This is a genomic window from Duganella sp. CF517 (assembly GCF_900110275.1).
GTDB lineage: Bacteria > Pseudomonadota > Gammaproteobacteria > Burkholderiales > Burkholderiaceae_D > Rugamonas.
The window spans coordinates 626,950-684,620 of record NZ_FODC01000004.1; the positions used below are offsets into that span (position 1 = coordinate 626,950).

The 57,671-nt window shown below is 67.3% G+C and carries 45 protein-coding genes (2 of these 45 only partly in view); 27 read left to right on the top strand and 18 right to left on the bottom strand.

What is annotated here, in order from left to right:
* From BMX85_RS18790 to BMX85_RS18805, 4 genes are all read right to left on the bottom strand, one after another.
* Positions 1-981, bottom strand: the beginning of a protein-coding gene (locus tag BMX85_RS18790; protein WP_090321632.1) for an FtsW/RodA/SpoVE family cell cycle protein. The gene continues 1,500 nt to the left of window position 1, outside the view; 981 of the gene's 2,481 nt are visible here — the first part of the coding sequence; its start codon is at positions 979-981; the stop codon falls past the left edge of the window.
* Positions 981-2,018, bottom strand: a complete 1,038-nt coding sequence (locus BMX85_RS18795; RefSeq protein WP_090321635.1) for a serine/threonine-protein kinase — start codon at positions 2,016-2,018, stop codon at positions 981-983. The genes BMX85_RS18790 and BMX85_RS18795 overlap by 1 nt, the downstream gene beginning before the upstream one ends.
* Before the next feature lie 111 nt (positions 2,019-2,129).
* Positions 2,130-2,561 carry a glycine zipper domain-containing protein gene (locus BMX85_RS18800; RefSeq protein WP_229210559.1) on the bottom strand — a complete coding sequence of 144 codons (432 nt, stop codon included), beginning with the start codon at positions 2,559-2,561 and terminating at the stop codon, positions 2,130-2,132.
* A gap of 167 nt (positions 2,562-2,728) precedes the next feature.
* On the bottom strand, positions 2,729-3,259 hold the full coding sequence (locus BMX85_RS18805) for a GNAT family N-acetyltransferase (protein ID WP_090321641.1): 531 nt from the start codon (positions 3,257-3,259) through the stop codon (positions 2,729-2,731).
* 133 nt (positions 3,260-3,392) lie between these two features.
* On the opposite strand from BMX85_RS18805, the gene BMX85_RS18810 reads away from it, so the two are divergent.
* Entirely contained in the window at positions 3,393-4,826 is a 1,434-nt protein-coding gene (locus tag BMX85_RS18810) for a M20/M25/M40 family metallo-hydrolase (protein ID WP_090321646.1), read from the top strand.
* A 21-nt stretch (positions 4,827-4,847) separates the two neighbouring features.
* Here BMX85_RS18810 and BMX85_RS18815 read toward each other — a convergent pair whose 3' ends face one another.
* The gene (locus BMX85_RS18815; protein ID WP_090321649.1) at positions 4,848-5,699 is read right to left on the bottom strand and encodes an MBL fold metallo-hydrolase; all 852 of its coding nucleotides are present in this window, start codon (positions 5,697-5,699) and stop codon (positions 4,848-4,850) included.
* A 125-nt stretch (positions 5,700-5,824) separates the two neighbouring features.
* Here BMX85_RS18815 and BMX85_RS18820 point away from each other — a divergent pair, with 125 nt between their 5' ends.
* The 8 genes from BMX85_RS18820 to BMX85_RS18855 all read left to right on the top strand — a co-directional run bounded on the left by BMX85_RS18820 (position 5,825) and on the right by BMX85_RS18855 (position 13,649).
* Positions 5,825-6,064: a hypothetical protein gene (locus tag BMX85_RS18820; RefSeq protein WP_090321653.1), complete on the top strand. Its 240-nt coding sequence runs from the start codon at positions 5,825-5,827 to the stop codon at positions 6,062-6,064.
* 63 nt (positions 6,065-6,127) lie between these two features.
* On the top strand, positions 6,128-6,529 hold the full coding sequence (locus BMX85_RS18825) for a hypothetical protein (RefSeq protein ID WP_090321656.1): 402 nt from the start codon (positions 6,128-6,130) through the stop codon (positions 6,527-6,529).
* A gap of 68 nt (positions 6,530-6,597) precedes the next feature.
* Positions 6,598-7,989: a TolC family protein gene (locus tag BMX85_RS18830; protein ID WP_090322226.1), complete on the top strand. Its 1,392-nt coding sequence runs from the start codon at positions 6,598-6,600 to the stop codon at positions 7,987-7,989.
* Positions 7,986-9,353, top strand: a complete 1,368-nt coding sequence (locus BMX85_RS18835; RefSeq protein ID WP_090321659.1) for a multicopper oxidase family protein — start codon at positions 7,986-7,988, stop codon at positions 9,351-9,353. The genes BMX85_RS18830 and BMX85_RS18835 overlap by 4 nt, the downstream gene beginning before the upstream one ends.
* A 191-nt stretch (positions 9,354-9,544) precedes the next feature.
* On the top strand, positions 9,545-10,813 hold the full coding sequence (locus tag BMX85_RS18840) for a voltage-gated chloride channel family protein (RefSeq protein WP_090321664.1): 1,269 nt from the start codon (positions 9,545-9,547) through the stop codon (positions 10,811-10,813).
* A 184-nt stretch (positions 10,814-10,997) separates the two neighbouring features.
* A complete protein-coding gene (locus tag BMX85_RS18845; RefSeq protein WP_177196811.1) occupies positions 10,998-11,723 on the top strand; it encodes a MotA/TolQ/ExbB proton channel family protein in 726 nt (241 codons plus the stop codon).
* A complete protein-coding gene (locus BMX85_RS18850; RefSeq protein ID WP_090321673.1) occupies positions 11,713-12,138 on the top strand; it encodes an ExbD/TolR family protein in 426 nt (141 codons plus the stop codon). Before BMX85_RS18845 ends, BMX85_RS18850 begins: the two co-directional genes overlap by 11 nt.
* Positions 12,135-13,649: a hypothetical protein gene (locus BMX85_RS18855; RefSeq protein ID WP_090321678.1), complete on the top strand. Its 1,515-nt coding sequence runs from the start codon at positions 12,135-12,137 to the stop codon at positions 13,647-13,649. Before BMX85_RS18850 ends, BMX85_RS18855 begins: the two co-directional genes overlap by 4 nt.
* 13 nt (positions 13,650-13,662) lie before the next feature.
* Here BMX85_RS18855 and BMX85_RS18860 read toward each other — a convergent pair whose 3' ends face one another.
* Positions 13,663-14,361 carry a hypothetical protein gene (locus BMX85_RS18860; protein WP_090321684.1) on the bottom strand — a complete coding sequence of 233 codons (699 nt, stop codon included), beginning with the start codon at positions 14,359-14,361 and terminating at the stop codon, positions 13,663-13,665.
* Between the two features lie 68 nt (positions 14,362-14,429).
* Here BMX85_RS18860 and BMX85_RS18865 point away from each other — a divergent pair, with 68 nt between their 5' ends.
* Positions 14,430-15,113, top strand: a complete 684-nt coding sequence (locus tag BMX85_RS18865) for an SOS response-associated peptidase (protein WP_090321691.1) — start codon at positions 14,430-14,432, stop codon at positions 15,111-15,113.
* Between the two features lie 83 nt (positions 15,114-15,196).
* Here the strand turns inward: BMX85_RS18865 and BMX85_RS18870 are convergent, their stop codons facing one another.
* From BMX85_RS18870 to BMX85_RS18910, 9 genes are all read right to left on the bottom strand, one after another.
* Positions 15,197-16,906, bottom strand: a complete 1,710-nt coding sequence (locus BMX85_RS18870) for a hypothetical protein (RefSeq protein ID WP_090321695.1) — start codon at positions 16,904-16,906, stop codon at positions 15,197-15,199.
* Between the two features lie 308 nt (positions 16,907-17,214).
* Positions 17,215-17,808, bottom strand: a complete 594-nt coding sequence (locus BMX85_RS18875; RefSeq protein WP_143068030.1) for a cohesin domain-containing protein — start codon at positions 17,806-17,808, stop codon at positions 17,215-17,217.
* 14 nt (positions 17,809-17,822) lie between these two features.
* Entirely contained in the window at positions 17,823-20,726 is a 2,904-nt protein-coding gene (locus BMX85_RS18880; protein ID WP_143068031.1) for a dockerin type I domain-containing protein, read from the bottom strand.
* 399 nt (positions 20,727-21,125) lie between these two features.
* Positions 21,126-22,508 carry an extracellular solute-binding protein gene (locus BMX85_RS18885; RefSeq protein ID WP_090321705.1) on the bottom strand — a complete coding sequence of 461 codons (1,383 nt, stop codon included), beginning with the start codon at positions 22,506-22,508 and terminating at the stop codon, positions 21,126-21,128.
* A 2-nt stretch (positions 22,509-22,510) separates the two neighbouring features.
* A complete protein-coding gene (locus BMX85_RS18890; RefSeq protein WP_090321709.1) occupies positions 22,511-23,347 on the bottom strand; it encodes a carbohydrate ABC transporter permease in 837 nt (278 codons plus the stop codon).
* Positions 23,344-24,264 carry a carbohydrate ABC transporter permease gene (locus tag BMX85_RS18895; protein WP_229210560.1) on the bottom strand — a complete coding sequence of 307 codons (921 nt, stop codon included), beginning with the start codon at positions 24,262-24,264 and terminating at the stop codon, positions 23,344-23,346. The genes BMX85_RS18890 and BMX85_RS18895 overlap by 4 nt, the downstream gene beginning before the upstream one ends.
* The gene (locus tag BMX85_RS18900; protein WP_304529057.1) at positions 24,261-25,361 is read right to left on the bottom strand and encodes an ABC transporter ATP-binding protein; all 1,101 of its coding nucleotides are present in this window, start codon (positions 25,359-25,361) and stop codon (positions 24,261-24,263) included. Before BMX85_RS18900 ends, BMX85_RS18895 begins: the two co-directional genes overlap by 4 nt.
* Positions 25,358-26,455, bottom strand: coding sequence for a glycoside hydrolase 5 family protein (locus BMX85_RS18905; protein WP_090321714.1), 1,098 nt, complete (start codon positions 26,453-26,455; stop codon positions 25,358-25,360). Before BMX85_RS18905 ends, BMX85_RS18900 begins: the two co-directional genes overlap by 4 nt.
* 35 nt (positions 26,456-26,490) lie before the next feature.
* The gene (locus BMX85_RS18910; protein ID WP_143068032.1) at positions 26,491-27,744 is read right to left on the bottom strand and encodes a sialidase family protein; all 1,254 of its coding nucleotides are present in this window, start codon (positions 27,742-27,744) and stop codon (positions 26,491-26,493) included.
* Positions 27,745-27,992: 248 nt separating this feature from the next.
* Between BMX85_RS18910 and BMX85_RS18915 the strand changes: the two genes are divergently transcribed.
* The 7 genes from BMX85_RS18915 to BMX85_RS18945 all read left to right on the top strand — a co-directional run bounded on the left by BMX85_RS18915 (position 27,993) and on the right by BMX85_RS18945 (position 38,473).
* Positions 27,993-28,961 carry an ArsR/SmtB family transcription factor gene (locus BMX85_RS18915; RefSeq protein ID WP_090321723.1) on the top strand — a complete coding sequence of 323 codons (969 nt, stop codon included), beginning with the start codon at positions 27,993-27,995 and terminating at the stop codon, positions 28,959-28,961.
* A gap of 312 nt (positions 28,962-29,273) precedes the next feature.
* Positions 29,274-32,009 (top strand): TonB-dependent receptor, encoded by a 2,736-nt coding sequence (locus BMX85_RS18920; protein ID WP_177196812.1) that lies wholly within the window; start codon positions 29,274-29,276, stop codon positions 32,007-32,009.
* Positions 32,010-32,134: 125 nt separating this feature from the next.
* A complete protein-coding gene (locus tag BMX85_RS18925; protein ID WP_090321732.1) occupies positions 32,135-33,658 on the top strand; it encodes an RICIN domain-containing protein in 1,524 nt (507 codons plus the stop codon).
* A gap of 155 nt (positions 33,659-33,813) precedes the next feature.
* Complete coding sequence (locus tag BMX85_RS18930; protein WP_090321736.1) at positions 33,814-34,470, top strand: TetR/AcrR family transcriptional regulator; 657 nt, start codon at positions 33,814-33,816, stop codon at positions 34,468-34,470.
* Positions 34,471-34,647: 177 nt separating this feature from the next.
* Positions 34,648-35,172 (top strand): (2Fe-2S)-binding protein, encoded by a 525-nt coding sequence (locus BMX85_RS18935; protein ID WP_307173809.1) that lies wholly within the window; start codon positions 34,648-34,650, stop codon positions 35,170-35,172.
* Positions 35,169-36,179: an FAD binding domain-containing protein gene (locus BMX85_RS18940; protein WP_090321742.1), complete on the top strand. Its 1,011-nt coding sequence runs from the start codon at positions 35,169-35,171 to the stop codon at positions 36,177-36,179. Before BMX85_RS18935 ends, BMX85_RS18940 begins: the two co-directional genes overlap by 4 nt.
* A 2-nt stretch (positions 36,180-36,181) precedes the next feature.
* Entirely contained in the window at positions 36,182-38,473 is a 2,292-nt protein-coding gene (locus tag BMX85_RS18945; protein WP_090321745.1) for a xanthine dehydrogenase family protein molybdopterin-binding subunit, read from the top strand.
* Between the two features lie 25 nt (positions 38,474-38,498).
* On the opposite strand, the gene BMX85_RS18950 is transcribed toward BMX85_RS18945, so the two are convergent.
* A complete protein-coding gene (locus BMX85_RS18950; RefSeq protein ID WP_090321749.1) occupies positions 38,499-39,425 on the bottom strand; it encodes a LysR substrate-binding domain-containing protein in 927 nt (308 codons plus the stop codon).
* A gap of 101 nt (positions 39,426-39,526) precedes the next feature.
* Between BMX85_RS18950 and BMX85_RS18955 the strand changes: the two genes are divergently transcribed.
* Genes BMX85_RS18955 through BMX85_RS18980 form a run of 6 tightly spaced genes read left to right on the top strand, consistent with a single transcriptional unit; the run spans position 39,527 to position 47,009 of the window.
* The gene (locus BMX85_RS18955; RefSeq protein ID WP_090321753.1) at positions 39,527-41,146 is read left to right on the top strand and encodes an FAD-dependent monooxygenase; all 1,620 of its coding nucleotides are present in this window, start codon (positions 39,527-39,529) and stop codon (positions 41,144-41,146) included.
* A gap of 33 nt (positions 41,147-41,179) precedes the next feature.
* The gene (locus BMX85_RS18960; protein ID WP_090321758.1) at positions 41,180-42,016 is read left to right on the top strand and encodes a fumarylacetoacetate hydrolase family protein; all 837 of its coding nucleotides are present in this window, start codon (positions 41,180-41,182) and stop codon (positions 42,014-42,016) included.
* Between the two features lie 51 nt (positions 42,017-42,067).
* Positions 42,068-43,018, top strand: coding sequence for a VOC family protein (locus BMX85_RS18965; protein WP_090321761.1), 951 nt, complete (start codon positions 42,068-42,070; stop codon positions 43,016-43,018).
* A gap of 37 nt (positions 43,019-43,055) precedes the next feature.
* Entirely contained in the window at positions 43,056-44,150 is a 1,095-nt protein-coding gene (locus tag BMX85_RS18970; protein WP_090321765.1) for a porin, read from the top strand.
* 19 nt (positions 44,151-44,169) lie between these two features.
* Positions 44,170-45,501: an MFS transporter gene (locus BMX85_RS18975; protein ID WP_090321768.1), complete on the top strand. Its 1,332-nt coding sequence runs from the start codon at positions 44,170-44,172 to the stop codon at positions 45,499-45,501.
* Positions 45,498-47,009 (top strand): amidohydrolase family protein, encoded by a 1,512-nt coding sequence (locus BMX85_RS18980; protein WP_090321776.1) that lies wholly within the window; start codon positions 45,498-45,500, stop codon positions 47,007-47,009. Before BMX85_RS18975 ends, BMX85_RS18980 begins: the two co-directional genes overlap by 4 nt.
* Positions 47,010-47,016: 7 nt before the next feature.
* Here the strand turns inward: BMX85_RS18980 and BMX85_RS18985 are convergent, their stop codons facing one another.
* Positions 47,017-49,077: a tetratricopeptide repeat-containing diguanylate cyclase gene (locus BMX85_RS18985; protein WP_090321780.1), complete on the bottom strand. Its 2,061-nt coding sequence runs from the start codon at positions 49,075-49,077 to the stop codon at positions 47,017-47,019.
* A 139-nt stretch (positions 49,078-49,216) separates the two neighbouring features.
* Positions 49,217-50,152 carry a ketopantoate reductase family protein gene (locus BMX85_RS18990; protein ID WP_090321785.1) on the bottom strand — a complete coding sequence of 312 codons (936 nt, stop codon included), beginning with the start codon at positions 50,150-50,152 and terminating at the stop codon, positions 49,217-49,219.
* Between the two features lie 93 nt (positions 50,153-50,245).
* Here BMX85_RS18990 and BMX85_RS18995 point away from each other — a divergent pair, with 93 nt between their 5' ends.
* From BMX85_RS18995 to BMX85_RS19010, 4 genes are all read left to right on the top strand, one after another.
* Positions 50,246-51,187, top strand: coding sequence for an AraC family transcriptional regulator (locus tag BMX85_RS18995; protein ID WP_090321790.1), 942 nt, complete (start codon positions 50,246-50,248; stop codon positions 51,185-51,187).
* A 128-nt stretch (positions 51,188-51,315) separates the two neighbouring features.
* Positions 51,316-52,659 (top strand): ATP-binding protein, encoded by a 1,344-nt coding sequence (locus tag BMX85_RS19000; RefSeq protein WP_177196813.1) that lies wholly within the window; start codon positions 51,316-51,318, stop codon positions 52,657-52,659.
* Between the two features lie 345 nt (positions 52,660-53,004).
* The gene (locus BMX85_RS19005) at positions 53,005-55,893 is read left to right on the top strand and encodes a TonB-dependent receptor (protein WP_229210561.1); all 2,889 of its coding nucleotides are present in this window, start codon (positions 53,005-53,007) and stop codon (positions 55,891-55,893) included.
* Positions 55,894-56,026: 133 nt separating this feature from the next.
* On the top strand, positions 56,027-57,671 hold the 5' portion of the coding sequence (locus BMX85_RS19010; RefSeq protein WP_229210562.1) for a glycoside hydrolase family 97 protein. The gene runs 404 nt beyond the window's last position; 1,645 of the gene's 2,049 nt are visible here — the first part of the coding sequence; its start codon is at positions 56,027-56,029; its stop codon lies beyond the right edge, outside the window.

A 57,671-nucleotide genomic window follows, 5' to 3' on the forward strand; every position in this document is an offset into this window, starting at 1 on the left:
CGCTGCCGGCAGTTTCAGGTCCGGCACGTTAAACAAGCTGACATGACGGCTCGGCGTCAGGGTCAGCTGGTCGCGCGCTGGCGTCAGTTGGAAACGTGTATGGCCGACGATCATCGCGTTCACGCCGGCCAGCGACGCCTCCTGGCGGCGCAAATCGGTCTGGACGCCGTCGCCATGCACCAGCACCGAGGCGCGGTCGCCATCCGGATTGCCGGCGGAAAGCTCCAGCCGGCCGTTGGTGCGCGACAGTTGCGCCGCCCCCTGCGTGGTTTGGGCCAGTCCTAGGCGGTTGCCGCAATACAGATTGCCGCCGAATGATAGTGGCCGGGCGATCGACAGCATCATCGGCATGGCGCGGTTCCATAGCGATAACGCCCGCCCGGACAGGCGCGCGTCCGGGCAGCTGGATTGCGCATGGCCGTCGCGGTATAGCACGGCGCCGTCGTAGCGCCATTCATGACCGTCGCGGCTAAAGATGATGGTGTCCGGGTCCGAGGCGGAGACGTTGAAGACGGCGCCGTCGATCTGGAAGCTTTGCCGGGTGCGCAGCGCCACGCTGCCCATGCGCTGTTCGCCGCTGTCGCGCAGCAGGATGACCTGCTTGGACGGGCTGATATTGCGCAGCAGCCAGCCGTCCAGCGGATCGAGGCGCAGCGACAGGTGGCTGCGGTCGGTCTGCGGGGCGGCCAGTTCGCGCTGGCCCAGCGTGATGCTTTCACCGGGTGTCAAGGTGATGTCGATGGCGGCCGGCAGCCAGCTTGCAGGTGCGCGCAGAAGGGCCAACGCCTGCAAGCCGAAAAGGGCGGCCAGCAGGGCTAGGGTGGCGGCCAGGCCGATGTTTTGCGCCGCCCGCCGCACCAGCCTGCCGGCGGCACCCGCGATGGTCCCGCCGGCAGGCCGACCGGGAATCCAGGACAGCGGCGGCCTTTCGCCGGACGGCCCGCGTCCGGGAGCCCTGTGCAAACGCAGTGGAGTCGTCATCACGCCCCCTGGATATGGCGCCAACCGTTACTGGCGCTGGGACGGCGCATGGCATGAATCGGATCGGTGGGATTGAAGGCGCCCCGCGCCTGCTTCACTCCCTGGATCGCGTTGAGCATGCGGCTGATCTGGATCGCATGGCGCGGGCGCTTGGCGGGATCGATGTTCAGCAGGGCGCGCAACAGTTCCAGCGCCGGATCGCGCGCTTCGGCCGGTACCGCCAGGGCGAAGCGCGCCTCCTCCTCCGGCAGCAGGGCACCGGGAATCGCGCCGCCGTGGATCTGGCGCAGCAGGTCCGCGCCAGCGGTGTGGTGTTCGCGGTAGGCGTGGCCGCAATCGGCGCAGAAGCGCAGCGGCAGGCCGCCGGTCACCATGAAGTAGAACATCGCACCCAGCGAAAAATAGTCGCTGCGCGGACCGGTCGCGTAGCCGCCGCCATCGGCCGGGAAAAACTGTTCCGGCGCCTGCCAATTGGCGGTGCCGGCATACGAGTGGGCCTGCAGGCTGCCAAGGTGACGATTGGTGCCGAAATCGGCCAGCTTGACGGTGTGCGGATGCCGGTCCAGCAGCACGTTGGCCGGTTTCAGGTCAAGATAGCGCCAGCCATACTGGTGCACCTTGGCCAGCGCCTGATTGATCTGGGCGATCCAGCCGAGCGCCATCGGCAGCGGCACGGTGTCCTCTGCGCTTTTGAGGGCGGCCATGTGCTGGCCCAGATCCGTCGTCATCAGCTCAAGCGCGAGCACCGGCAGGCCTGCATGCCAGCCGCTATCGAGCAAGCGCACGATATGGCGCTCGTCCCATGGCTCCAGCGACTGCAGGAACGCGATCTCGTTGTTCGCGCAGTCCACCCATCGCTCGCGCTGGGCGGGCAGGGCGCGCGCCATCTGCTCTTGGTTGATCAACTTGATCGCCACGTCGCCGGTGGGACCGGGACCGCTGGCGCGCCAGATGATGCCGTAGGCCGATCCGCCGATTTGCTCGCGCAAGCGGTACTGCCCTAGTTCCAAAGCGATGATTGCGTCTGTAGTCGTCATGATTTCCCCTCGGCGCTGGCCGTCACGGCTAGCTAGCGGAGGGAGACGAAAAAAGTGAAAAAGGCGAAAAAAAAGCCTGTCGGTTGACAGGCTTTCTATTTTGGCTACGGATTAACGGTCGTAACGGTCATGGCGGTGGCCACGGTCGTGGCGCTCGCCATAGTAATAGTCACGGCGCGATTCGCGGTAGTACGGGCGGGCCGGTTCCACATACACCACCCGTGGAGGCGGCGCGTAGTAGCGTGGCGGTGGCGCGTAGTATACCGGGGCCGGCTCGTAGTAGACCGGCGCGGGCTGCGAATAGACGCGGGTTTCGACGTAACGGCCGCCGCGATCGTCGCGGTAGCCGCGATGACGGTCACCCGAGTTGATGCTGTTGCCGACCGCCGCGCCAACCAGGCCGCCGACGATGGCGCCGTCACGCCCGCCCGCGCTGTTGCCGATCGCGGCTCCCACCACAGCACCGGCCACCGTGTTGAACCCACGGTCGCTCGCGTAGACCGACGATGACACTGTCGCTGCGGCCACTAACGCTACAGCCATAAATTTTTTACTCAACATGGTGATTCCCCTTGCTGCGGCTCCGGATCGGAATGATTCGTTAGCCAGTGATCTCACTATAAACGTCCGGGGAAAAACCGCTATTTGTTATACACATCCTTACAAAGGGGGCGTTTTGGTAATGGCTTGTAACATTTAAAAGCTAAGCTTCAGAGGCGCCGGGCTTCCCACTCGGGCCGCAGCAGGCTGAATATCTGCACGTCCTGATACTGGCCGTTGATGAAGAAGCTCTGGCGCATCATGCCTTCGGCCGTGAAGCCGCATTTTTGCGCGACCCGGATCGAGGCCACATTGTCCGGCGTCGAGAGCAGCTCGAGCCGGTGGTACTGGTGAACGTTGAACAGATAATCGACCAGCAGCCCGCACGCCTCCGAGACATAACCGCGTCCGGACAATTTGGCGTCGAACAGGCGGTAGCCGATTTCGCGCGTCACCGGCGTGCGGCTTTTGAAGTGCGTGATGACGCCGACGATGTGGTGCAGGCTGTCCTCGATGACAAACAGTTCGCTGTCGTCGGTGACGAAGCTGTTCTGCATGAACTCCTTGCGCAGCGTCTCGGGCGATTTGAAATGCAGCGAGAAATGGTCGCCGCGCGAGGGCAAGTCGTTGACCAGCGCGATGAAGGTGTTCAGATCGGTGCTGACCAGATGGCGCACCGTGCAAATTCGACCCTTGAGCATAGGCGCTTTCTGGAGGTGTAAGGGGACATGGTAGTGCAGCGTCGATGACAAATCAATATGGATGACAAGCGCGCCACGATCGGTTATCGTTTGATTCGTTCTTGCAACTCACCCACTCTTATACAGGACCCGCATGAAATCCGCCTTTCCGTTCAAACTGTCCCTGACCATCCTTGCCGGCTGCATGCTGAGCGCCGGCGCCATCGCAGCTCCCGCCAACGATCCGGCGACCCTTGCCCGGATACGCGACAGCGCGATGAAGGAGGATTGGGCCTATGCGCGCCTGGCCGACCTGACCGACCTGGTGGGGCCGCGCCTGTCCGGCTCCGCCGGCGCGGCGGCGGCGGTCGAGCAGGTGGCCGAGGCGATGCGCAGGATCGGCGCCAAGGTCACGCTGCAGCCGGTCAAGGTGCCGCACTGGGTGCGCGGCGTGGAGACGGCGGAACTGGTCGACTACACCGGGCGTCCGGCCGGCGTGACGCAGAAGGTGGTGCTGACGGCGCTGGGCGGATCGGGCGCCACGCCGGCCGCCGGCCTGACCGCGCCGGTGATCGTGGTGCGCGATTTCGACGAGTTCAAGGCGCGCGCGGCGCAGGTCAAAGGCAGCATCGTGTTGTTTGACGTCGCCTTCGACCAGGAGATGGCCGAGCGCGGGCACGCTGGTCCGGCCTACGGGCGCGGCTCGAACTTCCGCGTCAACGGTCCCAAGCTGGCGGCGGAGATGGGCGCGGCGGCGGCCCTGGTGCGCTCGGTCGGCGGCGCCGACTACCGCATTCCGCACACCGGCGTCACCGGCCTGGTCGACGGCGCGCGCATTCCGGCGGCCGCCGTGACGGCCGAAGACGCGATGCTGATGACGCGCTTGACGGCGCGCGGTCCGATCAAGATGCATCTGACGCTGACGCCGCAGAATCTGCCGGACGCCGACAGCTACAACGTCATCGCCGACCTGCCGGGCAGCGACAAGGCCGACGAGGTGGTGATCGTCTCGGGCCACCTCGATTCGTGGGACCTGGCCACCGGCGCCCATGACGACGGCACCGGCGTCGCCGCCGCGATGGCGGTGATCGACACGCTGAAAAAGCTGGACCTTAAACCGCGCCGCACGATCCGCGTGATCGCCTGGATGAACGAGGAAAACGGCACCCGTGGCGGCAAGGGCTACTTCGAGGCCAACAAGGATAAGCTGGAACGGCACTTCGCCGCGATCGAGTCGGACACCGGCGGTGGCCGTCCGTTCGGCGTGATCGGCAGCGTGCGGCCTTCGGTGGTGAAGTATTTCGCGCCGCTGCAAAAGTCGCTGGAGCCGATCGGCGCGTCGATGTTCGACCGCCGGGATGTGACCGGCGCCGCCGATACCGGGCCGCTGGAACGCGCCGGGGTGCCGGTGTTCATGCCGCTGGTCGATGCCAGCAGCTATTTCAGCTACCACCACACGCCGGCCGACACGCTGGACAAGGTCAATCCGCTGGAGCTGAAGCGCCACGTGGCGGTGATGACGGGGCTGACCTGGTATCTGGCCAATATGGACGAGAACATCGGCCGCACGCCGAAGCGCGACGATTAACGTCGTGCCGCCGCCGCGAGTTTAAAAAGCGTTGAGCGGTATTTTCAAATACCGCACGCCGTTTTCCTCGGCCTCCGGCAGTTGCCCGGCGTTGATGTTGACCTGGATCGCCGGCAGGATCAGCACCGGCATGTCCAGCGTCGCGTCGCGCCTGGTGCGCATCTCCACGAACTGTTCCTCGGTCACGCCCGCGCGGATGTGGATGTTGTTTTCGCTTTGCTCGGCCACCGTCACCTCCCAGCGCGCCTCGCGGCCGGCCGGTGGATAGTCGTGGCACATGAACAAACGCGTTTGCGGCGGCAGCTCGAGCAGCCGGCGCACGGAGCGGTACAAGGTGGCCGCGCAGCCGCCGGGGAAATCGCAGCGCGCCGTGCCCACGTCCGGCATGAACATGGTGTCGCCGACGAAGACGGCGTCGCCGATCTGGTAGGCCATGTCGGCCGGCGTGTGGCCCGGCACATGCAGCGCGCGCGCCTGCAAGGCGCCGATGGCGAATACCTCGTCGGGCTGGAACAGATGGTCGAAGCTGCGCTCGATGCCCGGCCGCTGCGGGAACATCCGCGCGAACGCTTGCTGCACTACCGCGATTTGGGCGCCGATGCCGGTGCGCCCGCCCAGCTGGCGCGACAGATACGGCGCCGCCGACAGGTGGTCGGCATGGGCGTGCGTCTCCAGCAGCCAGACGGCCTTCAGGCGGTGCGCGCGGACGAAATCGACCACCAGATCGGCGGAGGCGGTGGAGGTGCGGCCCGATTTCGGGTCGTAGTCCAGCACCGAGTCGATGATCGCGCAGTCGGCGCCGTCGTTTTGGTACACGACGTAGGTGACGGTGCCCGTGTTTTTGTCGTGGAAGGCTTGTATAAGTGGCTTCATCCGGTCATTATAATAAAAAATCATAACGATTACCCCACTCGCATGTTTTTTCGCCGAAAGATCCCCAGGCGTGCGCGTCGGCGGTATCTCTTCATGATAGTCTGTCCTAAAATAAGGAGTCAGTCATGGATAAAATTCACTACAAAGGCTGGGAAATCATCCCGACGGCCTTGCCGACCAGCGACAACAAATGGAGCGCGAGCTGCGACATCGAACGCGCCAACGCCAACGGCGTCGAAGTGTTCGAGGGCGCGACCATGCAGTTCGTCCGGGACAGCGAGGACGAAGCCATCGCTGCCGCCTGCGACGAAGCTATCCGGCAAATCGACAATATCATCGCCAACCCGCTGGTGCGACTGGCTTAAGGGCGCCTTGGCGGCACCCAGGCGGCACTTAGCGTCGCTGGCGGCTTGTGCTACCATAGGCGCATGACCCTGTTCCGAACCCTCATCGTGTGGCTGATGCTGCTGGCGCTCCCTTATCAGGGCTACGCGGCGGCAGCCATGATGCCGTGCGCGCCGGCCGCGCCGGCGGCGGCAGGGCACATGGCGATGCCCGATGGTCCGCACGACCACGCGGCGATGATGGCCGCCATGCAGGATCGCAGCCAGCAAGCGTCCCCGGACCAGCCGGATCATGCCGGTCATTCCCACGGCGGCATCAAATGCGGCGGCGCGGCCTGCTGCGTCGCCGGCGCGCCGTTCATGGCGCAGACGATCGCCGTGCCGGTGCTGCCGGCGGTGTCCTCCGCCATTCCGTTTTACTCCGAATTCCCCCGCGCGGTCGATCTGGCCCACCCCGAACGTCCCCCTCAAGGCAATTTCGCCTGACCCCGCGACAGCTCCGTCCACGAGCTGCGCAACGCATCCCCTTTTAAAATTCACCTGAGGTGTTGGACATGATTTGTCTGCATAAACTCGCGGCCGGCGCCGGCACGGCGCTGCTGCTCGGCGGCTGCGCGTCGCTGTCCGGCGACGGCGGCTTCGGCGCCGCCGCCGGCGTCAGCGAACAACGTACGGGCCTGAGCGCCAGCGTCGCCGGCCGCCTGCCGCGCAACGACGACGACGCCCGCGCGCTGGCCGCCGTCATCGACAAAAAACTGGGGCAGCCGCTGGCTGTCGACGAGGCGGTGCACATCGCGCTGCTGAACAACCGGGGCCTGCAAGCGAGCTATTGGTCGCTCGGCATCGCCGAAGCGGACCTGGTGCAAGCCGGCCGCCTGCAAAATCCCGTGTTCGATTTCAAGCGCAGCCACGGCGGCGGCGAGATCGGCATCGAACGCACGCTGACCTTCAATCTTCTGAGCCTGATCACCGCGCCGCTGGCCGGCCGCATCGAGGGCCGCCGCTACGAGCAGGCCAAATTGCTGGTCTCGAACGAGGCGCTGAAGGTGGCCGCCGATACCCGCCGCGCGTGGGTGGAGGCGGTGGCGGCCAACCAGGGCGCCGAATATGCGGTGCAGGTGCAGGAATCGGCGCAGGCCAGCGCCGAACTGGCCGACCGCATGCGCAAGGCCGGCAACTGGAGCGCGATGGACGTGGCGCGCGAACAGGCCTACCACGCGCAAACGGTGGCCGACGTCGGCGCCGCGCGCAAGGCGGCCGTCGCCGCGCGCGAAAAACTGACCCGCCTGATGGGCCTGAGCGGCGCGCAGACCGCGTACAAGCTGCCGGACCATTTGCCCGAGCTGCCGGCCGCGCCGCAGGAATTGGGCGACATCGAGCAGATCGCGCTCAACGAGCGGCTCGACATCCAGGCCGCCAAAATCGATACCGCGCACACGGCATCGACGCTGGGCCTGACCAAGGCCACGCGCTTCATCAACGTGCTCGATCTGGGCGTGGTGGGCGAGAGCGAAGGGCCGGTCAACCGCCGCGGTTATGAGCTGTCGCTGGAGATCCCGCTGTTCGACTGGGGCTCGACGCGGCTGGCGCGGGCCGAGGCGACCTATATGCAATCGGTCAATCTGCTTGCGCAAGCGGCCATCAACGCCCGCAGCGAGGCACGCGAGAGCTACGCCGACTACCGCGCCTCGTACGAACTGGCGCGCCACTACCGCGATCAGGTGGTCCCGCTGCGTAAGAAGCTGGCCGACGAAACGCTGTTGCGCTACAACGGCATGCTGATGAGCGTATTCGAACTGCTGGCCGACGTCCGCGAACAATCGGCCGCCGTCAACGGCTACATCGGCGCGCTCAGGGACTACTGGACCGCGCAAGCCAATCTCGAAGCCGCATTGGGTGGTCGCCTCGGCGCCCATCCGCCAACCAACAAAGGAGCAACACCATGACCACCCGCAGATCATTCCTCAGCGGCGCGGCCCTTGTCGGCGCCGGCATGGTCACCAAGGCCGGCGCGGCCTCGCTGCCGGAGGCGCCGGTGCAATCGTCGGCCGCCACCGCGCCGCCGCTGGCGCCGCCCAACGGCCGCCCGTACAATCCCGTCGTCACGCTCAATGGCTGGACTTTGCCGTGGCGGATGAAGGAAGGCGTCAAGGAGTTCCACCTGGTGGCCGAACCGGTGGTGCGCGAACTGGCGCCCGGCATGACGGCCAACCTGTGGGGCTACAACGGCCAGAGTCCCGGCCCGACGATCGAGGTGGTGGAGGGCGACCGCGTGCGCATCTTCGTCACCAACAAACTGCCCGAGCACACCAGCGTGCACTGGCACGGCCAGCTTCTGCCGAACGGCATGGACGGCATCACCGGCCTGACGCAGCCCGGCATCCAGCCGGGCAAGACCTTCGTCTACGAATTCGTCGCGCGCCACGCCGGCACCTTCATGTACCACCCGCACGCCGACGAGATGGCGCAGATGGCGATGGGGATGATGGGCTTCTGGATCACCCATCCGAAAGACCCGAAGCAGCACGCGGTGGACCGCGACTTCGTCTTCCTGCTTAGCGCCTACGACATCGACCCGGGCAGCTACACGCCGAAGATCAACACGATGCTCGACTTTAATCTGTGGACGTTCAACAGCCGCGCCTTCCCCGGCATCGATCCGATGGTGGTGCGCAAGAACGACCGGGTGCGCATCCGCGCCGGCAATCTGACGATGACCAACCACCCGATCCACCTGCACGGCCATACCTTCGAGGTGACGGGGACGGACGGCGGCTGGGTGCGGCCGTCGGCGCGCTGGCCGGAGGTGACCACCGATGTCGCCGTCGGCCAGATGCGGGCGATCGAGTTCGTCGCCGACGCGCCGGGCGACTGGGCCTTCCACTGCCACAAATCGCACCACACGATGAACGCGATGGGACACAACGTGCCGACCATGATTGGCGTCGACCACACCGGCGTGGCCGAGAAGATCAACAAGCTGGTGCCCGGCTACATGGTCATGGGCGACAAGGGCGGCTCGATGGGCGACATGCAGATGCCGCTGCCGGAGAACACGCTGCCGATGATGAGCGGGGAGGGTCCGTTCGGCGGGCTTGAGATGGGCGGGATGTTCACCACGGTCAAAGTGCGAGAGGGTCTGGCGCGCGACGATTACAAGGACCCCGGCTGGTACAAGCATCCGAAGGGCACGGTCGCTTACGAGTGGACCGGCGAGGCGCCGCCGGCGCCGCGCGCGCCGGGCGCGCCGCCGTCCAAGCCGGCGGAGGCGATGGACGTCAAGCGCGACGCCAAGCATCACCACCATTGAACCGGGACATCGCATAAACCACTGTTCCATGTAGGCCGGATTAGCGCAGCGTAATCGGCCACGCAGGCGCCGACGGCGGCGCATGCATCGCCGATTACGGCGTTCCGCCTAATCCGCCCCGCGCGCCCTCGGCAGCAGTGATGTGCTCGTGTAGAATTGCCAGACCTGACCCCGGAGTTGCCGCTGGCCGCATGAAATTCTCTCTTTATCCCGAACAAACGGCGTTGCTGGCGTACGTGGCCAAGTGGACTTGCATCGCCGGCGCGATCGCCGCGCTCAGCGGCACCGCCTCGGCTTTCTTCCTGTTCGCGCTCGATGCCGCGACCCATTGGCGCGAGGCGCACCCTTGGATCATCTGGCTGCTGCCGGTGGCCGGCTTCGCCGTCGGCTGGCTGTATCTGAAGACCGGTAGCAGCGTGGAAGCCGGTAACAACCTGCTGATCGACGAGATCCACGATCCGCAGAAAGTGGTGCCGCTGCGCATGGCGCCGCTGGTGTTGGTCGGCACCGTCGTCTCGCACCTGTTCGGCGCCTCGGTGGGCCGCGAGGGCACCGCCGTGCAGATGGGCGGCGCGCTGGCCGACCAGCTGACGTACGCGATGCGGCTGCGCCACGCCGACCGCCGCATCGTGCTCATGGCCGGCATCAGCGCCGGTTTCGCCTCCGTCTTCGGCACGCCGCTGGCCGGCGCCATCTTCGGCATGGAGGTGCTGGCCGTCGGCCGCCTGCGCTACGACGCCATCTTCCCCTGCATCGTCGCCGCCGTCGCCGCCGACCAGGTGGGCATGGCCTGGGGCGTGCACCACACGCATTATCCGATGAACACGGTGGTGGCGATCGGCTTCGCCAGCGTCGCCGCCGTGCTGTTGGCGGGCATCGTGTTCGGCCTGGCCGGCATGGCCTTCGCCAAATCCACGCACGCGGCGACGGCCCTCATGAAGCGTCATGTTTCGTATGCGCCGCTGCGGCCGATGATCGGCGGCGTGGTCGTCGCCATCGCCGTGTGGTTGCTTGGCACGCGCTACATCGGCCTTGGCATTCCGGTCATCGTCGAGGCGTTCCAGCAGCCGCTGGCGCCGTGGGATTTTTTCGGCAAGTTCGCCTTCACGGTGGTGTCGCTGGGGAGCGGCTTCAAAGGCGGGGAGGTGACGCCGTTGTTCTTCATCGGCGCCACGCTCGGCAACGCGCTCGCGCCCTTGCTGCAACTGCCTTTCCCGCTGTTGGCGGCGCTGGGCTTTGTCGCGGTGTTCGCGGGGGCGGCCAATACGCCGCTGGCGTCGACCATCATGGCGATCGAGCTTTTCGGCCCGCAGATCGGCCCCTTCGCGGCGATGGCGTGCGTGGTGGCCTATCTGTTCTCGGGCCGCTGCGGCATCTACCGCTCGCAGAAGTCCGGCATGGCCAAGTACCGCGTGCCGCCGGTGCCGCGCGACCGCCTGCCGCCGCCTTCGGCCAAATGACTTCCTGCCATTCCCGGCCCGGGATGCCGGCATAGATTTTTTTCCCGTCCGTCCGCCCGGCTGCGCTGTGTTCATTTTCGGACAGTCGGTGTTCGGGAATGGGCAGGGAGCCGTCGATCGATGCTTGGCGATGCAGGAAAAGGCGTCGATGCAGCTCTGGCCCGGACCTTGCTATGTCAAGGGCATGCACAAAAATCTCCGCCTCCTGCTCATCGCCACGCTCGCCCTTCACAACCTTGCCCATGCCGCCGATATCAATATCGTCGAACAGGCGGCGGAGGGCGGCGCGGCGATCGTCGTCACGCTCGGTTTGTCGATCCTGTTCCTGGCCGTCTCGATCGAGCGGCTGATGCACTTCCGCGCCAGGGCCATCGTGCCCGACGGGCTGGTGGAACGGGTCAAGCCCTTGTGGGCGGCGCAGGATTTCACCAGGCTTCAACAACTGCTGGCCGAAGACGACAGCACCCTGGCGCGCGTGATCGCCTACATGGTCGCGCATCGCCAGCATGGCTACGCGGTGGTCAACAGCGGCGCCGGCGACATCGCGTCGATGGAATTGCGGATGCATCAGCAAAAGGCGTATGCGCTGGCGATCGTCGCCACCGTGGCGCCCATCGTCGGCTTGCTCGGCACCGTGGTCGGGATGATCGACGCTTTCCACGTGATCGCGTTCTCCGAAGGGATGGGCAATCCGGCACTGCTGGCGGGCGGCATTTCGAAGGCGTTGATCAATACCGCCGCCGGCTTGTGCGTAGCCTTGCCGGCGCTGGCGATGCACCACTTCCTCAAGAACCGGCAGGCGTTTTTCGGCCTGGCGCTGGAGAGGGAGATCAATAGCCTGATCGACGAATGGTTCCTGCAGGGCGACGCCGCGCCGCAAAACCTGCACGTGGTGTCGCATGCGCATTAACCTGGGGGAGGACGAGCAGCCGGAGATCGGCCTGATCGCGCTGATCGACTGTATTTTCTTCCTGCTGATGTTCTTCATGGTGGCGACGGCGTTCAAGCAACCGCAACACAAGCCGCAAAAGGAGTTGCCGGTGACCTTGCCGACGTCGCAAATCAGCCTGGAGCGCGACGAAGCCGGACCGGAACCGCTGGCGATCGGCGTCGACAAGAACGGCAAGTTCTTCCTCGATGGCGAACCGGTGTCGACCCAGGCGCTGCACGGACGGCTGAAGCAGGAGGCCGCCGCGGACCCCGCGCGCCGCATCCGCATCGACGGCGACCAGCTGGCGAAATACCAGGACATCGTCCACGTGCTCGATCTGTGCCAGTTCGAACGGCTCACCAACATCTCCATGCATACGCGTGCCGCGCGATGATGCTGGGCCCACTCGATGACTGGGAGCCGAGGGCCGGCCGCGAAGGCGCTTGGCGCTATCGTTTCGTGCTGGTCGCGCTGGCGGCGCATGCGTTGCTGATCCTGCTGTTGTACCAGTTTGGCGCCTATCGGGTGGAGGCGGCGCGCCAGCGCGAGCGGGACAGCGCCAGCGCCGCCGTGGCCAAGCAGTCCAGCATCGAGAAGCGTGTGATGGACATGGAGAAGATCAAGGACCTGCTGGACCGGAGCCGCCCCGGTGCGACATCGCCCGACGGCGCGGGCGCCGGTGAGGAACCGGACTTCCGCGCCACGTCGCTGCCGAAACCACCCGAGCAGCTGCTGGCGCAAGCCAGGGAACTGTCCGCCTCAATCGCGGAGATAGAGCGGGAACTGAAGGTGACAGGGCTGGCAAGAATCGAGAAGATCCCCGAGCAAGTGGCGCGGGAGCGGATCGAAGCGAAGGCGGACGGCAGCGCGCAGGCCGAGCGCGCGGCGCCTGCGGACAATGCCGCCAAGGCGCGGCAGGCCGTGCCGCCGCCGGCGGCCACCCCGGCGCAGCTGGCGGCGGAAATCCAGCAGCTTGAAACCCGGGCGCTCGCCGCGCTGGCGCAGCGCCGGCAGGATCTCGCGCGCCAGCGTAACGGTGTGGACATCAAGAACGGCGCGATGGCGGCCGGCTTGGCCGGCCGGGCCGGCCAAGCCGCCAACAACGGCCGCCAGCCGGGAATGGGCGTGGGCGGTGCCGGCGGCGTCGGTGGTGTCGCAGCCGGCGCTGAACATGGCGTCGACGGCCGCGTGGGCGCTGCGGCCGGGATCAACGAGAACGGCATCGAGCAGCGGATCGCGGCCTTCATCAACCGCGATGTGGCGCTACCGACGGGCGAAGCGCGCAATTACAATCGCAGCGGCGTGATCTTCAATCCGGGGGGCGGCAATATTCCGCCGGTCGACGCGCGCACGATGACCAAGGGCGCCGGCCGCATGCTGGGCCGGGGCGGCGAATTCGCCGATCGCGTCTACGTCAACAGCTGGTACGTGATCGGTCCTTTCGAGGGCAAGCATGGCAGCGCGCTGTTTGCCAACCATCGCTATCCGCCCGAGCAGGGCGTGGTGCTGGACGCCGTCTACGCGGGCAAGGGGAACCGGCAGTTGAAGTGGCGCTATGTGCACGCCGCCAGCTATCCGCTGGTGCCGCCGGACCCGGACGAAGACGCGGTGTATTACGGTTACACCGAGCTGTTCATGGACCGCGACCGGGAACTGACGATGTGGATAGGCGCCGACGACGACGCCCAGATCTGGTTGAACGACGTCCAGGTCTGGGCCGGCGGCAACATCAACAAACGCGAGTTCTGGCCCGCGCTGTACGATGTTCCCAACACCCATGCGCGCGATTTCAATATGACCGAGGCCAAGCGCAAGGTGCGCTTCCGCAAAGGCCGCAACAAGCTCTTCTTCAAAATGGCGAACGGGCCGACGCGGCTGTTTTTTTCGGTGGTGTTGACCAAATAAGGCGGGCGCCGGTTCAGCGCTCGTCATGGCGCTCGCGGTAGTTGCGGGCGGGCTCGAGCAATTTCAGCAAATCCCAATCCGGCTTGCATAGCCAACCCTGCTGCAGCGTGACAGCGGGCCGCTCCGCGCGCGCCGGCACCTGTTCATAACCGGACAATTCAAAGCCGTCGGTGGACATCCATTCCAGGTTGGCGTCGAGCAGGGTGCCCCGTCCGTAAGCGGCTCCCAGGGCGGCCGGCCCCACCTCCGCGCGCACCGTCGCCCGGCCGAGCGCCTGTTCGACGACGCTGGTCACCAGCAGCCCGCCACTCAACGCCCTGATATGCCTATCGGTCAGCTCGCGCCGCGCGATTTGCTCGCCATACCGGTACAGCGGCACCACGCGGAAAGCGTTGACCACCGCCGGCAACTCCAGGTTGCACAGCCACGACTGCCCGTAGCCCTTCAGCCCGTGCGGATGGCGTAGTTGCTGCGCGCCGCTGAGCACGAACTGCGTGCCCTTGAACCAGACCAGCCTTGGCATTACCAGCTCGTCGACGATGCGCGGCGGGCCGTCGGGCGCCAGCAGGCGCGCGACCTTGGTCGGTTTGCGCCGACCCTGGTCGGTGATGCGCATCACCAGCAACTCGAGCGGCTCATGCGGCGGCGCGATCTGCACCGGCCGATCCAGCGCCGCACCGCCGTCGAGCCGGCGCTGAACCCAAACTTTCAATTTACCACCCCGCAATATACTGTGTTTTTATACAGTATATTGCATTTTGGATCGGTTATGATAGTCCCATGTGCGGACGCCTCGACCAAAACGATATCGGCAGGGTGCTCAACGATTTTCGTTGGGTCGACGAAGTCCTGCGCCGCGGCCGCGCGGAACTGCTTTTCAATGCCGCCCCGGGGACGCTGCGTCCGGTCTTGCGGATGGCGGGCGGCGCGCTGATCGTCGACGACCGCTGGTGGATGTACAAGGCGGCCGGTGCGCCGGCGACGGTGCGGCCGACGCCGAACGCGCGGCTGGACAAGATCGCGGGCCGGTATTGGGGGCGGCTGCTCGGCGCCGGGCGTATCATCGTGCCGGCCAACGGCTGGTACGAGTGGACCGGCGAGAAACCGAACAAGCAGCCTTGGCACATCCACCGGGCCGATGGCGAAATGCTCTACATGGCCGCGCTGACCGCGTGGGATGCCAGGTCCGAGGACCGGAACGCGTCGGGCTTCGCCATCGTGACCGACGACGCGGAGGGCGGCATGATCGACGTGCACGACCGGCGGCCGGTGGTGTTCTCGGCCAGCGACGCGGCCACCTGGATGGACCCGGAGCTCTCCGGCGAGCAGGCGGCGCAGCTGGCGCGCTCGGTGTCGCTGGGCGCCGACAAGTTCGCGTGGCATCGGGTGTCAACGGCGGTTGGCAATGCGCGCAACCAGGGCGCGGAGCTGGCGGCGCCGCTGTCGCCGGGGCTTTTTGATTAAGCCGCTCGCTCGCTGCGGGCGAAGTCGACAGCGCCGGCCGCGCGGGCCCGCCACCGGCGCCGGTTGACGTCCGGCCGGCGCCGCTATGCCTCGGGAAGCGGCTGCAGTCCTTGCTGCAGGCCCCAGCTCATCCGGACACCTTGGCGTACCGTCGCGCCGGAGGTGACGAAGTGATTCAACTCCGGCGGACGGTTCACGTAGCGCCATCCAAGGGTATCCCCGCCCGCCGCATCGGATAGCCGATGGCGTTCGACGTTGCCGTCTTTCCAGATCAGCAGGTTCTGGCAGCCCCAGGATGCGCCGGGCGGCGCCTCTTCGGCCACGATCGCGCCGGCGCCGTCGGCCACGTACAGCGGGTCCAGTTTGCCGGTGGCCGCGCCAAAGTCGATCGGCCGCGCGCCGGCGTCGCAAGTCCAGAGCATGGGCGCTTCGTGGCCCGGGACGCGCGCCACGACCGCGTCGACCGCGGCGGACACGCGCACCGAGCTTGCGTCCAGCAGTTCCGGGATCGGCTGCAACGCGCGGCCCCGTTGCCAGAACTGGTAACCCGTCGGACCGCCGCGCTCGGACATATACTTCAGTAAGCCGCGCTGGCCATCGGGCGAAATGGCCACCCAGTCGAGCATGAAAAAGCCCGGGTCGAGGTCGACGCAACCGGCCTCGGCACTCCACACGAAGGCGCGCTGCTCGCGTGTCTCCAGCGGACCGCGTTCGGTATAGCCGCCCACCCAGCGGCCGTCGGGCGTGACGACACTGGCGGCCGAGATCGCGTCGGGCGGGCCGATATCGACCGGCTCATTGCCGCCCTCCATGCGGAAGGCCCGCTTGGTCAGGCTGTAGACCGCATGCTCCTTGTCGGTGGAATGGTGGCTGCCGACGAGCACGGAGGCATCCGAATTGACGCCCGCGACCAGGAAAACGCGGCCATGGTCGGCGGCGAGCAGCTCCATCTTTCCATGCTGGTAGCGAAACATCCTGTAGCGCGCTTTCGGGAAGCTCTCGCAACCGCCCACCAGAACGCTGCCATCCTGGCTCACATGGTGTACCCATACGCCGCCGACGTTGTCCGGCACATCGACCCGCTGCGCGCTGGCCGGCAGGCGGCGCCAGACGACGGGCGTGTTGAGCCATTCCGCGTTGCGCAGGGCGCCAACGATCACGCTGCCATCGGCCGCAATGAGGTGCGAGTCATTGGAGGGGAGCAGTCTTTCACCCGCGACGCGCGTCGGACGCGGTGGTTCGCGGCGCCACGGTTCGCTGTCGTCGTCCATGGCGCCGGCCAGCGCCACGCCGAAAAGCGGCGCGCTCTCGGCCACGCCGCTGAGCTTGAATTCGTCCATCAGCCACTTGATCGCAGGCGGCCGACGCTTCGGACCGCCCTTGGAAGGATCGGTGTCGAGCGCCGCGACCGTCTGTTGCAGCATGCGGACGAACGAGTCGGGACCGGTGTCGAGATCGATGTATTCCGTCAGGTCGAGGTGGATGCGGGCCGGCAGATCCCGGTTGAGCAATGCGGCGAATTGGTCGACGATCACGCTCCCGGCGGCCCCGAACCATTTTTCGATCATTGCCTTGCGCCGCATCAGCTGAGCGGTCGCCTCGCCTGGCGTCATGGAGTAGCCAACCGGCGCCCTGCCTTCGATGCCAGGTGAAGCGGTGGGTAACGGCGCAGGGCCGCCCACCGCCGCCGGCGGCAGCGCCGCAAGCCACAGCAGGGGCAGCAGGTTGTTTGCCTCCAGCAAAATGGTCGCCTCGCCTGATTTTTCCGCGATCACGTAGCTGCGGTTGCCCATGGTTTCCTTTATGCGCTCTCACCGAGCGCGCCGTCGGTTAAGCGCCGTCAATTAAGCGCCGTCAGTTAAATTTACGTTCTCGCGCTTTTGCCGGCTGATCACCACCGTGCGGGAAATCTTGCCATCCCATCCTTGCTTACGCGTTCCGAGAGCTACTTTGATATTTGCACGCGCGCGGTTTTCATGCGGTAGTTTTGGTTGCGCACTGAACGACCGTGAAAACAGATACTATATTGACAATATTGCGGGGATCCGTCAAGTAAACCAAAACCGCGTGCGGGAGCGGCGCGCGGCCTGGAACACCGCGTTTATCGACCGCGCCGCCTTCTGTTGAAGGCAGCCAGCACCGCCAGTCCCGCCAGAAGCATGACAGGCGTGCCCGGTTCAGGCACGGCCAGAGGTGGCCCGATGACCTGGACAGACCCGTCTATCCCTTGCGCGGCAATGGAAGCGCCATTGGCATCGCCCAAGGCGTTGAGCGTCAGCGCCAAGTCGCTGGTTCCCACTCCGATGGTGCTGAAGGTCAGCGCCACGAGCTGGAATGATTCGCCTTGCAGCGCGCTGAGCGTCGCGGCGTCGTCCAGTGAGATTTCCAACAGGTTTACCAGATGCGTGGACTCGGTGGTGAACTGCAGCGATCCAAGGCCAAGCACGTCGAGCCCGGTTCCGTAGCTGACGCCGGTCAAGGCGAGAATGGTCGGATCGAACGATAGGTCGAGATCGAAGGCGGCCAGCGATTGCGGCGAGGGGCTGTCGAGCCCGGCGATGGAGATAGTCACCAGCACGCTGGCGCCTAGCACCGGCTGTTGGTTGACTGCCGAAGCCTGAACCACGGTTGCGCTGGCGGCTTGCGCGGAAAGCAGGCAGGCGAGCAGGACGATGCGGAGGAAGGTGAATTTCATTGGAAGCTCCCGGGTTAGTTGGTGGCGCAGCGTGGGCGTGTGCAAAGGGTGACGACAATGCGGGCGTCGAGCGCATCGATTCGGCCATTGCCGTCAAGATCGTGCGGGTCGCCCGCGGCGGCGTGGGTGCTGCGGGCCGCCGTTACGGCGGTGACATCGATGCTGTCCACATCCCCATCGCCATCCAGATCGCCGCGCAACGGCGGCGGGACGCTTCCCAGCGGAATTGTCATCGCTTGGCCGGCTTTGATCGGCCCGGTTTTGACGTTGTTAACGGCGCCTGCGGACGAGCTTTCCATGACATCGATCTCGTACTCGGCATCGCTCAGTCCGACCACCTTCAGTTGCAGACCGGCTGGCGGGTTGGGGATGTAGACGCTGTACAGGGCGGCTTCTTCCGCGCCATCCCCAGCATCGCTATCCGGATCGGATGGCACATCCGAATACAGGTCCGCCTGGCTGTCCGGGATCTCCGTGACCGGCTGCGCGTCGGACGGAAATCCCGCCCGGCGCCCTTGTCCGTCGACTATCCATACCGCGTAAGGCCGCCGCGTGTTGTCATTCGAACGTGCCCTGAGCGTCACGCTTGTTGGCGTCGTTGCGGCCGTCGCGGCGGCTCTGCGCGCGGGGGCGGCCGGCAGCCGACCGGCCACCGCCAGAGCCCAGCGCGGTTTTGCGAGGTCGATATCGGTAGTGGCTGCCGTGCCATTTTGCGCGGGGCTGGTCCAGCGCTCAAGCGCGCCGGCCTGGCCGCGTCGAGGCAGGCGCTCCCTCAATGCCGCGCGCGAATAGACCACATTGCCGCCGCAAGACTTGCCCGGTCCGTAGTGCTCGTTCGCCTGCGCAGAGCCGGCGAAGAAGTTCCCGGCCGGGTCTTTAACGATGTAGTCGCCGTTCGAGGTGCGGCCAACCAATAGGATAACGTGGCCTCCGCTATGCTTGTTCGATGCGATCGACGACGAGGTGAACGAGGTCGAGACGATCACTTGCTGTCCACGGTCAAGATGATCGTCGATGAAGTGATGCAGCGCCGCTACCGTCGGTATCTGAGTGCGCGCCACCGCGAACAGGCTGGCGCTGTTGACGGGGCCGAAGATCTCGTTGAGATAGGTGCGGCCCTTGCCGGGATCGAACAGGTTGGCGCGATTATCCTGCGCGGGATGGCGCATCGTCCGCCCATACGCAGAAGTAATCGGCATTTCGCCCGCGGTGAACAGCGTGACCCTTGCCGGGCGCGCATCGGCGAACTGGAACGCGTTGATCGCCATTGCGGTGGAAGAAGGACCGCAAGAATTGCCGCCCGGCTGTCCCAAGCCGATGGGAAGCGGCAAATGCGCGCCCGCGTCGTATTGATGAATGTAGGCATTAGTGGACGGCGTCGCGTAACTGCCCTCGGGGCACTGGGGACTGGCCCGGACGATTGCCTGGGCGCCGCCGCTGTTCTGCGCCCAGAACACCACTTGGCCGCGATCCTTGTTATTGATGGCGTCGTGCACCCCGATTGCTTGAACCACGCCCCAGCCATCGATGGTGTCGCCGATCCGCGCCACTGCGCGCGCCGGGCTGGCCACGGCGGCGGCGGCAGCGTCGGCGCTGGTGAAGAAATCGATCAAGGTGGTAAACAGCGTCTTCGTGCCGAGGTTGTCGGTGCCCACGAATGCGACCGAGCCATTATTGCTGACGCTGACGCGGACATCCGGATCGAACGCGCCAATCGGCCCCAGATCGGGTTCGCCGGCGCCGCACACGCCGTCCAGATCCATGTCGAGGCAGGTTTCGCCGGCGTCCAGCTGCCGGTTGCCGGCGACGCCGGCGATGCGGATCAGGGCGCCACCCGAGGTGCCAGTCGCGACTAGCTGACGGTCGTCGCCGACGATCGCGCTGTCGCACACCCCGTCGGGCCCGCTGCGTATCCCGATTGGTGTGATGACATCGTCGCCGCCGGCACCGGTGTTCAGCACGCCATTCGGCCCGGCGCCCACGCAGATCCGGTCGATCCAAGCGAATATGCCGGGCCCCGAGGTGGTTTTTAACGCGGCCGCGCCGACCGGGGTCAGGTCGCCATAGAATGCGGCGATACGGCCATCATCGCTGATCGCCGGGCTCATTCCGACGCTGGTGAAGCCCATGTCCAGCGTGGCAATCGGAATCTGCTGGGTCAGGTCGCTGTAATTGATGAGCATAATCTGCTGGTTGCCAGCAACCGTCAGCCTGGCGATCAGCCGCCCGTTGTCCGATAGCACGGGGCGCACGGGCAAGGTGCTGACCGTGGTGGTCGGAAAGGAGCCTTTGTCGGTCAGACCGAGCGGTGTCTTGCCCAGCGTGGCCAGGAAATTGGTGGTGTCGGTGAAAGCCGAGAACGCGGCTTGTTCGATGCACGCCTCGCCCGCATCGCAGATGCCGTCGTTGTTGCCGCCTGGATCGCCGCGCGACTCGACCTTGACCGCGTTGTTCAGCGTGGGATGGCTGAGCACGGAGTCGAATGCCGCGTTGGGATTGCCGCCGCCGCGCGCCAAAACGACCGATGTCGCCGGCGCGAGCTCATGTGCTTGCCAGAATCGAATCAGGCTCGTTGGCGGCGCCCCCGACACTTGGTCCCGCGCAATCACGACGCCGTGATTGTTCAGCTGCACGGCACGGCCAAAGGTGCGGTTGGCGCCGGCGAAGCCGGCCGCCAGGTTCTCTAACCGCCCCCCGGCGCCGGAGTTCACGAAGACCCCGTCGCCGGCCGCCAACCGACCGATGAAGGCCACCATGCCCGCGTCGTTGATCGAGGGGGCATCGCCAAACGAAAGAAGGCCCTGATCGCCGGTTTTCGATATCACCTCATAGCTATAGTCGGCCGCCAGCGCGAGCGGAAAAGCTGTGGAAATAACCAAGCCAGCAAGGTAGCGGCGCATCCAGTCGGATCGTCTCACTTTCGTACTCCTCGAATTAAGATGAAGAAGGGCGCGGGGCTACCAAAGTGGGTGGCGCAGTCTTCCGCCCCCCGCGCAGCTCAAGCCAGGTTGCCAGGGCATGACGTCACGCAATAAACGTGCCGATAAAAATCAACGTTTATATTCAAAGAGTTGCAATCCAAACCGGGGTTGGAACAATGCTGCGTGTAAGGTTTTCCGACAGAAACCAAGGGGGGCGCATGGGCCGGATTTCAGGCGTGGCCGCATCATCCGGCAGCCCGCTCGGCATGACGAGTTGTACCGGGACGACGCCTCAGGCAGTGCGCCGACAGGGCAGATCTGGTGTGGTGCCTGGTAATCCGCAAGGCAAGGCTGTGTTGACACGGCCGACGGATTTCGGCAAGCGCTACTGCCCGGTCACGGTGTCGGCGATCCCGTTGTTGCCTCCGCCGCGCCGCCGCGGAACTGGGCGTCGCGCGTCAGCATGCGGTTGATGCTGGTTTCGGCCTGCGCCAACGTCCGGTCGGGATCGGCGCCGAACACGATGACGGCCGTCAGCGCGTCGCCCAGCGTCTTGCCGACGATGGCCTGGCGCGCCACTTCGATCGGCAGCGCGATGCCGTCGCGCGCGATGGTGGCGATTGCGGCGCGCAGCGGCAGCCGGCGGAAATCCGCGGAGGCGATCACCGAGCGGCGCGTCGGCAACTGGCCGGTGCGGGCCCACACGCCGCCCTCGTCGTAGAGGAACCTGAGGAAGGCGACGGCGGCCTGGCGGCTGCGCGCGTCGGCGGTGCCGCCCTTGAGCAGCACCATCACGTGGTTGTCGGCCCACATCGCGTCGGTCCCGTACAGGCGGGGAAACGGCACGGCGGTGTAGCCATTGGCCGTGGCGCTGTCGGCGCGGCCGGCCTGGCGCAGCAGATCGCCGATGATCCAGGTGCCGTTGACCATGACGCCGCCGTCGCCGGCGGCGAAGCCCTGCAGCGCGGCGCCGTAGTCATTGCCGCGCGTGGTCAGTCCTTCCGCGTACAAGGTTCTGAGCAGCTTCACCGTGTCGCGCACGGCCGCGCCGCGCAGGTCGATGTCGAGCACGCCGCGCGGGAACAGCGTGGCGCCTTGCTGGCCCAGCATCGACAACAGCGTGCGCGTGAAGAACGCCGGGTCGTTGTTGGTCAGCCAGATGAAGTAGGGCTTGCCGGTGGCGGCCTTGAAGCGGCGCGCCTGGTCCAGCAATTGTTGTGGCGTGTGCGGCAGCAGCGGCTTGCCGTCGGCGGCGACCAGGCCGGCGCGGCGCATCAGGTTCAGGTTCACGTGCCATAGCCAGGAGTGGGTGTCGAAGGGCAGGGCGTAGTGGCGCCCGTCCACGGCCACCGCCGTTTCGGCCTGCGGCGTGAAGTCGGCCGTGTCGATGCCGGCCGCGCGGAACTCGTCGTCGAGCGGGGCGATCAGGCCGCGCTTGACGAAGTCGTTTAGCGCCGAGCTGTGCAGGATGGCGACGGCCGGCACGTCGCGCCCGACGATGCGGGCCCCCAGCTGGCTGTAGTATGAGCCGTGCTCGACGACCTGCGTGCGCACCGCGTAGCGTCCGGCGTTGGCCGCGTTGAACTTGTTGACCAGCGCGGTGATGATGCCGCATTCGCCGGTGGCGGTGGACGGATCGGTGGCGTTGCCGTAGTCCGCCTCGCACGAGCCGAAGAAGCGCGCGAACGAGATTTCGGCGGGCGCGTCCGCCGCCGGCGCGATGGCCGGCGCGAGCGCCAGCAGCAGCGCCAGCGCGGCGCCCAGGGGAATGTGTCTCATGCTTAGCGTACCTTGGTGCCGGCAACGGCGGCGACGATATATTGTTGGAAGAAGACGTACAGCACCAGCACCGGCACCGCCGCGAACACCGCCTGCGCCATCAGGAAGCCGAGGCCCTCCGATTGCGCGAAGTTGGTCTGGGTGGCGGCCAGGCCCAGCGTGAGGGTGTAGTTGGCCTGCCGGGTCGCCGAGATCAGCGGCCACAGGTAGTCGTTCCACGCGCTGAGGAAGGTGACGATGCCCAAGGTCGCCTGCACCGGCAAGCTCAGCGGCAGTATCACCCGCGTGAACACGGTCCAGCGCGAGGCGTTGTCGAGCAGCGCTGCCTCCTCCAGGTCGCGCGGGATGGCCTTGAAGTACTGTGTCATCAGGAACACCCCGAACGGCGCGGCCAGGCCCGGCAGGATCAGGCCCGGATAGCTGTTGTGCAGGCCCCAGTCGGCGAACATGCGGTGCAGCGGGATCACCACGGCCGTCTGCGGCACCGCCAGCCCGGCCAGCACGAGCCGGTAGATCCAGGTCTTGCCGGGAAACTCGGTGCGGGCGAAGCCGTAGCCGGCCAGCGACGACAGCAGCAGCACCAGCACCGTCTGGCCGAAGGCCACCACGCAGGAGTTGGCGATCCAGCGGAACACCATCGAGGTGCCGAGGATGTCGCTGTAGTTCTTCAGCGTGTAGGGCGGCGCGAACAGGATGTCGGTGCGCTGCGCCAGCAGCTCGTTGGGCTTGAACGACAGCGCCAGCACCCACAGCAGCGGCGCCACCCAGGCGATGGCGGCCAGCACGGTGGCGCCGAGGATCAGCCGGTTGCCCCAGCGGTTGGTCAGGTTGGGATTCATGCTGGCGCCTTTCCCGCGCGGCGTTCCAGCCAGGCTTGCAGCGACATCCCGGCCAGCATCAGCAGGAACAACGCCTGCGCGCCGGCGGCCGCATAGCCGAGCTGCCATTGTTCGAACATGGCCTCGTAGACGAACATCACCAGGGTCCGGGTGCTGTTGTTGGGGCCGCCCTGCGTCAGCAGCTGGACCTGGCCGAAGACTTGCAGCTGGGCGATCATCTGCGTCAGCGCCACCAGGATCACGCCGTGGCGGATGGCCGGCAGCGTGATGTGGCGGAAGCTGCGCCAGCGGCTGGTGTTGTCGAGCGCGGCCGCCTCGTAGACGTCGTGCGGGATCTGTTGCAGCGAGGCCAGGAACAACATCATCGGCATGCCGATGCCCCACCAGACGGTGGCCAGCACCACGGCAGGCAACGCCAGCCACTCGTGGTTCAGCGGCGCGACGGCGGCCAGGCCGATGCCGTGCATCAGGTTGGCGAGCATGCCGCGCTCGGGCATCAGCACCAGCCGCCAGATCAACGTGACGATGGTGACCGACAGCACGCCGGCGCCGAAGAAGATGCCGCGCAGGATGGCGCTGGCGCGCCCCGGCCGGTTCAGCGCCAACGCCAGCGCCAGGCCGGTGGCCACCATCAGGGGCGTGCACAGCGCCGCGAACAGCACCGTGTTGAGCGCGGCGCGCACGAACATCTCGTCGCGCAGCAGGTCGACGAAGTTGAGCGCGCCGACCCAACGGCCGATATCGGACAGCAGGTCGATCGCGTGGAAACCGAGCCAGACGCCGTCCAGCAGCGGCCAGACCAGCAGGGTCAGATAACACAGCAGGAAGGGCGCGATGAACAGCGGCCCGGCCCAGCCGGCGGCGGCGCCGGCCTCGGTGCGGGTCCCCGGCCGGGACGATGGCAGGTCGCGCATCATGCGGGGTGGTGCGCGGCACCGTCCGCGTCGAACAGGTGGGCGCGTTGCAGGTCCATGCGCAGCGCGATGGTCGAGCCAAGCGCCGGCTCGCCGTGGCGTGGCGCGTCGGCCACCACCAGCAGGCCGTCGGCCAGTTGCACGTGCAGCAGCGTGCGGTCGCCGAGGCGTTCGATGACTTCGACCGTGCCTTGCAGCTGGCCGTCGGGAGCGGGCGTGAGCGCGTCGGGGCGCAGGCCGAGCTCAAGCTCCAGATTGCCGCCGGCCGGAATCGCGGCCACGGCCGTGCGTACGGTGGCGCCGTTGGACAAGGTGACGACGCAGCGGCCGTCTTGGTCGGGCGCGCGCCGTACCGGCAGGAAGTTCATCGCCGGACTGCCGACGAAGCCGGCCACGAAGCGCGTGGCCGGCCGGTCGTACAAGTCCATCGGCGCGGCGAACTGTTCGATGCGTCCCTGGTTCATCACCGCGATGCGGTTGGCCAGGGTCATCGCCTCGACCTGGTCGTGGGTGACGAACAGCATGGTGGCGCCGAGGCGCTTGTGCAGACGCGCCAGTTCCAGGCGGGTGCGGGTGCGCAGCGCGGCGTCCAGGTTCGACAGCGGTTCGTCGAACAGGAAGGCCAGCGGCTCCTTGACCACGGCGCGGCCGATGGCCACGCGCTGGCGCTGGCCGCCCGACAATTGCACCGGCTTGCGCTCCAGCAGCGCCTGCAGTTCCAGCATTTGCGCGGCGCCGTCGACGCGGCGCCCGATCTCCGCCTCGTCCATGCGGATGTTGCGCAGGCCGAAGGCCATGTTGTCGCGCACCGTCATGTGCGGGTACAGCGCATACTGCTGGAACACCATGGCGATGCCGCGCTGGCCCGGGGCCAGGTCGGTGACGTCGCGCCCGCCGATGGTGATGCGCCCGCTCGAGACCGGCTCCAGCCCCGCCAGCATGCGCAGCAAGGTCGACTTGCCGCAGCCCGAAGGTCCCAGCAGCGCGATGAACTCGCCGGCCGCGATCGACAGGTGGAAGTCGGGAATCACCGTGTGTTGACCGTAGCGCTTGCTAACGCCCTGCCATTCGATGCCGCCCAGCTCATGCGCCATGTTCATGGCGCTGTGGCGTGCTGGCGCAGCAGTTCGACCTCGTAGGCGCGGTAGGGCGTGCCGTCGGTGTGCAGCACGTCGTGGAACCACAGCGGCGGCGGGGCGGCGGTGTACGGATTCTTCCACGAGTCCCATGGCATGTGGGTCTGGCTCTTGCCGGACACGAAGCCCCAGTTGATCATGCCCACGTGTTCGGCGCGGGCAATGGCCAACGTGGCGTCGAACGTCGAGCCCATGCCGCGCGCCATGTATTCGGTGCACACCAACGGGCGGCCGTAGGCTTGCAGTTGCCGGATGCGCGACAGGAATTTCTCCGGCCAGCTGTAATCGTGGAAGCTCACCACGTCCGACAGCTCGAGCTGCGCCAGCTGTACCGCGTTGAGCAGCACCGAGGCGGGCGTCCAGTCGTCGCCGAACCACACGCCGCTCGTCAGCGGCTGGCTCGGGGCGCAGGCCTGGGCCCAGCCGAACACCTGCGGCAGCAACTGCGCCACCAGTGCGATCTTGTCTTTTGCCTCGAACTGCTGATAGTAGCCCATGCCGCCGCCCTGATTGTCCGGTTCGTTCCACACATCCCAGCACCACACGCGCTCGTCATTGCCGAAGCAGGTGACGATGTCCTCGACGTAGGCGCGCAGCGCCGGATAGCTGGCCGGATCGGCCAGTTGCGCCGCGCCCGGACTTTGTACCCAGCCCGAATTATGAATGCCAAGCATCGGCTCGCGCTGGCTGCCCAGCACCGGGCGCGGGTCCCAGCACGAGTCGAATAATACCAGCATGGTGCGGATGCCATGCCGGTTGGCGATGCCCAGATAGGTGTCGATACGCTGTTTGAAGCCGGCCGCGTCCTGCGCCCACAGCAGGTCGTGCAGGAACACGCGCATCGTGTTCATGCCCATCCCGGCGGCCCAGCCCAGTTCCAGGTCGATGCGCTCGGCGTCGAAGGTGTCGGCTTGCCACATCTCCAGTTGGTTGATGGCGCTGGCGGGAATGAAATTGGCGCCGAGGATGCGCGGCTGCGCCGCGTACCAGGCATGCGCGCGCTCGGCGCTCCACTTGGGGGCAAGGGGAGCGGCGGACGTGGAAATTGCTGTAGTCATCGTTGGTCTTTCGTGGTCGGGGTGGAGGAGTGGGGTCACGGCGCCAGCGCGGCGCCGCCGAAGCGGGCGCGGCAGCTTGGGCCCTCGGCGCCGTCGGTTTGCACCATCAGCAGCGTCTTGCCGTCGGCGGACGGCAGCAGCGGAGTCGAATAGTTCTGGCACCAGTTGGTCTTGAGCGGCGCGGCCGGCAGCGACAGCGGCGCCGGCGCGACGCGCCACGGGCCGCTGCCATCGGCGCTGGTGTTGGTGAACACCACCTTGCCATTGCCGCTGGCGTCGGGCACGCCGTTCTTGTCGACCAGGATCTGGCCGATGGCGATCAGCATGCCGTTGGCCTGGCCGGCGGCCGGGCTCCAGGCGAAGGTCGGCGCGTGGCGGAAGAACTGGCCGCTGGCGGTCTCTAGGCGGAAACCGGGGTCGTTGGCGGCACCCCAGTCGAGGCCGTCGGGCGAGCGCTTGGCGCGCAGCGCGCAATCGAGCGGGCCGGCGTAGCAGTTCTCGTAAGTCATCAGGTAGGCGCCGGACGGCAGCCTGCGCACGATGGGCATGCCGGGGCGGGCGTTGGCATCGTCGCCGGCGACGATGGTGTGCGGCGCGCTCCAGGTGACGCCGTCGCGGCTGGTGACCCGCACCAGCACCTGCGAATGGCCGTCCAGCGTCTCGTCGGAGTAGTAGCACACCAGTTCGCCGCTGGCGGCGATGGCGAATTCGGGTTCCCAGATGCCCGACGGGCGTTGCATGGTCTTGGCGATGCGGCCCGTGCCGCACAGGGACAGATAGTGCCAGGTGGCGCCGCCGTCGGCGCTGCGGTAGATGCGGTTTTCCATCGGTGTGCCGGCGCGGTCGGCGCCGACCGAGGCCGAGAACAGCAAGGTTCCGGCCGGCAGCGCGCCGATGGCGACCGGCAGTTCGTACAAGGTGCCGCAGCACATGCCGTGTTTGAGTTCCGGATCGGCGATGACGCCGATCCGCTGGAAGCTCTTGCCGTCGTCGGCGCTGCCATGGATGGCGGCGACCGACTGGCCATTTTCGGTCGAGGTCATGCTGGCGACGAGGCGGCCGTTCAACGCCGCGTCCTGGTGGTGTTGCTGGCGCACAAGGCGCGGATAGGCGCCGAAGGCGTCGGCCAGCAACGTGCCGCGCGCGCTGGCGGCGCCGGTTGGCGGCGCGACGGGTGTCGCCGGCCCGGCTGGCGTTGCGGCCGCGATCGAGCCGGTGCCGCCGCAGCCGCCCAGGACGACGGTCGCGCACAGCACAGCGAGGGCGAGGGTGTTATTGTGGCTTGTCATGCTTGTCTCCTTGATGGGTGACCGGTCGGTGCGGCCACGCAGGCCGCACCGCCGGTTCTATAGATAAGGTCGCCGAACAAATAATCACAAACATTTTTGTTGGATTGATTATCGCAACATTTTCCATTAGTGACAAGAATGTTTGTGAGTTATTTTGCTCCTCGGCGATTTTGGCCCCGGGTTATCATGCGGGTGACGGGGCGCGCGGGCGCGAACCAACCAACTTATCTAGTGGAAACGGATGTGACATGGATGTAGTAAATCGGGCCTTGCTGGTCGAGGGGGACGCGGTCTTGCCGCTGGTGAAGGCGCTGTCGTCGGAAACGCGGCAGGCGATGCTGGGCTTGCTGACCCACAAGGTGTTGAACCTGTCCGAGCTGGCCGCGACCATGAACCTGCCGCATTCGACCGTCAGCTTCAACGTCAACCAACTGGAGGCGGTGGGACTGGTGGTGGTCGAGACCGAGCCCGGCACGCGCGGCATCCAGAAGCTGTGCTCGAAGCGCTACGACGAGGTCCGCATCCGCTTGCCGGGCGCGGCGGTCGAGGCGGCGCCCAACCACGTGCAGATCAGCATGCCGATCGGCAGCTACCGCAGCGTCGAGGCCAGTCCGACCTGCGGCCTGGTCAGCGAGACCAAGATCATCGGCATGCTCGACGACCCGCGCTCTTTCTTCGAGCCGGAACACGTCAACGCCCAGCTGTTGTGGTTCGGCGCCGGCCACGTGGAGTATGCGTTCCCCAACAACGTGCCGTACGGCGCCGTCACCACCGAGCTGTCGTTGTCGATGGAGCTGTGTTCGGAGGCGCCCAACTACAATCCGGACTGGCCGTCCGACATCACGCTGTGGATCAACGATGTCGAGGTGGGCACCTGGACGTCGCCTGGCGACTTCGGCGGCAAGGCCGCGCTGCTGACGCCGTCGTGGTGGCAGGTGGAGGGCACCACGTACGGCGTGCTCAAACAATGGAGCGTGAGCGAGCGCGGCGCGATGATCGACGGCGTCTCGCTGGGGGCGACCGCGATCGCCGACCTGAATCTGGCCAAGGCCAACCACATCCGCGTGCGCATCGGCGTCAAGGAGGACGCGCGCAACAAGGGCGGGCTCAATCTCTTCGGCCGCAAGTTCGGCAACTATCCGCAGGACATCGTCATGCGGCTCGGCTTCGTGTTCCCGGCCGGCGCGCCGATTCCGCCGGCCGGCACGCTGGGCTGACTGTCTCGTCTTTCCAACAACTTTAATTGGTGCTTATGGCGGCGGCGGCCGCTTGCGGCCATTTTTTCGTAATATTTCGCTATTTGTCGCAAATATTCTTGATATAAAAAGAAAATACATTCAGTATTGCATCGTTACTTGGGGCATTTCACCGCTTAGTCGCAAGGATTTTTGTGATGAACGCCCGCCCATAACGCATATAAAGCGATGACGCGCCATGCCGGCAACACGGCATCCGGTATCGGTAGCTCACCAGGGCATACCGGATCGGCAGGGATGCAGTCGTCCGATTCCGATAGTGGAGACAAAAACATGCAAGAGTTCAAAAGAACCCCGATCGCGGCGGCGCTGCTCGGCCTGTTGGCGGGCGCGGCGCAGCAAGCGGCGGCGCAGGACAATCCGGTGGAGGCCGCCACGGTGGTGGTGTCCGGCATCCGCCAGAGCGTGCGCAAGGCGGAGGACATCAAGCGCACCGCCGAACAGGTGGTCGACTCGATCAACGCCGAGGATATCGGCAAGTTCCCCGACCGTTCGGTGGGCGAGGCGCTGCAGCGCATTCCCGGGGTGCAGGTCGGGCGCACCGCCAGCGAGGTCAACACCGTGCTGATACGCGGCCTGCCGGATCTGGCGACCACCATCAACGGCAACGAGATCTTCACCGGCGACGGCCGCCGCCTGTCCTACCAGGATTTGCGCATCGAGGGCGTGGCCGGCCTGGACGTGTTCAAGTCGGCCACGCCGAACCAGCAGGAGGGCGGCATCGCCGGCCTGATGGACGTGCGGCTGCGCAAACCGTTCGACTTCAAGGGACTGAGCGCGTCGGGCTTCATCGACGGCGTCAACGTCAATCCGCGCGGCACCAGCGCCAAGTCGTACACCGATCCGTCGCTCGGCGGCCTGATCTCGAACCGCTGGAAGACCCGGCACGGCGACGTCGGCGTGCTGCTGGACGGCACCTATGTCAAGGACCGCTACGTCAATCCGGTGCAATGGTTCGCCGAACCGGGCGGTCCCGGCCTGTGGGCGGTGCGCGCCGACGGCACGGCCTACCGCAACGATCCCGGCAACCCCAACCTGGCGGCGGAGCAGGCCAAGGGCGGCGCGACGACGGCGGCCATCATGCCGTTCCCGGGCGGCGTCTACAACTCCGGCGAGCGCGAGCGCCAGCAATTGCACGGCGCGCTGCAGTGGAAACCGAGCGACAAACTCGAACTCGACAGCCAGTTCATCTACATGGGCTTCCGCAACCGCGGCGCCGAGGATTACCTGTTCGGCGTGGCGCGCGACGCCAACTCGGCCATCAACGTCCAGGTCGCGCCGGACGGCGCCTACTGCGACACCAGCCGCGGCCGAGCCTGTCCGATCGTCTCGGCCGACGTGCTGCCCGATGCCGACGGCGTGGCGCCGTACACGGCCACCAGCACCCAGGCGCGCCAGCAAAAGACCGACACCGGCTACGGCAGCGTGGGCGCCAAGTACAAGGACGGCGCCTGGCAGGCCAGCACCGACCTGGCGTTCACGTATTCGAAGTTCACGGAGGACCGCATCATCGTCGACCAGAGCGTGCCGTTCGCGACCTTGCACGTGGTCGGCCTCGACGGCGGCGGCCACGGCGGGTTCAGCGGCTCGACCCCGGGCAACGCCGGCGCGCTCAGCGATCCGAGCCAGTACGCGCTGCGCGGCTTCTTCCAGTCGTGGGGCGAGAGCAGCGGACGCCAGGTGCAGTGGCGCAATGACCTGAGCTACAAGCTGGGACAGGGCTTCATCAGCAAGCTGTCGGCCGGCGTGCGCCTGTCGTCGCGCGACGCCGAGTTCCACGGCGCCGAGGGCGGCGCCGACACGCCGGGCGGCGTGCGTCCGGTGCCGGTGGGCGTGTTCGGCCCGTCGTTCAACGACGTGGTGCCCGGCGTCGACCGGCTCGGCGGCAGCTACGCGGCGCCGTCGACCAACTTCCTGCTCGATAACCGCGGCCAGGTGCGCCAGTACTACGGCCTGCCGGCCGGACGCCTGCCCGACGATCCCAACCGCCTGTTCAAGCAGACCGAGAAAACCACCAGCGCCTACGGCATGGCCAACTACGGTTTCGACGTCGGCAGCGTCGGCGTCTCCGGCCTGGCCGGCGTACGCGTGAGCCGCCTCGAGCGCGACCTCAGCGGCAATAGCCGCATCGGCGACACCATCAGCAATGTCGACATCAGCACGTCGCACACCGACGTGCTGCCGAGCATTAGCGCCAAGGTCGATTGGGCCGACAACTGGATGTCGCACGTCGGCTGGGGCAAGACCGTGACCCGTCCGGATTTCGCCTCGCTCAACCCGGCGCTGTCGCTGACGCCGCCGTCGATCAACCGTCCGGGCTACGGCACGGCCGGCAATCCCGAGCTCAAGCCGGTCGAATCGAAATCGTTCGACATCACGCTGGAGCGCTACTTCGACAAGGACGGCTACGTCTCGGTGGCCTTCTTCGACCGCCGCATCGACGGCTATCTGCAACCGTTCCAGCAGGTCGAGAACATCAACGGCCTGCCGTACACGGTGACCCGTCCGCAAAACGCCGGCAAGGGCAAGCTGCACGGCTACGAGCTGTCGGCGCAGAAGTTCCTCGACTTTTTGCCGGGCGCGCTGTCCGGGCTGGGCGTGCAGGCCAACTATACGTGGATCAGCGGCACCACCGAGAGCGCCAACACGCTCAACGGCGGCGACTTCACCGTCACGCCGCTGGTCAACGTGGCCAAAAAGAACGCCAACCTGGCGCTGATCTACGAGAAGTACGGCGTCAACGGACGCTTGGCGTACACGCGCCGCGACAGCTATGTCGAATCGTTGAACAATGGCGGCATCCAGCTGCCGGCGACCAACGTGGTGCGCCCGCGCGAGCAGCTCGACCTGTCGATCGGCTACGAGATCAACCAGCATTTGTCGCTGCAGTTCAACGCCTGGAATTTGCTGCGCTCGTCCTATGAAAGCTATAGCGGCCACGAGCAGTTCCCGCGCGACATCCGCTACGACCCCGCCGTGTATTCGCTCGGTCTGCGCTTTAAGTTGTAAGTCCCAGGCAGTAAGCCGGGCCCCAAGCCCGGTGGTCATTCTCCGTTTCACCCTTTCCAGTGTTGTTCTTTCGCAGGGAGCTTGCTCCCTGCTTTTTTTGCATCCAAAAAAATGGAGACACGTCTATGAAAACCCGCGTATTCGCACTGCTGCTGGCGATGTTCTGCTGGCTCGACGTCCAGGCCGCCGTCACCCTGGGCAACCAGGCCTCGTACTACCCGCGCATGATACGGCTGGCCGCCAGCGGCGCGGCCAACAACCGCCTGATCGCCAGCTTCGACTACGGCAACACCCAGAGCACGATCTGGGAGAGCGCCAACAACGGCGCCAGCTGGAGCCAGATCGCCACCATCAACCTGCCCGAGCCCGGCCATTGCTGCGGCGGCCTGTACGAGGTGCCGCAGGCGCTGGGCGGCACGCCGAAGGGCGCGCTGTTGTGGACCACCTCCACCACCAACGGCAACGCCCACGCGATCCGGATCTACCGCAGCCTCGACCAGGGCCGCAACTGGAGCCTGCTGTCGACCCCGGTGACCGGCACGGTCGGCGTGTGGGAGGGCGAGTTCGCCATCGACAGCGCCGGCCGGCTGGTGATGTATTATTCCAGCGAGGAGTACAAGGCCAATGGCTACAACCAGCTGATCGCGCACCGCGTCTCGACCGACGGCGGCGTGACCTGGAGCGGCGACACCATCGACGTCGGCGTCAGCGACGGCAATGTGCAGCGCCCCGGCATGCCGCTGGTGGCGCGCCTGCCCAACGGCGGCTATGTCATGACGTACGAGGTGTGCGGCGCGTCCAACTGCGAGGCGTTCATCCGCAGCTCGGCCAACGGCATCGCCTGGGGCACGGCGTCCAACCTGGGCACGCGCATCGAGTCCAGCTCCGGCAACCACTTCCGCCACACGCCGACGGTGCGCTGGTATAACGACGGCAGCGCCAACGGCCGCCTGCTGGTGACCGGCGAGGTATTGCGCCGCAACAGCGATGGCGCCATCGCCGCCGGCAACGGCCAGACCTATATGTACAATACCAACAACGGCAACGGCCTGTGGACCGAGGGCGCCACGCCGCAGGCGGCGGTCACCATGGGCGGCGCCGACGTCTGCAACGGCTACAGCACCCAGCTGCTGCCGTCGACCGACGGCACCCAGTTGTACGAACTGGTCAACGTCGGCTGCTCGATCAAGTTCGCCACCGGGCCGATGGACAATCCGGTCGCGAGCGGCGTCTACACCTTGATCTCGAAGAACAGCGGCCTGGCGCTGGACGTCGCCGCCTGTGCCGGCGCGGCCGGCGCCAACGTCCAGCAGTGGACGCCGAACGGCGCCAATTGCCAGCGCTGGAACGTGCAGAACAAGGGTAACGGCGACTACGTGCTGACCGCGATGCACAGCGGCCTGGCGCTCGACGTCGACGCCTGCTCGAGCGCCAACGGCGGCAACGTGCAGCAGTGGACGCCCAACGGCGCGGCCTGCCAGGCGTGGCGGCCGGAACCGGTCGGTGACGGCCACTTCCGGTTCGTCTCCCGCAACAGCGGGCTGGTGCTCGATGTCGACGCCTGCTCGACGGCCGCCGGCGCCAACGTGCAGCAGTGGCAGTGGCTCGGCGGCGATTGCCAGCGCTGGCGCCTGCAGCCGGCGCCCTAGCCGCGGTTCGGCGGGCGTACCCGGGCAGGGCGTCGGTCGGCGGGCTCTTGCCGGGTATCGGGGCGCCGCCGGCGCCCGACGCGGATGCGGCCATCGGCGCCATTCGGGTATGCTGTGGTTGGTGATGACCATCAAATTGTGAAAGGTTTCTAAAAATGCAGGACCAGGCCGATCTACTACCGCGCAAGCTGCCGCGCCAGGCGCGTTCGCGGGTGACCGTCGACGCGATTCTCCAGGCCACCACGGAAATGCTCAAACGCAACGACTTCGGCGGCGCCATCACCACCCGCGTCGCCTTGCGCGCCGGCGTCTCGGTGGGCACGCTGTACCAGTATTTTCCGCATCAGGAGGCGCTGCGCTTCGCCGCGCTGCAACGGCATCTGGACGGCCTGGCCGCCGCGCTGGAAGAGCTGTGCGCGCGCCACCGGCGCAAGCCGCTGGCGACGCTGGCGCGCGACTTCGCCACCGGCTACGTGGATTTGAAGCTGGCGCGCGTGGCGGACCGGCAAGCGTTGCAACACCACATGGCCGACCTCGGCATGGAACGGGAAAAATCGGCCGTTTTCGCGCGCACCGAACTGGCGCTGGGCGAGTTGTTGCTCAGCGCGCCGGACGCCGGCTTCGCCGACCCGCGCCAGACCGCCACCGCTTTGTTGGCGGAAATGCATGCGGCGGTGTGGCCGGCGCTGGCGCGTGCCGGCGAGCCGGCCAGAATAACGGGCCTGCGCGACGACATGGTGGGCCTGGTCGGCGAGTATCTTGGCGCGCGCCGGCCGCCGGGGCGCGATTCGTTTGAAATGCGAATAGCCTAAAGCTGCGATTCTGGGCATTATTTCCGTCGTACTGGGCACGCCCAGCAGTGAACGGAGAGCAAGCCAATGAATGATGACAGCGAGCACGCGTCCCCTTTAAAGATCAGTCGCAGGAGACTGCTTATTTCCGGCGCCGGCGCCGCCGCGGCGATTCCGGCATTGGCGCGGGCGGCGGCAATGCCGCCAGCGGCCGCGGGGACGGGCGGGCCCGCCGTGGCCGCCGATGGCATGCTGGTGGAATTGACCGTCAACGGCCGCCATCACCGGCTGCGCCTCGATCCCCGCACGACATTGCTCGACGCTTTGCGCGACGGCCTGGCGCTGACCGGCACCAAGCGCGGATGCGACCACGGCCAGTGCGGCGCCTGCACCGTCCACGTCGGCGGGCGCCGGGTGGTCTCGTGCCTGACCCTGGCCTGCACGGTGCGCGACGCGGTCACCACCATCGAGGGCGTGGCCGACGCCGACGGCACCCTGCATCCGCTGCAACAAGCGTTCATCGAACACGACGCCTTCCAGTGCGGCTTTTGCACGCCGGGGCAGATCATGTCCGGCCTGGCCTGTATCCGCGAAGGGCACGCCGGCAACCCGGACGACATCCGCGAGTGGATGAGCGGCAACATCTGCCGCTGCGCGGCCTATCCGAACATCGTCACCGCCGTCCAGCAGGCCGCCGCGCCGTCGAAAGGAAAATCCTCATGAACCCGTTCGCCTACCGCCGCGCCGACGATGCCGCCGCCGTCCATGCCGGCACCGCGCCCGCCCCGGCCGGCGCGCCGCCGGCGCAGTTCCTGGCCGGCGGCACCACCCTGGTCGACCTGATGAAACTCGATGTGATGCGTCCGGCCCAGATCATCGACATCAACGGCCTGCAGCGCGTCTACGGCGGCATCGCGGCCGGCCGCGACGGCTTGCTGCTGGGCGCGCTCGCCCGCATGAGCCAGGTCGAGGCCGACGCCGCCGTGCGGCGCAACTACCCGGTCATCGCCCAGGCGCTGCAACAGGCCGCCAGCCCGCAATTGCGCAATATGGCCAGCCTGGGCGGCAACGTGCTGCAACGCACGCGCTGCGCCTATTTCCGCGACCCCGGCTACAGCGCCTGCAACAAACGCAATCCCGGCTCGGGCTGCGCGGCGCTCGACGGCGCCAACCGCAAGCACGGCCTGTTCGGCACCAGCGAACGCTGCATCGCCACCTACCCGGGCGATTTCGCCCAGGCGCTGGTGGCGCTCGGCGCGACGGTGCAACTGCGCGGCCCGGCCGGCGCGCGCACCATCCGCTTCGAGGACTTGCACCTGCCTTACGGCGACCGGCCGCACATCGAAACCACGCTGCGCCCGGGCGAACTGATCACCGCCTTCCACGTGCCGGCCGCGCCGTACACGCGCCGCTCGCTGTACCTGAAAATCCGCGACCGCCGCTCGTACGCGTTCGCGCTGACGTCGGCGGCGGTGGCGCTCGACCTCGGCCCCGGCGGCGTGGTGGCCGAGGCCCGCATCGCGCTGGGCGGCGTGGCCAGCCGGCCGTGGCGCGCGCACGCGGCCGAGGCGGCGCTGCGCGGCCAGCCGCTGACCGAGGCCAGCGCCCGCCACGCCGCCGACGTCGCCTTCGCCGATGCTCGCCCGCACGGCCAGAACGCCTTTAAAATTGAACTCGGCAAGCGCACCGTGGCGCGCGCGCTGCTGGCCGCCGCCGCCCTGGAGATCTGAACATGACCGTCATCGACACCCGCCTGGCGCCCGGCGCCATCGGCAAACCGCAGACCCGCATCGACGGCGTCGCCAAGGTCACCGGCGCCGCCCTGTACCCGTCGGACCAGCCGCTCACCAATCCGGCCTTCGCCTACCTGGTCACCAGCACCATCGCCCGCGGCCGCGTGGCGCGCATGGACTTCGCCCGCGCGCGCGCCGTGCCGGGCGTGCTCGATATCCTCTGGCACGGCAACGTCGGCGGCCAGGCCAAGCCGCCGCCGGCCGTCGGCGGGCGCGGCAAGTCGACCACCACGATGGAAAGCGACAAGGTCTGGCATATCGGCCAGATCATCGCGGTGGTGGCGGCCGAGACGCTGGAGGCGGCGCGCCAGGCCGCCCACCTGGTCGAGGTGGTGTACGAGGCCGAGGCGCCGTCGGCGACCTTCGGCAGCGCCGGCGCCACCGAGCAGTCGCTGGCCGAGGCCACCGCCGCCGACCGCCAACCCTATAAAGACATCCAGGTCGGCGACGCCCCGGCCGCCTTCGCGGCGGCGCCGGTCAAGGTCGAAGCCAGCTACTCGACGCCGACCCAGCACCACAACGCGATGGAGCTGTTCACCACCACCTGCGAGTGGCACGGCGCCAAGTTGACGATCCACGAGCCGAACCAGTTCCTGCACGGCTTGCGGGCCGAGGTGGCGGCGCAACTGGGCATCGGCGCCGACGATGTGCGCGTGCTGTCGCGCTACTTGGGCGGCGCCTTCGGCGGCAAGGGCGGCACCACCGCGCGCACCGCGTGGATCGCCATCGCCGCGCGCCGCCTCAAGCGCCCGGTCAAGCTGGAGGCCACGCGCAAGCAGGGCTTCACCATCGCCACCTACCGCGCCGAAACGCGCCACCGGGTGCGGCTGGCGGCCGGCCGCGACGGCCGCATCGAGGCGCTGATGCACGAGAGCTGGGAAGCGACGTCGCGTCCGTCGACCTACACGGTGACCGGCGTCGACACCGTCTGCCGCCTGTACCGGGCGCCGGCGATCCAGACCCGCGTCAACCTCGTCCACCTGGACCGCAACACGCCCGGCTACATGCGCTCGCCGCCGGACACGCCGTACCTGTTCGCGCTCGAATCGGCGATGGACGAACTGGCGTACGCGCTCGATCTCGATCCGATCGAGCTGCGCCGCCGCAACGACGCCCAGCGCGATTCGGTGCGCGACCGGCCGTACACCTCGCGCCACCTGAACGAATGCTTCGAGCAGGGCGCCCGCGCGTTCGGTTGGGACCAGCGGGCGAGGGCGCCGGCGCAAATGCGCGACGGCGACTGGCTGATCGGCTACGGCTGCGCGGCGTCCACGCTGCACACCAGCATCGACGCGGCGTCGGCGCGCGTCACCCTGACCGCCCAGGGCCGGGTCAAGGTTGAGATGGCGGCCCTCGACTTCGGCAACGGCACCTATACCGTGATCGCCCAGGTGGCGGCCGACCGGCTGGGCGTGCCGATCGACGCGGTCGACGTGCAACTGGGCGACAGCGACCTGCCGGCGGCCGGCTACGCGGCCGGCTCCAAGCATTGCGCCACGGTCAGCAACGCCGTCGCCAAGGGCTGCGAGCTGCTGCGCGCGCGCATTGCGCTGGCGGCCACCGGCGCCGCCGACGGCCCGTTCGCCGGCCGCGACCCGGCCACCCTGGAGCTGCGTGACGGCACCCTGCGCGGCGCCGACGGCGCCGGCGAGCCGCTGCAAAAAGCCGTGGCCCGCGCAGGCGGGCGGCTCGAGGTCTACGCCGAGCACATCCCGGCCGGGGCGCCGGCCGATGCCGTGGCCAATACCTGGCAGGGGCGTTTCTCCAGCGTCGCCGGCACCCGCCTGCCGCACGAGATCCGGGCCGCCTTCGGCGCCCAGTTCGTCGAGGTGCGGGTCCACGCGCGCACCCGCGAGATCCGCGTCGCCCGCGCGCTGGGCGCCTACGCGGCCGGCACCATCATCAACCCGGTCACCGCCAGGAGCCAGCTGATGGGCGGCATCATCTGGGGCCTGTCGGCCGCGCTGTTCGAACAGACCGAGATCGACGCCAAGCGCGCCACCTACGTCAACGACGAACTGGGCGAATACCTGGTGCCGGTGAACGCCGACATCGGCTCGGTGGAGGTGCTGATGCTGCCCGAGCGCGACCCCGGCATCAACGAACTGGGCGTCAAGGGCATCGGCGAGCTGGGCATCACCGGCATGAACGCGGCGGTGGCCAACGCCGTCTACCACGCCACCGGCGTGCGGGTGCGCGACCTGCCGATCCGCATCGACCAGCTGCTGTAAGGCTGGAATCAGGGCCGGGGCCGGGTCAGGGCCCCGGCCGCGCGGCCGCGCGCGCCTGCAGCAGATGCGCGCTGGCGCGCCGTATCATGTCGCAGAAGTATTCGGCCGCCGGCGTCAGCGGCAGGTCGGCGCGCCGCACGATGCAGATCGGCGCCGCCGGCAGCACCTCCTTCACCTTGATGATGTCGAGCGCGTCGCGGGTGACGTCGAAATCCGCCCACTGCACCGGCAGCATCGTCAGCAGGTCGGAATAGGCGATCGAGGTGACGTAGGTCAGCGCCGAGTGCGCCCGCATCACCAGGCGCGGCGGCGGCAGGCCGTGCTGGGCGAACAGCGGCCCCAATTCCTCGTAGGCCTTGTGCGTGACCGAGGTGGTGGCCCATTCGGCGTCCTTCAACTGCGCCAGCGAGGTCGCCGCGCTGAGCGGATGGCCGCGCCGGCACATCACCACGCGCGTATTGTCGAACAGTTTTTCCACCACCAGGTCGCTGCCGGCCGGCAGTGCCGGCGCCGGGCCGACGTAGCAGTCGAGCATGCCGTTGCGTAGCATCGGCTCGGCCGTCGGAAACACGCCGTCGCGCAGGTCCATCATCACGTCGGGGTAGCGCAGCCGGAACTCCCTGAGCGCATACGGATACAGCGCGATGTGCGGCACCGTCGACATGCACACCTGCAGGGTGCCGGCCGTGTCGCCGCGCAGCTGCGCGATCTCCTCCTGCGCGCGCCGCACCTCGCTGTTGATGGTCTTGGCGCGGTCCAGGAAGCGCAGGCCGATCGCCGTCAGCGCCACGCCGCGCGCGCCGCGTTCAAACAGCGTCACGCCCAGTTCATGTTCGAGTTCCTGCATGCTGCGGGTCAGCTGCGGCTGGCTGACGTCGAGGTGGCGGGCCGCCGCGCGCACGCTGCCCTTGTCGGCGATGGCCAGCAGCTGGCGGATTTGGCTGAGTTTCATGGTGATGCGATTGTAGTATCACTGGCCGCGTTTTGTCATCTTTTGTAATCGTGTGTGGCGGTCTAGACTCGCTTCATAAGAACTAGCCACGGAGACAAAACATGAATGACGCAATCGACAACACGACCGAGGTGCTGATCTGCGGCGCCGGCCCGGCCGGACTGGCGCTGGCGATCGAACTCGGTTCGCGCGGGATTTCCTGCCTGGTCATCGAGCGCAACGAGCGGGTCGGCGCCGCGCCGCGCGCCAAAACCACCAACGTGCGCACCCGCGAGCACCTGCGGCGCTGGGGCATCGCCGCCACGCTGGCGCAGGCCTCGCCGCTGGGCCTGGACTATCCGTCGGACGTGATGTTCGTCACCCGGCTGGGCGGCTATCCGCTGGCCCGCTTCGAGAACGCCTTCAACTGCGCCCCCGAACGCGACGAATTGTATTCCGAGCACGCGCAGTGGATTCCCCAATACACGCTGGAGAAGGTGCTCAAGGCGCATGCGCAAACGCTGGCCGGCGTGCGCTTCCGCTTCCTCACCGAACTCGTATCGTTCGAGCAGGACGAGCATGGCGTGCGCGCCACGGTGCGCGCCACCGGCGGCGGCGCCGCGCAGGCGATCGTGTGCCAGTACCTGGTCGGCGCCGACGGCGCCCGCAGCACGGTGCGCGGCGCCATCGGCGCCAGGATGGAAGGCGCCTACGGCCTATCGCGCAACTACAACATCGTGTTCCGCGCGCCGGGCCTGGCCGCCGCCCACCCGCACGGCCAGGCCATCATGTACTGGCAGATCAACGCCGACACACCCAGCCTGATCGGGCCTATGGACAGCGGCGACACCTGGTTCTTCATGCCCACCGGCGTGCCGGAAGACTTCAAGGTGACCGACGCCGAGGCGGCGGACCTGATCCGCAAGGCCACCGGCATCGACCTGCCGTATGAAATCGTCAGCACCGACGAATGGGTGGCCAGCCGCCTGATCGCCGACCGCTACCAGGACCGCCGGGCGATCCTGATCGGCGACGCCTGCCACCTGCATCCACCGTTCGGCGGCTACGGCATGAACATGGGCGTGGCCGACGGCGTCGATCTGGGCTGGAAGCTGGCGGCCGTGCTGCGGGGCTGGGGCGGACCGGCGCTGGTGGCCAGCTACGAGACCGAGCGGCGCCCGGTACACCAGCGCGTCATGGACGAGGCGGTGGCCAACCACGCGGTGCTGGGCAAGCAGCTGACGCAGGAAGGCAGCGAGGACGACGGCCCCGTCGGCGCGCGCCTGCGGGCCCAGATCGGCGCCGCCATCCGCGAGGTCAAGGCGCGCGAATTCAACACCCTGGGCGTGGTGCTCGGTAGTCATTATCGCGGCTCGCCGCTGGTCGCCTTGGAGGGCGCCGCGCCGCCGTCCACGGTGTCGCGCTTCACGCCGTCGGCCTGCGCCGGCGATCTGGCGCCGCACGCCTGGCTGGCCGACGGCAGCTCGCTGTACGACGGCTTCGGCCACGGCTACACCTTGCTGGCCACCGGCGGCTGGACGGCGGCCGACGCCGCCCAGGCCAGCGCCGACGCGGCGCAGCTGGGCGTGCCGCTGCATCTGTATCAACCGGCCTATGACGGACTGGCGCTGCTGTACCAGGCGCGCCTGGCGCTGATCCGTCCCGACCAACACGTCGCCTGGCGCGGCGACAGCTGGCCGCACGATGGCAAGGCGCTGCTGCGCCGTGTCTGCGGCTGGTAACTGAACCCTGCAACTTCAACTGGAAAACTCATTATGAAACTGTTACGCGTGGGCGCCGCTGGCGCCGAAAAACCGGCCGCCCTCGATGCCCAGGGCCGCATCCGCGACCTCTCCGCCCTGGTGCCGGACCTGACGCCCGACTGGCTGGCGCCGGAGCGCCTGCGCGCGCTGGCCGCCATCGACCTCGAGCAGCTGCCGCTGGTCGACGCCGGCGTGCGCATCGGCGTGCCGGTGGCCGGCATCCGCCAGTTCATCGCCATCGGTTTGAACTACCGCAAGCACGCCGAGGAATCGGGCCTGCCGCTGCCGGCCGAGCCGATCGTGTTCACCAAGGCGATCACCTCGCTGAGCGGCGCCAACGACGACATCGTGCTGCCCAAGGGGTCCGAGCAGACCGACTGGGAGATCGAGCTGGCCATCGTCATCGGCAGCACCGCGCGCAGCGTGGCGCCGGCCGACGCGCTGGGCCACGTGGCCGGCTACTGCCTGGCCAACGACGTCTCCGAGCGCCATTGGCAGATCCACCGCAATGGCCAGTGGGGCAAGGGCAAGAGCTTCGATTCCTTCGGCCCGGTCGGCCCGTGGCTGGCGACGACGGCCGCCGTGCCCGATCCGCAGGTGCTCGACATGGAGCTGCGCGTCAACGGCGAAGTCAAACAGGCCAGCAACACCTCGGACATGATATTCCCGGTAGCAGACATCGTGTCCTACCTGAGCCAGTTCATGACTTTGCTGCCGGGCGACGTCATCGTCACCGGCACGCCGGCCGGCGTCGGCCTGGGCATGAAGCCGCAGCAGTTCCTCAAAAAAGGCGACGTCGTCGAGCTACGCATCGACCAACTCGGCACCCAGACCCAACGCGTCGTGTGAACGTGGCGCGCAGCGGCCGCAGAGCCGCCGCGCCAACATCAGGAGACCAGCATGAAAATCGAACAGCAAGATGTTCAGCAGGATGTGGCGGCCGTCCATTCGGTCCACGAATTCGCCTTCGGCGTACCGGACCTGAAAGTGGCCGGGCAATTCTATGCCAGCTTCGGCCTCGACGTCCGCCACGAGGACGGCGGCCTCGGACTGTACACCGACGGCCACCCCCACCGCTGGGGCCGGGTACTGCAAGGCGGCGCCAAGAAGCTGCTGTGGCTTTCGCTGGGGCTGTACCAGCCGGAGCTGGCGGCGTTGCTGCGGCGTTGCGGGCGGCACCACGTGGCGCCGATCGAGCGTCCGCATCCGCAGGCGCCGGACGGCGTCTGGATCGCCGCGCCGGACGGCGTGCCCTTGTGCCTGCAGGTCGCGCCCAAGAGTTCCCCGAGCGTGGCGTCAGCGCGCGAGTTCGCGCCCGCCAGCGGCAACGCCGGCCGCGCGCCGCAGCGCTGCGCGATCCGCCAGGTGCGGCCCACGCATCTGTCGCACATTTTGCTGTTCACGCCCGACATCGGCGCCGCCATCGCCTTCTACTGCGACGTGCTGGGGTTGCGCCTGTCGGACCGCTCCGGCGATCTGGTGGCCTTCCTCCACAGCCCGCACGGCAGCGACCACCACCTGATCGCCTTCGCCCGCTCGAGCGCGCCGGGCCTGCACCACACCAGCTGGAACGTGCCGTCGTTCGACGCCGTCGGCCTCGGCGCGCAGCAGATGGCGCAGGCCGGCCACCCGGACGGCTGGGGGCTGGGCCGCCATGTGCTGGGCTCGAACTACTTCCGCTACGTGCGCGATCCGTGGGGCAGCTACGCCGAGTATTCGTTCGATATCGACTTCATCCCCGCCGGCGCCGTGTGGCCGGCCGGCGACTATCCGCCCGAGGATTCCCTGTACGTGTGGGGTCCGGACCTGCCGGCGGATTTCATCACCAATCATGAGGTTCCAGTCATGTAACGCAGTTCTTTCATAAAAACTATACGGAGACAAAATAATGAACACCAAGTTCAAGGCAGTCCTGGTTTTATCCGCGTTGGCGCCGCTTAGCGCCTTCGCGCAAGGCAGCAACATCACGTTCTACGGCAAGCTCGACGTGGCCTTCGACTCCGTGCGTTTCTCGTCGGCGCCGGGCAAGGCTTCTTCCAAGGCGAACTACGTGTCCAACGACATTTCGTATTGGGGCCTGCGCGGCAGCGAGGACCTCGGCGACGGCACGCGCGCCTACTTCAAGCTGGAGTCGGGCTTCAACGCCGACACCGGCACCAGCTCCGGCGGCAACCAGTTGTTCGACCGCGAGGCGCTGGTCGGCTACGGCGGCAAATGGGGCGCGCTGCAAGTGGGCAGCCAGTGGTCGCCCAGCCTGTTCGTGCAAGCGCGTAGCGACCCTTTCGGCCGCAACGAGAACGGCAACGGCATCACCTTGACGCAGCAAATTCCCGGCAACCTGCGCGGCTTCGTCGGCCAGCTGCCGCTGAACAACTCGGTGCAGTACCTCTCGCCGGCGATGGAAGGCGTCTCGGTACGCGTGCTGCACAGCTTGAGCGAGCGCGCTGCGGCGCCCCGCGACCTGGGCGAATTCACCGGCGCCAGCATCGACTACGCCAAGGGCGGGCCGCTGTACGTGGGCCTCAGCTACGAGGTGCAGAAGCTGGCCGGGCCGGTGGCCGGCACCGTGCTGTCGAATAGAACGGCGGCGCTGGGCGCCAGCTACGCGTTCGTGCCGGTCAAGCTGTTCGGCTACCTGATGCACAACACGCTGACCAACAACCGCAACGTCAACGCCCGGCTGGTCGGCGCCAGCATCCCGCTCGGCCTGGCCGATATCAAGGTCAGTTACGCGCGCCGCAAGATCGACGATACCGCCGGCGGCAAGACCAATGTTTTCGCGCTCGGCTATTTCTACAACCTATCGAAACGCACGCAGGTCTATACCTCGGTGGCACGGCTCGACAACGGCGCTGCCACCAATTTCGGCGTCTGGCCCAGCGATAAAACCTACGCGCCGCCGGTGAGCGCCGGTGGCGCCGGCTTGCCGGTCGCGGGACAGAACATCACCAGCCTGGAAGTCGGCTTGCGCCAGTTCTTCTGATATCAGCACGGAGACTCTGATGACTACACAAACCATGACCTCCAGCGCGGTGATGAACGGCGCGAAAATCTCGGGCCTGCAAATCCTCACGCTGGTGCTGTGCTTCCTGGTGGTGGCGGCCGACGGCTTCGACGTCGCCGCCGCCGGCTACGTGGCGCCGCTGCTCAAGCGCGAATGGATGCTGAGCGGCGCGCAAATGGGCCCCATCTTCGGCGCCGGCCTGTTCGGCCTGACCGTCGGCGGCTTCTTCTTCGGCCCGCTGGCCGACCGCATTGGGCGGCGCCGCGTGATCGTCGTCTCGATGCTGCTGTTCGCGCTCGGCAGCGTCGCCTGTGGCTTCGCCGATTCGGTGAACTCGCTGGTGACGCTGCGCTTCCTCACGGGGCTGGGACTGGGCGGCGCCATGCCGGCGGCGCTGACGCTGTCGTCGGAGTTCGCGCCGGAGCGCAACCGCGCCTTGCTGGTGACCCTGATGTTCTGCGGCTTCACGCTGGGCCTGGCCTTCGGCGGCGGCATCGCCGCGCTGCTGATCCCGCGCTTCGGCTGGCAGGGCGTGTTCTTCTTCGGCGGCGCGGTGCCGCTGGTGCTGGCGCCCATCGTCTGGTTGCTGTTGCCGGAATCGCTGCGCTTCATGGCGGGCAAGCCGAAATACGAGAAGGAGGCGCGCGCGGTGTTGCGCCGCCTGACCGGCCGCGACGACGTCAAACTGGAGGTCGCGCTGCCGGAGGCGCGCGGGGAGGCGGCCGGCGCCAGGTCCGGCATCGTCGCCACCCTGTTCAACGACCACTATCGGGTCGGCACCTTGCTGCTCTGGCTGACCTTCTTCTGCACCTTGTGGGTCTACTACCAGATCAGCAGCTGGCTGCCGACGGTGATCACCGACAGCGGCATCGCCGTCACCGAGGCGGCCACCATCGGCGCCATGATGCCGATCGGCGGCACCATCGGATCGCTGATCAACGCCCGCCTGATGGACCGCTACAACCCGTTCTTCGTGCTGACCTGCTCCTACGTGGTGGCGGCCGTGTCGATCGTGATGATCGGCGCGGCGATCCCGCACCCCGGCTGGCTGTACGCGGCGGTGTTCTGTACCGGCCTGGGATTGTCCGGCGCGCAGACCGGCGCCAACGTGCTGGTCTCCGGCTTCTACACGACGGCGGCGCGCGCCACGGGGGTGAGCTGGGCGCTGGCGGTGGGCCGCATCGGCTCCATCGTCGGCTCGATGACCGGCGGCCTCCTGCTGGCGGCGGTGGCCTCCAGGCAGACCGCGTTCCTGGTCTTCGCGGTGCCGGCGGTGATCGCCGGCTGCGCCATGCTGGTCACCGGACGTCTGTACAAGGAAGGAAAATGATGAAACGACAGCTCGCCGCTTCCACCTTGTGCGTGGGTGTGCTGGCGGCATGCGCCGGCAACGACGGCACCGCGTTGGCCGTCAGCAGCGGCACCGTGATCCGCAACGTCACCGTGGTCGACACCCGCGACGGCACGCTCAAGCCGGGCATGACGCTGCTGGTCGATGGCGGAAAAATCCAGCGCATCGTCTCGCAGCCGGTCACGGTGGCGGGCGGCGCGAAACAGGTGGACGGCAGCGGCAAGTACGTCGTGCCGGGCTATCTGGACATGCATACCCACGCGCTGCCGATGGCGCTCAAGCCGCAAAGCTACTGGCCCGCGCTGATCGCCAACGGCGTGACCGGCGTGCGCGAGATGGGCGGCTCGGCCGAGTTGATCAAGCTGGCGCGGGCGATCAACGCCGACAGCGCCGCCGGCAAGGTCGATGCGCCGGAGATCCTGGCGGTGCCGGGCGACATCCTGGTCGGGCCGCTGCCGCCGGCGCTGGCCGAGCAACGGGTGCGCCAGCAGAAGGCGATGGGCGCCGACTTCGTCAAACTCGCCAGCGGCAATCATGACGGCACCCTGGCGGCGTTGGCCGAGGCGCGCAGGGAGGGATTGACGCTGTCGGGCCACCTGCCGGTCGCGGTCACGGCGATCGAGGCCTCCGACGCCGGCTGGCGCGCGATGGAGCACCTCGGCTCCGGCATGGGCATCGTGCTCGATTGCTCGGACGCGGAGCAAACGGTACGCCGCGCGATATTGGCCGGGGAGGGCGCGCCGCCGGCGCCGACGCCGATGGCCATCGTCAGCCCGATGCTGTTCCGGGCGCTCGACGCGCGGTTCTACCAGCAGGTCATCGACGGCTACAGCGAGGAAAAGTGCGCGGCGCTGGCGCGGCGCTTCGTCAAGAACGGCACCTGGCAGGCGCCGACCCTGATCCGCCTGCGCACCGCCGCCTTCAGCGACGCCCGGCAGTACCGCGACGACCCGAACTTGGCCTACGTCGACAAGCCGACGCGCGCGCTGTGGGAGCAACTGGCGCGCCAGTACCACGACCAGGTGGCGGCGCCGGCGGCGGCCACCTTCCGCCGCTATTACGGCTTGCAGCAGAAGGTGGTCGGCCTGATGGCGCGCGGCGGCGTGAAGCTGCTGGCCGGCTCCGACCTGGGCGGCATCTGGGTGGTGCCGGGCGTGAGCCTGCACCAGGAGTTCGCCGAGCTGTCGGCGGCCGGCTTGTCGCCGCTGCAGATCCTGCAGGCGACCACCCTGAACGGCGCCGAGTTCGTGCACCGCGAGGCCGATATGGGCACCGTGGAGCAGGGCAAAAACGCCGACCTGGTGCTGCTGGACGCCAATCCGCTGGCCGACGCGGCCAACCTGTCGAAGATCGCCGGCGTCATGCTCAAGGGCCGCTATCTGGACCGCGACGCGCTGGCGCGCATGAAGGCGGCCGCCGCCAACGCCTATCGCGAGCAGGCGACGCAGGATGCCACGGCGGCGATCGACCCCGCGCACCGACATTGAGGGCAGATCAGCGCGGCGGCGTCGTCGCCGCGATGGCGCGCAGCTCGACATGCCCGGCGGCGATCGCGCCATCGAGGTCGTGTTCGAGTTCGGCGGGACTGACGGCGAGCGGCAGAGCCGCCGGCAGCAGCTGGTGACAGCGGTTGCGGCCGTCGCGCTTGGCCAGGTACAGGGCGCCGTCGGCCAGGCGCAGCGCGCCTTGCCAGTCGAGCGCCGTTTCGGGCAGGCCGGCGAACGGCATCTCGATCATGCCCATGCTGATCGTGACCGGCAAGGCCAGCGCGCCGATCTCGAACGGGGCGCCGCCGATGGCGTCGAGCACGCGCGCGGCCAGCGCCGCCGATTGCGCCGCGCCGCAGCCGGGCAGGTAAATGACGAACTCCTCGCCCCCCCAGCGCAGCACGGTATCGCTATCGCGCACCGCCGTCTGCAGGCGTTTGGCCACCTCCACCAGCACGGCGTCGCCGGCGGCGTGGCCGTGCAGGTCGTTGACGGCCTTGAAATGGTCCAGGTCCAGCACCATGAAGGTGTCGCCCGCGTCCGGCGCGCCGGCGCGCCGCTCGTTGGCCACCCGGCCGCTGCGGGCCTGCATCATGTCGACGAACGAGCGCCGGTTGTGCAGGCCCGTCAACGGATCGCGCACCGCATGCTCGGCCAGGCGCGTGTTCAATTCCTGCAATTGCGCGTTGGACTTGCGGGCGCGCCGGTATAGCAGGCTCATCATGACGCCCACGGCCACCGTCAGCAGCACCGCCAGGCCCAGCGTGACCTGGCGCAGTTCGCGGTTGCGCAGTTCGGCGTCCTTCAGCTTGTTCTGCTTTTCAAGCAGCTCGATGCGGCGCCGGTCCTGGTCCATCTCGAACTGCTTTTGCAGCGCGGCGACGGCGTTGACGCGGCGCTCGGTGAACTGTTCGCGCTCCAGTTTCTGCTGTTCGCGCAGCACCGCCACCGTCTCCTTCATCCACCCCTGGCGCTCGAGCATGATGCCCTTCTCGTCGAGCATCGACAGCAGCGACTGGCCGTTGCCCTGCTGGCGGAAGTGTTCGATCACGCCGTCGATGTAGGGCAGCCCCTCGGCCACTTTGCCCTGTCCGGCCAGCGCGAAGCCGATGTTGGCGCGCGCCAGGATGGCGCCGCCGCTCTCGCCGATCGCCGTGGCGCGTGCCAGCGCCCGCCGGCCCAGGTTCTCGGCGTTGACGAACTGGCCGCGCCGCAGGGCCAGGTCGGCCCAGTCGCCCAGCACCCGCGATTCGACCACCTGCACGCCGCTTTCCTTGCTGATCTTGTAGGCCAGCGCGAAGGCGCCGTCGGCCTCGGCGAAGCGTTGCATGTTGACCAGCACGATCGCGCGGCCGAGATGGAGCAGGCCGCGGATGTGGGCGCGCACGGTGCCATCGTCGGACTCCAGCGCCTTGGTCACCATGGCGTACGCGCGCGCCTCGTCATGCAGCGCCAGGTAGGCATACGCCAGATTGCGCAGCGCTTCGACCCGTGCCGACGACGGCTGCTCGGTGCGCGGCGCCGTTTCCACGCCGGCTTGGAATTTTTCAATGGCGTGCTCGTAATCGGCTTGCAGCAAGTGCAGGCGACCGTACGCCATGTCCGCCGCGAAACCCAGATCGGGCGTTTTGGCCAGGTCGACCAGCGTGCCGATACGCACGAGCTCCGCCTTGGCGGCATCGGACCGGAACGCGCGGATATGCTCTTCGACGTCCGTCATTGCCGCCCACGCCAGACTCAGCGGGTCGTGCTGCTGCCGGCCCAGCGCCAGCAGCCTGACGCTGATAGCTTTGGCGGCGGCCGCTTCGCCCAGGTCCAGATAAGTGCGGCGCAATCGCACCAGCAAGGCGCGGCGTACCGGCAGCGGCGCGGCCCGCGCCTCGGCCTCGGCGGCGAAATCGTTGAGCACGACGATCGCTTCGGCCGGATTGGTGCGCACCAGCGCGTCGGCGCTCTGTAGCGCCTCCGGCAGCGGCGCGCCGGCCAGCGCCGCCGGCGCCGTCGCCAGGCCGATCAAGGCCGCCGCGAGCGTAGCGGCGGCGCCGCGTCTGAGTTTCGTTAAGATCATGTCATCATTGCGCACTAGATATCAGCGGCTTCCGTTACCATTCACCATGATATATTCCGACGTGGCAACTATTTGATTTCCTCGCGAATTTAGTTGTTGCGAACAACACCGAGGCCGCGTTCGGCGCGGCGCAGGCCGCTCACCCGTTGCCGCCGGCAGGCGGGGGCGGGGGCGGGGGCGGGGCCGGCTTGGCGCCCTCCAGGCCGGCGGCCAGCGCCGGCAGCGTGGCTCCGTTGGCGGCCGCCTGCATCACCTCGACCAGGGCGCGGCATTCGCTTTCCCCGCTTGCCAGCAGCTCGCAGAACGGGCGGATGCGCGACATCGTCCACAACATCGCCGCCAACACCTGGTGGGGGTAAGCGCCCAGTCGCGCTTTTCCCGACGGGTGCAGGCGGTACCCCATCGCCTGGATCAGCGAGAAGCCGGCCTTGGCGCCGCGCGCGATCCGTGCCGCCTCGGCCCAGGTGGCGCCGCCGTCGCGCCGCACCGCCGCCACCGCGATGCTTTCGAACGCCACGCACAGCGGGACGTGGCAGCGCAGCCACAGCGGCATGTCCGGTTCGTGCACGGCCGGAATCCCGGCGGCGGCGAACAGATCGACCCAGCGTTGGCAGCCGAGGCGGGTCTTCGCGCCCATGCTCAGCCGCAGCCAGCCGGCCTGGTTCAGTTTTGCCTGCACAAACGGCATGCCGAAGCTGCAGCGCTGCGCGCCGACGGCGGCGGCGAGCCGCTCCGGTTCGAAGTTATTAAACATGAACAAAATCGTCCGGGCGGCGCACTGCCGCAGCGCCGGCAGCAGCGGCTCCAGCTGATGGGCGGGCACGGTGACGATGACCAGCTCGTAAGGCACCAGCAGGTCGAGCGCGTCGGCGACGTCGGCGCGCGCGCGCTCGCCGCCAACGTTGACGATGCCGCCGTCGCGCCGCAGCTGTTCCAGCCGTGCGGAGCCGGGGCGCGCGATTACCGTCACATCGTGCCCTCCGGTGCGCGCCAGCTGGAAGGCGAAGGCGCTGCCGATGTTGCCTCCGCCAAGCACGGCGATACGAAATGCGGGAAGTGTGGGAAGAGGGGACATGGCGTCTCCGAGTCAAGGAAGGCCCATTGTGCGGGCGGCAATTGAAACGATCAATCGTCAAACGTCTATACTTAATGCTTTGGAGTCCAAAACATGGATGAAGACACCCTCTCGCTGCGCAGCGACGTCTTGTCCGCCGCGCTGACCAGGATGAAGCTGAGGGCGCTTATCAACATCACGCTGGACGCCGGCGGCCGCTGGGCGGTCGACTTCCCGGCCCTGGCCGGCATCTCGCTGAACGTGGTTCAACGCGGCGCGTGCTGGCTGTCCATCGCCGGCCACGGCGAGCCGGTGCGCTTGAACACGGGCGATTGTTTTCTGCTCAATGAAGGCAGCGTGTTCTCGCTGGCGAGCGAGCCGCCGCCGCGCCAGCGGACGCCGGTGGCGCAGCTGTTCGCCCGGGCGCCCGATGGCCGCCTGTCGTGCAACGGCGGCGGCGATTTTTTTGTCGCCGGCACGCTATTCCGCTTTGAAGGATTGCTCGCACCCATCGTGCTGGCCGGGTTGCCCGCCGTCATACATGTCGCCAGCCATGCCGAACAGGCGGCCGTCTTGCGCTGGAGCCTGGACCGCTTCCAGGAGGAGCTGGCCGGCAGCGGGATCGGCCGCTCGCTGATACTCAACCACCTGGCGCCGATCATGCTGCTGCAGACGCTGCGCCTCTACTTGCGGTCGTCGCCCAAGGCGCAGAACTGGCTGGCCGCGCTGTCGGACCCGCGCCTGTCGAAGGCGCTCGAGGCGATGCACGCAGATGTCAAACGCGGCTGGTCGCTGGCGACCCTGGCCGCCGAGGCGGGCATGTCGCGCTCCGGTTTTGCCGTGGCGTTCAAGAAGATGGTCGGCGTCGCGCCGATGGACTACCTCTCCAGCTGGCGCATGCAAATCGCCTGCGACCTGTTGCGCGCCGAGGGGGCCAGCATTGCCGCCGCCGCCCACGCCGTCGGCTACAGCTCCGAGAGCGCGTTCAGCCTGGCGTTCACGCGGATCGTCAAATGCCGGCCCGGCGCCTACCGCAACCTCGCCGCCGGGCGGTGACAGCGGTGGCGGCGGCTGTTATGCTTTTACAAGGATAGAGACCGATGACCTGGAGCATGATGTGAAAACAGTAGACAGTACGCGGCGCCGTCATGGCGCATAGCCAATCATCGCTGTTCAGGCGTCTGATGCTGGGTTTCACCGGCGTCATCGCCGTCGTCACCCTGGCGCTGCTGGCGTATGTGGTGTCCGACGCCAAGGCCACGCAGCGCTGGCGCACCGGCGTGGAAAACGTCGCCCACGCGCACGAGATCATGTTGCACATGCTGCGCGTCGCCGACCGGCCCGAGGCGATCCGCGGCGACCTCGCACAATTGGAGGCGACCCGGCAAGCGATGTTCGCCAAGCTCGGTTACGGCTCGCGCGTGCGGCTGCGCGTGTGGCAGCACGGCGTCGAACTGTACAATTCCGCGCCGCGCTTGCCGGCCTTGTTGCCGGTGTTCGGCAGCAAGGAGGCGCGCACCGCCAATTCCTGGATGTGCACCGCCGAGGCGGATAGCGCGTCGGGCCTGCTGGTCGACCGCTGCCACGAGGTCGACGACGAATGGATGATATCGCTGTCGGGTTTGAACGTGCTGATGTCGTCGACGGTGTTCAGCCTGCCGTTGCTGTTGCTGCCGGCGTGGCTGATCGTGCGCATCGGCTTGCGGCCGTTGCGCACCATCGCCGCGCTGATCGGGCAGCGCGACGAGTTCGATCTGACCAGCTTGCCCGACTCGACCTACCGCGAGCTGGCGCCGCTGGTCGATGCGATCAATCGGCTGCTGGCGCGGCTCAAGCAGCGCATCGAGCGCGAGCACGTGTTCATCGCCGATGCCGCGCACGAGTTGAAGACCCCGCTGGCGGCGATCCAGATCAACGCCCACCTGATCCTGAGCCGCGTGACGGAACAGGCCCAGCCCGGCGCCGCCGCCGCCGCGCGCGGCCTGCGTGACGGCGTCAACCGGGCCAGCCACATGGTGCACCAGCTGCTCGCGTTCGAGCGGGTCAGCATCGAGTCGGACAGCGGCGCCATGGTCGAGGTCGAATTGGCGGGCTTCATCCGCGACCGCCTCGCCACCATGGTGCCACTGGCGCTGGCGCGCGACATCGACATCGAGTTCGACGCCGCCACGCCATGCCTGCGCCGGGTGCATGTGGAAAGCCTGGGCGCGCTGCTGGAAAATCTGGTGGGCAACGCCGTCAAATACTCGCCGGACGGTGGCAAGGTGCTGGTCCGTCTCGGCGGCGGCGACGGCGTGCAACGCCTGGCGTTGGCGGTGCACGACCAGGGTCCGGGTATCGCGCCGCAGTACCGGCACCGCGTGTTCGAGCGCTTTTTCCGGGTGCCGGGACAGCCGCAAACGGGCAGTGGTTTGGGGCTGGCGATCGCCGCCTCGGCCGCCTTTCGAAATCATGCTCGTATCGAGCTCGGGCAGAGCGCCGAGGGGAGCGGGCTGGTGGTCTGGGTACTGTTTGCCGAGCAACCCTAGCGGTCCCGCAACGTCCTTCTGTACTCAAACTACCTGATGCTTTCCTTCGATGCCGGCTCCGAAAGACGCGTTTTTGCATGAAAACGCTTTCAAGCCTTGGAGGCACTGCCTGGTCTGTAATTCAACTACTTTCTCCGGGCGGGCGTGTAGGCATATCCGCAACAGTCGGCCCCTACTTGCATTAAGATTTCCTTCAGGATTGGTCGAAACCGGCGCCTTCGTGTTTGCGTCCCCATAGCGCAGCGTAAGATCCACTTCGACTGCTGTGCGGTCGGGCGGAGCGTAAGAGCATTTCAAGCGCTTGCCGCCGCTGGAAATAGTTCGACTACATATATGGAGACACAAGTGAGTAAAAATATAAAAAATTCCGCGCATGCGGGCGCGCCGCTGCGCGCCACCCCGATCGCGCTGGCCTGTTCGCTGCTGATGCTCGGCGCCAGCGGCTACAGCGGCGCCCAGGAAGCGGCACCGGCGACGCCGGCGGAAGCCACGGCGACGGCGCAGACGGCGGAATCTCCTGCCAAAACGGACAACCCGGGCATGACGACGGTGCGGGTCACCGGCATCCGCAGCGGCATCGAGGCGGCCGTCTCGATCAAGAAAAACGCCACCTCCATCGTCGAGGCGATCTCCGCCGAGGATATCGGCAAGCTGCCCGACAGCACGGTGGCCGAATCGCTGTCGCGCCTGTCCGGCGTGACCACCCAGCGTGACAAGGTCAACGGCAAGGCCACCCAGGTCAGCGTGCGCGGCCTGTCGCCGAGCTTCAACGGTTCGCTGCTCAACGGCCGCGAACAGGCCTCCACCGGCGACGCCCGCAATCCGGAATTCGACCTGTTCCCGGCGGAACTGACCGGTTCCGTGCTGGTCTATAAGACGCCGACGGCCAGCGTCATCGGCCAGGGCCTGGCCGCCACCATCGACCTGCGCACCTTGCGCCCGCTCGAATTCGACACCCGCAAGATCGCCGCCAGCATCCGCAAGGAGCGCATCGGCGTCGACGCCGGCGGCGAGGAGGGCTCCGGCCACCGCAAGACGCTGTCGTACATCGACCAGTTCGCCAACCGGACGATCGGCCTGTCCTTGGGCGTGACCTCGTTCAAGCAGGACAACGGCGACGAGTTGTCGTTCGACAGCTGGGGCGGCTATCTGCCGGACCGGCCGTACAACGGCGGCACCGTCAAGGTGATCGGCGGCTTCCTGTCGGAAACGGCGCACCGCAAGAACGACCGCGACAGCGCCACGGCGACGCTGCAATTCCGTCCCAACGCCAAGTTCAAGACCAGCGTCGACCTGTTCTACTCGCGCGGCACGGAAACGACCAGCCGGGTCGGCCTGGAGGGGGCGATCGCCACCAACGCCGGCATCTACGATCCTGACGGCGTGCTCAGCAACGCCACCATCGTCAACGGCATCGCCACCAGCGGCACCGTGAGCAACTATAAGGGCGACATACGCAACAACATGTTCCGCGGCAAGGACAACTTCAAGTCCGTGGGCTGGAACGCCGAATACAAGCTCAACGACTGGCGCCTCGAGGGCGACCTGTCGTACTCGAAGGGCCACCGCTACAACGCCAATTACGAAACCATCGCCGGGCAACCGGGCAACACCCCGGCCAGCCAACTGGGGTCGATCTCGTACAGCGGTTTCGACGGCACCAATTTCCAGAGCGTGAAATACACGCCCAGCCTGGACTACACCGACCGTTCGGTGATGAAGCTGACCGACGTCGACGGCTGGGGCGGCGGGCCGCTGACGCCACAGGCCGGCTATCTGGCGCAGTCGAAGATCGACGACAAGCTCAAAAGCGCGCGCATGACGGCGCACCGCGAGCTCGACTGGGGCCCGGTGATCGGCGCCCACGTCGGCGTCAACCTGAGCAAGCGCGAGAAGTCGCGCCTGGGCGACGGCGAGGGCCGCCTGTCGGTCAACGGCGGCGACGGCTACGCGGCGGCGACCATCCCCGGTACCAACACGGCCATCGCCGGCCCGGTCGGCATCCGCGTGGCGCAGTTCGATCCGACCGGCACCCTGGGAACGATCTACTCGATGAACACCTGGGTCGACGCCGCCGTGCTGGCGCGCGACTGGGTCGTCACCGAAAAAGTCAACACGCTGTACGCCATGGCCGATGTCGATAGCAAGCTGTTCGGCATCCCTTACACCGGCAACGCCGGCATCCAAGTGGTGCGCACCGACCAGGAAGGGCAGGGCAACCAGGTCGACCAGTCCAAGTGCACCGGCATCACGGTCGACACCTGCCTGTTTACCATCAACCGCGATGGCATCAAGTACACCAACGTGCTGCCGAGCATGAACCTGGCCTTCGACCTGGGCGACGACAAGGTGCTGCGCGTGGGCGCCGGCAAGCAGATGTCGCGCGCCAATCTGGACAATATGCGCGCCGGCTTGAACTACAGCCTGCCGACCTCGTCCCCATACGATCCGGCCCTCAGCGGCACCGGCGGCAACCCGCGCCTGAAGCCGTACATGGCGCGTTCGCTGGACTTGTCGTTCGAAAAATATTTCGGCAACAGGGGCTACGTCAGTGCGGCGTTCTTCTTCAAAAAGCTCGACAACTACGTGATCAACGCGCCGCGCGGCTTCGACTTCGCGCCGTACGTCAGCTCGACCACGCCGTTGCCGGCCACCGGCGAGTTCAAGGGCAGCACCATCGGCTTCCTGACCACTCCGGTCAACGGCCAGGGCGGCACCATGCGCGGCATCGAGCTGGCGATGAACCTGCCGTTCTCGCTGCTATGGCGGCCGCTGGACGGCTTCGGCGCCACCGTCAACTACTCGTACACCGACAGTTCGGTGACCTTGCCGACCTCCGGTTTCATCACCGCGAGCAACAAGCCGGTGTTCGCCGACCAGGTGTCGGAGATCGGTCTGCCGGGCCTGTCGAAGAACGTCAGCAGCCTGCGGCTGTACTACGAGAAGAGCGGGTTCCAGATGTCGTACACGATCCGCAACCGCTCCTCGTTCGTCGGCGAGATCAAGGACTACCGCAGCGATTCGCAGTTCACCTTCATCCGCAGCGAAACCATCGCCGACATCCAGGGTTCCTACGAATTCCAGAGCGGCTGGCTGAAGGGCGTGTCGATCTTCGCGCAGGCCAACAACCTGACCAATACGCCGTTCCGCGAATTCACCAAGGACCCCGACATCGTCACGACGTCGCGCAGCTACGGCAAATTCTACGCGGCCGGCGTGAACGTCAAGTTCTAAGCCCGCGTTCCCGGGTTCCGGGTACTTCGTTGCAGGCGCTCCCGCCTGTTTCCTTCGCCGCCGGTGGCGGCGAGGGTTTTTTGCCGGCGCCACGCCGGCCATACCGTCACTTCACGCATTCAATTCTCTCAACATGATCCTGAAAACCATGGCGCTCGCATGCGTCTTGGCGGGCGCAAGCGCCGCCGTCCACGCCGCTCCGGCCACCTCCCCCTCGGCGCCCGGGCGCGCCTGCGTGCAATCGCCGTCCCGGGCGCTCGAGTTGTGCACCTTCGTCAAGTCAGGCCGCGCCTGGTACCAGCTGAAGAAGGATGGCGTGCTCGTGCTCAAGGATTCCGAACTCGGCCTGGCCTTCGCCGGCGAGTCGCGCGCCCGCATCGCCACGCTCGGCGCGGTCGAGCGCAACAGCGTCGACACGCAATGGGAGCAGCCGTGGGGCGAGCAGCGCGTGATCCGCGACCACCACAACGAGCTGCGCGTCGCCTACGCGGCCGACGCGGCCGCGCGCGGCTTCGACGTCGTGTTCCGCCTGTTCGACGACGGGCTGGGGCTGCGTTACGACTACCGCCACATCGCGCCCGGCGCCGACGTCGCCATCAGCGACGAGTACACCAGTTTCCATTTCGCCGACCGCTACCAGGCCTGGTGGTTCGAGGCGCACGACAAGGTCAATCTGGAAGGCCTGTACCGCCACGGCGACCTGGCGCGGGTCAAGAGCGCCGAAACGCCGTTCACCGTGCAAGGCCAGCGCAACTACGTCAGCATCCACCAGGCCGCGCTGGTCGATTTCGCCGTGATGTTCCTCGAGCGGCGCGGGCCGGGACTGTACAAGGCCGGCCTGTATCCTTGGTCCGACGGCGTCGCCGTCAGGAAGCGCGGCCCGTTCACCACACCGTGGCGCACCGTGCTGGTGGGCGCCACCCCCGGCGCGCTGGCCGACTCGCGCATCGAACTCAATTTGAACGAGCCGAGCAAGATCGCCGACACCAGCTGGATCAAGCCGATGAAATACGTCGGCGTGTGGTGGGAAATCCACCTCGGCAAGGGCACCTGGAGCACCGGGCCGCAACACGCGGCCAACACCGACAACGTCAAAAAATATATCGACTTCGCCGCGCGCAACGGCTTCGGCGGCGTGCTGGTCGAAGGCTGGAACAAGGGCTGGGACGGCGACTGGGGCAAGGGTGTCGAGTTCCGCTTCGCCGAGCCGACCGCCGACTTCGATATCGGCGCCATCACCGCGTACGGCGCCGCCAAGGGCGTCGAGCTGGTCGGGCACCACGAGACCGGTGGCGCGACCGAAAACTATGGCGCCCAGCTCGACGACGCGATGGCGTTCTACCACAAATATGGCGTGCATTCGGTCAAGACCGGCTATGTAGGGGCGGCCGGCCGCTATCCGCGCACCGGCGCCGACGGCAAGCCGCAATACGAATGGTACGGTGGCCAGTACATGGTCAACTTCCACCAGCGCGTCAACGACGCCGCCGCCGCCCAAAAGATCTCGGTGGTCGCGCACGAACCGGTCATGGACACCGGCCTGCGCCGCACCTGGCCGAATATGCTCAGCCGCGAGGGCGCGCGCGGGCAGGAGTGGAACGCCTGGGGCAAGCCGACCAACCCGCCGGAACATGTGACCATCCTGCCGTTCACGCGCATGCTGGCCGGCCCGATGGACTATACGCCCGGCATTTTCGACGTCACGTTCGGTAAGCAGACACTCGAGCAGCGGGTGCAGTCGACGCTGGCCAACCAGCTGGCGTTGTATGTGGTGTTGT

What these genes read in the sequence shown, in the direction of transcription:
- BMX85_RS18795 (WP_090321635.1), bottom strand. Translation starts at nt 2,018, where the DNA reads ATGACGACTACAGACGCAATCATCGCTTTGGAACTAGGGCAGTACCGC.
- BMX85_RS18800 (WP_229210559.1), bottom strand. Translation starts at nt 2,561, where the DNA reads ATGGCTGTAGCGTTAGTGGCCGCAGCGACAGTGTCATCGTCGGTCTAC.
- BMX85_RS18805 (WP_090321641.1), bottom strand. Translation starts at nt 3,259, where the DNA reads ATGCTCAAGGGTCGAATTTGCACGGTGCGCCATCTGGTCAGCACCGAT.
- BMX85_RS18810 (WP_090321646.1), top strand. Translation starts at nt 3,393, where the DNA reads ATGAAATCCGCCTTTCCGTTCAAACTGTCCCTGACCATCCTTGCCGGC.
- BMX85_RS18815 (WP_090321649.1), bottom strand. Translation starts at nt 5,699, where the DNA reads ATGAAGCCACTTATACAAGCCTTCCACGACAAAAACACGGGCACCGTC.
- BMX85_RS18820 (WP_090321653.1), top strand. Translation starts at nt 5,825, where the DNA reads ATGGATAAAATTCACTACAAAGGCTGGGAAATCATCCCGACGGCCTTG.
- BMX85_RS18825 (WP_090321656.1), top strand. Translation starts at nt 6,128, where the DNA reads ATGACCCTGTTCCGAACCCTCATCGTGTGGCTGATGCTGCTGGCGCTC.
- BMX85_RS18830 (WP_090322226.1), top strand. Translation starts at nt 6,598, where the DNA reads ATGATTTGTCTGCATAAACTCGCGGCCGGCGCCGGCACGGCGCTGCTG.
- BMX85_RS18835 (WP_090321659.1), top strand. Translation starts at nt 7,986, where the DNA reads ATGACCACCCGCAGATCATTCCTCAGCGGCGCGGCCCTTGTCGGCGCC.
- BMX85_RS18840 (WP_090321664.1), top strand. Translation starts at nt 9,545, where the DNA reads ATGAAATTCTCTCTTTATCCCGAACAAACGGCGTTGCTGGCGTACGTG.
- BMX85_RS18845 (WP_177196811.1), top strand. Translation starts at nt 10,998, where the DNA reads ATGCACAAAAATCTCCGCCTCCTGCTCATCGCCACGCTCGCCCTTCAC.
- BMX85_RS18850 (WP_090321673.1), top strand. Translation starts at nt 11,713, where the DNA reads ATGCGCATTAACCTGGGGGAGGACGAGCAGCCGGAGATCGGCCTGATC.
- BMX85_RS18855 (WP_090321678.1), top strand. Translation starts at nt 12,135, where the DNA reads ATGATGCTGGGCCCACTCGATGACTGGGAGCCGAGGGCCGGCCGCGAA.
- BMX85_RS18865 (WP_090321691.1), top strand. Translation starts at nt 14,430, where the DNA reads ATGTGCGGACGCCTCGACCAAAACGATATCGGCAGGGTGCTCAACGAT.
- BMX85_RS18870 (WP_090321695.1), bottom strand. Translation starts at nt 16,906, where the DNA reads ATGGGCAACCGCAGCTACGTGATCGCGGAAAAATCAGGCGAGGCGACC.
- BMX85_RS18875 (WP_143068030.1), bottom strand. Translation starts at nt 17,808, where the DNA reads ATGAAATTCACCTTCCTCCGCATCGTCCTGCTCGCCTGCCTGCTTTCC.
- BMX85_RS18885 (WP_090321705.1), bottom strand. Translation starts at nt 22,508, where the DNA reads ATGAGACACATTCCCCTGGGCGCCGCGCTGGCGCTGCTGCTGGCGCTC.
- BMX85_RS18890 (WP_090321709.1), bottom strand. Translation starts at nt 23,347, where the DNA reads ATGAATCCCAACCTGACCAACCGCTGGGGCAACCGGCTGATCCTCGGC.
- BMX85_RS18895 (WP_229210560.1), bottom strand. Translation starts at nt 24,264, where the DNA reads ATGATGCGCGACCTGCCATCGTCCCGGCCGGGGACCCGCACCGAGGCC.
- BMX85_RS18900 (WP_304529057.1), bottom strand. Translation starts at nt 25,361, where the DNA reads ATGAACATGGCGCATGAGCTGGGCGGCATCGAATGGCAGGGCGTTAGC.
- BMX85_RS18905 (WP_090321714.1), bottom strand. Translation starts at nt 26,455, where the DNA reads ATGACTACAGCAATTTCCACGTCCGCCGCTCCCCTTGCCCCCAAGTGG.
- BMX85_RS18910 (WP_143068032.1), bottom strand. Translation starts at nt 27,744, where the DNA reads ATGACAAGCCACAATAACACCCTCGCCCTCGCTGTGCTGTGCGCGACC.
- BMX85_RS18915 (WP_090321723.1), top strand. Translation starts at nt 27,993, where the DNA reads ATGGATGTAGTAAATCGGGCCTTGCTGGTCGAGGGGGACGCGGTCTTG.
- BMX85_RS18920 (WP_177196812.1), top strand. Translation starts at nt 29,274, where the DNA reads ATGCAAGAGTTCAAAAGAACCCCGATCGCGGCGGCGCTGCTCGGCCTG.
- BMX85_RS18925 (WP_090321732.1), top strand. Translation starts at nt 32,135, where the DNA reads ATGAAAACCCGCGTATTCGCACTGCTGCTGGCGATGTTCTGCTGGCTC.
- BMX85_RS18930 (WP_090321736.1), top strand. Translation starts at nt 33,814, where the DNA reads ATGCAGGACCAGGCCGATCTACTACCGCGCAAGCTGCCGCGCCAGGCG.
- BMX85_RS18935 (WP_307173809.1), top strand. Translation starts at nt 34,648, where the DNA reads ATGCCGCCAGCGGCCGCGGGGACGGGCGGGCCCGCCGTGGCCGCCGAT.
- BMX85_RS18940 (WP_090321742.1), top strand. Translation starts at nt 35,169, where the DNA reads ATGAACCCGTTCGCCTACCGCCGCGCCGACGATGCCGCCGCCGTCCAT.
- BMX85_RS18945 (WP_090321745.1), top strand. Translation starts at nt 36,182, where the DNA reads ATGACCGTCATCGACACCCGCCTGGCGCCCGGCGCCATCGGCAAACCG.
- BMX85_RS18950 (WP_090321749.1), bottom strand. Translation starts at nt 39,425, where the DNA reads ATGAAACTCAGCCAAATCCGCCAGCTGCTGGCCATCGCCGACAAGGGC.
- BMX85_RS18955 (WP_090321753.1), top strand. Translation starts at nt 39,527, where the DNA reads ATGAATGACGCAATCGACAACACGACCGAGGTGCTGATCTGCGGCGCC.
- BMX85_RS18960 (WP_090321758.1), top strand. Translation starts at nt 41,180, where the DNA reads ATGAAACTGTTACGCGTGGGCGCCGCTGGCGCCGAAAAACCGGCCGCC.
- BMX85_RS18965 (WP_090321761.1), top strand. Translation starts at nt 42,068, where the DNA reads ATGAAAATCGAACAGCAAGATGTTCAGCAGGATGTGGCGGCCGTCCAT.
- BMX85_RS18970 (WP_090321765.1), top strand. Translation starts at nt 43,056, where the DNA reads ATGAACACCAAGTTCAAGGCAGTCCTGGTTTTATCCGCGTTGGCGCCG.
- BMX85_RS18975 (WP_090321768.1), top strand. Translation starts at nt 44,170, where the DNA reads ATGACTACACAAACCATGACCTCCAGCGCGGTGATGAACGGCGCGAAA.
- BMX85_RS18980 (WP_090321776.1), top strand. Translation starts at nt 45,498, where the DNA reads ATGATGAAACGACAGCTCGCCGCTTCCACCTTGTGCGTGGGTGTGCTG.
- BMX85_RS18985 (WP_090321780.1), bottom strand. Translation starts at nt 49,077, where the DNA reads ATGATCTTAACGAAACTCAGACGCGGCGCCGCCGCTACGCTCGCGGCG.
- BMX85_RS18990 (WP_090321785.1), bottom strand. Translation starts at nt 50,152, where the DNA reads ATGTCCCCTCTTCCCACACTTCCCGCATTTCGTATCGCCGTGCTTGGC.
- BMX85_RS18995 (WP_090321790.1), top strand. Translation starts at nt 50,246, where the DNA reads ATGGATGAAGACACCCTCTCGCTGCGCAGCGACGTCTTGTCCGCCGCG.
- BMX85_RS19000 (WP_177196813.1), top strand. Translation starts at nt 51,316, where the DNA reads ATGCTGGGTTTCACCGGCGTCATCGCCGTCGTCACCCTGGCGCTGCTG.